Below are 57,671 nucleotides of genomic sequence, written 5' to 3'. Positions count from 1 at the left end.
ACTCGGCCGACATCAGTTGGCTGATCTGGGTGCGCCTGCTGCCCGTGCGGGCACGGATGCCGCAAGGGGATTGGCGCCAACTGTGGCAGCGCCTGTTGGCGGGCGGCGCCCCGCCGGCGCTGGCGGCGGCCACCAGCGGCCAGATGGAACGCGCCATGGCGGAGACGGCCCTGGCGGCCGCCACCCGGAGCGGCAGCAATTCCCTGGCCGTCGCCGCCGGCCGCAGCAGCAACGGCGGGGCCATGATCGCCAGCGACCCGCATCTGCCCCTGGGCATGCCCAACCCCTGGCTGGCGGCGGGGTTCAAGTCCCCATCCTTTAACGCCGTGGGCCTGATGATGCCGGGCCTGCCCTTCGTGGCGCTGGGCCGTAACCCCTGGATGGCCTGGGGCGGAACCAGCCTGCACGCGCAGGGAAGCGATCTGGTGGATGTTAGCGGCCTGCCCGCCACCGAATTCCGCGACCGTCCAGCGACGGTGCGCGTGCGGGGCGGCCGGCCGCGGCAGTTGCGCCTCAGGGAAAGCCCGCTGGGTCCGGTGGTGTCGGATGGCCCGCTGATGGCCAATTCCCGGCCCACGGCCTTGCGGTGGGTGGGGCACCGGCCCAGCGACGAGATCGGCGCCATGATGGCCGTGGCCCGCGCCCGGGACTGGGACGGATTCTGCGCGGCGCTGTCCGGTTTCGCCGTGTCGGGGCTGAACATGGTGTATGCCGGGGGCGACGGCCGGGTGGGGCACTTCCTGGCCGCCCACCTGCCCCGCCGTCAGACTGAGCGGCCGACGGACCTGATCATCCCGCCGGACGCGACCGACCATTGGCAGGACGTCGTCGATGGCCGGCGGCTGCCGATACGGGTCGATCCCGCCGACGGCGTGATCGTTTCCGCGAACGACGCGCCCGACACCGCGCACGGTGCCGCCCCGGATGCGGGCGCGTTTCCCATCGGCTTCTTTTTCGCCCCCCCGGACCGCGTCACCCGCATCCACCACTTGCTGAGCAGGCGCCCGCTGCTGTCATCCCAGGACCTGTTGCGCATCCAAGGCGACGTGGTGGTGCCCGGCGCCCTCCCCCTCCGCGACCTGTTGCTGGCGCATGCCCCCCAGGCCCCTGCGCGCCAGGCGGTGCACGCGCTTATGGAGACGCTGAGGCAATGGGACGGCAGCTATGACCATCGGCAACCGGGGGCCTTGGCCTTCGAGCTGGTGCTGGCGGGTGTGGCCAGGGAATTGGGCCGGGCGCGGCTGGTGAAGCCTTACCAGATCATCTGGCACGCCCAGTCCCTGTTGCTGGAGGATTTCCAGCGGGCGGACCCGGCGGCGCTGCGGCGCGGGGTGGACCGTTCCCTCACACGGGCGGCGCGCACCCTGGCCCGGCTGGAGACGTGGGGACGCTTCCATCAATTCCGGCTGAACCATCCCTTTGGGCGCCTGCCCCTTGTGGGCCGGCGCTTCCGCGTTCCGCCCTTCCCGGCGGACGGGGGCAACAATTCCGTCTACAAGGCGGGGCACGCGATCACCGACAAGCCCCATGGCGTCAGTTTCGGCTCCTGCGCCCGGCACATATCCGAACTCAAGGACCCGGACGCCAACCGCTTCGTCCTGCTGGGCGGGCAGGACGGCTGGCTGGGCAGCGCCAACTACGCCGACCAGATCGACCTTTGGCGGCAGGGCGCCTACATGACCCTGCCCCTGCGCCCGGAAACGGCGCGCGCAGCCTTCCCGCACAAGATGTATTTGTGGCCCCTGTCGCCGGGCGAAGCGCCCCCCACGCCGGCACGGCGCCTAAATTGACTTTCAGGGATGCAGGTAAACGAAGCCCAGTCCCTGAAGGCGGGCGATCTCGGCCACGCCGCTGGGCACGACGTCCCCCTCCTTCACACCGTACAGGTCGGAGGGAGCCAGCTTCATCCCCTCCAGCGTATTGCGGCAGATGAGGAAGCGGACACCCTTCCCGCGCAGCAGGTCGAGTTGCCCGGCCAAGTCCGGGTCCTGCCGGGCCATGACGAACAATTGCACGCCGGCGGCGAAGTTGACCACACGGATCTCGACCTTGCCATCGGTGGCGGCGATGTGATTGCCGATATGATGAAGCAGACGCTGGAAATAGGCCTTGTTGTCCGGCCAACCGCCATCGTTCTGATAGACGACCTTTTGGAAGGTGTAATAGGGGCCGGCGGCGTCAGCCCTATCCTGCCCCTGCATACAGCCCGTCGTGATCACCGGCAGCCCGACCGAGAGCAGGATGAAGCCGAGCCGGGCCGCCGAACTCAGAAATTTCCGCAAGGCTTCTTCCTTTCCTGACACGCTTTCCTGCCACGGGGTGTTCGGCGCCACCCCGCAGCACATCACGAACCTACTCGGCCCGCCGGCGGGCCGCCGCGCCATCAGCCTCCGACAATTCCAGCCACATGGCGTTCAGGACGGAAAAGGCGCACGCCAAGCCCAGCCCCAAAATCCAGCTAAAGTACCACATCGCTTCGCTCCTTCTTGGGCAATCAGTAGAACGCGCCGCCGTCGGTGGTGATGTCCTGGGCCCGGACGGGCCCGCGCAGCACGCGGAAAACCCAGGCGGTATAGGCCAGGATCAGCGGCATGAAGACCACCGTGGCCACCAGCATGATCCGCAACGTCGCGGGCGACGATGAGGCGTCCCACACCGTCAGGCTGGACGCGGGATCGCTGGCCGACGGCAACAGGAAGGGAAAGACGCTGACGCCCACGGTGCCCACCACCCCGGCCACCGCCAGGGACGAGGTTATGAAGGCCAGGCCCGCACGGCCGGCACGGATGAGACCCCAAGTGGCCAGGGCCCCGGCATAGCCCAGGGCCGGCACGGCGATGCTGACCGGGAAGCGATGATAGTTTTCCAGCCAGGCGCCGGGCGCGCGCGCCACCGCCTTCATGAGCGGGTTGGACGGCCCATCGGGCGCCAGGGCGCTGGTGATGGCGTAGCCGTCGATGCCCGCCGCGATCCAGGCCCCCGCCAGGCTGAACAACGCCAGCAGCAGGATGACCGCCCAGGGCACGACGCCCCGCGCCCGCGCCGCGACCTGCCCTTCCGTCTTCACCGCCAGATAGACGGCGCCGTGCATCACCACCATGGCCAAGCTGACCAGGCCGCACAGCAGGGCGAAGGGATTGAGCAGGCCGAAGAAGCCACCCGTGTAGGTGACACGCAGATCGGCGTCGAAGTGGAAGGGCACGCCCTGCAGCACATTGCCGAAGGCGACACCGAACACCACGGCCGGCACCACCCCGCCCACCACCAGCGCGGTGTCCCAGGCATGGCGCCACAGGGTTCCCTCCAGCTTGGAGCGGAACTTGAAGCCCACCGGCCGAAGGATCAGGGCGCACAGCACCAGGAACATGGCGATGTAGAAGCCGGAAAAGGCCGTGGCGTAGAGCGCCGGCCAGGCGGCGAACACGGCGCCACCGCCCAGGATCAGCCACACCTGGTTGCCTTCCCACACCGGGCCCACGGTGTTGATCATGACGCGGCGATCAAGGTCGCTCCGGCCGACGATGGGCAGCAGGGCCGCCACCCCCAGATCGAAGCCGTCCATGATGGCGAAGCCGATCAGGAGGACGCCCAGCAGGGCCCACCACAGCAGGCGCAAGGTTTCATAGTCCAACATGGCATGCTTCCTTATTCACCAGCCGCGATGACGGCATGAAGGGGTGCCGGCGGAACCGGCTTGGGGTCCAGCGGCCCGTGACGGATGACCTTGACCATCAGGTAGAGTTCGACGACCGCCAGCGCGCTGTAGAACAGGATGAAGCCGGCCAGGCTGAACCAGACGTTGGATGCCGGCACGTTGGACGCCGACAGGAAGGTCGGCAGGATGCCGTCGATGGTCCACGGCTGGCGTCCGCCTTCCGCCACGTACCAACCCAGTTCCGCCGCCGCCCACGGCAACGGCAAGGCGGCGGCGGCGACCTTGAGGAACAGGGGATGCTCCAGCCGCCGGCGGGCCGACAATACAAAGGCGGTGGCGAACAGGGCGATGAAAAAGAAGCCCAGCCCCACCATGACGCGGAAGGACCAGAACAGCGGCGCCACCCTCGGAACGGTGTCACGGGCCGCCGCCGCCACCTGGGCGTCCGTGGCATCGGTCACCAGGGGTGTGTAGCGCTTCAGCAGCAGGGCGTATCCCAGGTCCTGCACATGGGCGTCGAAGGTCGCGCGGGCGCCGGTGTCGGCGCGATCCTGGCGCAGGCGCTGCAGCGCCTGATAGGCCACCATGCCGCTGCGGATGCGGTCCTGCGCCACCTCGATCAACTGGTTGATGCCCATGACCGGCTGGTTGATCGACCGGGTGGCGATCAGGCCCATGACGTAGGGGATGCGGACGGCATAGTTGGTGCGGCGCCCTTCCTGGTCAGGGAAGCCGATGACGGTGAAGGAGGCCGGCGCCGGCTCCGTCTCCCACATGGCTTCGATGGCGGCCAGCTTCATGCGCTGGTTCTGCCCGGCGGTGTAGCCGCTTTCGTCCCCCAGCACGACCACGGACAGCGACGCGGCCAGGCCGAAGCTGGCGGCGACGGTCATGGAGCGGCGGGCCAAAGCCTTGTGCCGCCCCTGCAAGAGGTAGAGCGCGCTAACCGCCAGCACGAACACGGCGCCGGTGACATAGCCGGCGCTGACCGTGTGCACGAACTTGTCCTGGGCGACGGGATTGAAGATGACATCGGCGAAGTTCGCCACCTCCATCCGCATGGTGTCGGTGTTGAAGGTCGCCCCCACCGGGTGCTGCATCCAGCCGTTGGCGATCAGGATCCAGAGCGCGCTGAAGTTGCTGCCCAAGGCCACCAGCCAGGTGACGACCAGGTGACCCACGGCGGACAGCCTGTTCCAGCCGAAGAAGAACAGGCCGATGAAGGTGGCCTCCAGGAAGAAGGCCATCAGGCCTTCGATGGCCAGCGGGGCGCCGAAGATGTCCCCCACGTAATGGGAGTAGTAGGCCCAGTTGGTGCCGAACTGGAATTCCATGGTGATGCCCGTGGCAACCCCCATGGCGAAGTTGATACCGAACAGCAGGCCCCAGAACTTGGTCATGTCGCGCCAGATGGTCCGGCCCGTCATGACATAGACGCTTTCCATGATGGCCAGCAGAAGGGACAGGCCCAGGGTCAGCGGCACGAACAGGAAATGGTACATGGCCGTCAGCCCGAACTGCAGGCGTGACAGCGAGACGACATCGATATCGGGCATCATGGCCCCTCGTCCTTGCGCGTGGCCGGCGGGGGATCGAACAATGCCGATCCCACCGCGCTGGGTGTGACCGTCGGCCTATGCGGCGGTGAAAAGAACAGGAAGAACAGCGCGACCATCAAGGCCAGCTTGAGCGCTGTGAACATCAGCACCCGCTTCAGCAATATCCGCCCCGTCAGCGGGGCCGGTGCCGTTTGCCGGGCCATGGGTCCCCGCGCCCGTCAGGCGGCGGGTTCGCTGGCCGCGGCCCGGCCGGCGAACTGGTCGAACGCCTCCAGCGCCTGGGCCGCGTACATGACCGAGGGGCCGGCGCCCATGTAGATCGCCATGCCCATGGTCTCCAGCACCTCGTCCCGGCTGGCGCCCTGGCGATGGGCCGCTTCGGCATGAAAGCCGACACAGCCGTCACACCGCGTGGCGACGGCGATGGCCAGCGCGATCAGTTCCTTGGTCTTGGTGTCCAGCGCACGGGCTTCCAACGCCGATCGCGCCATGGCGGAGAAGGATTTCATCACCTCGGGCGACCCGCCCCGCAATTCGCGGATGGCGCCGGTCAGGGTGGCCGTCAGGTCGGGCCAGTCATGATACATGGTCTATCACTCCTAAAGTCCCATCAATTCAAAGAGGTGCGCGGCGTCGCGGTGGCGGCGTCGGCCTGGTCGGCCCACTGCCGCCAATCGCCGCCCATGGCCACGTACAGTCCGATCACGTCGGCCCACCGGCGGCCCAGGACGGCGGCGCGCTGGGCGCGGGCCAGGTTCCAGTCCCGGTCCGCCGCCAGCAGCGCCAAGCGGTTGACGGCGCCCCGGTCGAAGGCGGCCCGCATCATGGCGCGCTGTTCCGCCGCCGCCGCCAGGGCGTGGTCGGCACTGGCCAGGGCGTCGCCGTCATGGCTGAGCGCCATGAGGATATCGCCCACCTGCTGGAACGCGGTCAGCACCGTCTGGCGATAGTCGGCGGCGCTGGCCTCATACTCGGCCTGGGCGGCATGGCGGGCGGCGTTCAGGGCACCGCCGTGGAAAAGGGGGGCGACCACGCCCGCCGCCACCCCGCCCTGGGTGGAATCGCTGCTCCAGAACAGGGCCGTGCTGGCGGCCGCCTGTTCCAGGCCGGCGGTCAGTTGCAGGCGGGGGAACATGTTGGCGGTGGCCACGCCCACGGCGGCGCTGGCGGCGTGCAGATCCGCCTCCGCCGCCATGATGTCGGGGCGCTGCCGCACCAGTTGGGACGGCAGGCTGAGCGGCAGGTCCGCCGGTAGAGCCAAGTCCGCCAGGCTGAGCGGCGGGAACCGCCAGTCGGCCGGCGCCACACCGGCCAGCACCGCCAAGGCGTTCTGAGCGGCGGCGGCACGTTGCCGCAAATCGGGCAGCAGCGCCTCATCCTGCGCCAGGCGCGCCTCGGCGGCGGTCGCTGCCGTCCTGGGCAGGGCGCCGGCCGCGACCCCGGCACGCGCCGCCGCCAGCGCCTCACGGTCCGCGTCAATCGCGGCGGCCGTCGCCTGCGCGGCGTCGGACGCGGCGGCAAGGGTGACGGCCTGCACCGCCGTATTGCCCGTCACCATGACATAGGCGGCGGCGGTGCGGTACGCCGCCGCCTCGGCCTTGGCGTCGTCCGCCTCCACCTGCCGGCGGTCGCCGCCGAACAGATCCAGGCTGTAGCTGATGGTCGCCCCCACCGAATAGAGGTAGAAGACGGGGGAGTGTCCCTGCATGCCAAAGGTGACCAGATTGACCCGCTTGCGGGCGACGCCGCCCTCCAGGTCGACCTGGGGCCAGAAACGCCCGGCCGATGCGGTCGCCATCTCCTGCATCCCCCGCAGCCGGGCCTTCGCCGCCACCAGCGTCAGGTTGCCGGCAACCGCCTTGTCGACGACGGCATCCAGGGCGGGCGCGCTGAACCCGCGCCACCACGCCCCCCACCGCCGCGCCGGGCTTCACGGCGGCCGGCGCGGACGATGGGGTGTAGGCGGTGGTGGTGGGCGCGTCCGGCTGGCGGAAATCAGGCCCGACCGTGCAGCCCGCCAGGACCAGGCAAAGGCCGGGGATCAGAAGGGATCGGCGGGCGGCGGGGCGCATGGGGGGTCCCTCTCGACGGCTCAGTGGAAGGCGCAGCCGGGCTTGACCCCCAGGCGCTTCAAGATAACGGCGGCGGGACAGAAACCCGTGAAAGCCGCCTGCAACAGGTTGGCGCCGACAAAGGCGGTCAGCAGCAGCCAGTACGGGCTGACCAGCCATCCCAGCAGGAGGCTGAGCAGCACCATGAAGCCGGCGAAAGAGAGGATGGCGCGATCAATGTTCATGGGGGGATACTCCTTGAAAGGGATCACTCGGCCGGTTTCATCTTGTGGATGTTCAGCCGGTTCAAAACGAAGCGTTCGAAGAAAGGCTCACTGGTGCCCCGGCGGACCTTACCGATGAAGTATTTCTCGAAGGCGACCTTGGCGACGTGCACCCATTTTCCTTCGGAGGACCAGTTGACGTTGCGCGGGGGGATCTGCGGCTGGGCCACGAAGGCGACGCCGCCATCGCCGAAATCGGCCAGGCAGATGGCATGCAGCGTCGGTTTCCACCGCACCGCCTCGCCCCGCAACAGGGCGCCGATGTTGTGCGCCGTCGCCGTCACCATGGATTCGATCATGAAGCCGGTCTTGGGCACGCCCACCGGCACGGGCGTCGGCCCGATGGGTGGGATGGCGACGCAGACGCCGACGGCGAAGACGTTGGGAAACGCGGGGTTGCGCTGGAACGCGTCCGTCAGGACGAAGCCGCGCGGATTGACCAGGCCCTCCAGCCCGCGAAGCGCCCCCACGCCGCGAAAGGCGGGCAGCAGCATGGAATAGGCATGGGGCAGGGTATGGGTGGCGACGACCGCGCCGCCCGGCCCCACCTCTTCCACCGTCAGGATGTCGGGGCCGACCCCGGTCACCCGGGCGCTGGTGATCCACTTGATGTGCCGCTGGCGCAGCTCATGCTCCAGCGTGCTCTTGGTGTCGCCCACCCCGTCCAGGCCCAGATGGCCGATATAGGGCTCCGACGTCACGAAGGTCATGGGCACGCGGTCGCGCAAGCCCCGGCGGCGCAGCTCGGTATCCAGCAGCATGGCGAATTCATAGGCCGGGCCGAAGCAGGAGGCGCCCTGCGCCGCGCCGACGACGATGGGGCCCGGCTTTTCACAGAAACGGTTGAAGGCGGCATAGGCCTGCTCGGCATGGCCGACCTGGCAGATGGACTGTGTGTGATGGTCGGGACCAAAGCCGGGGATTTCATCGAAGGCCAGTTCGGGACCGGTGGCGACGACCAGATAGTCGTAGGGCAACGACCGGCCATCCTCCAGCTCAACCCGGTTCTCGGCGGGATGGACGCGGCGGACACCCGCCGTCTCGAACCCGATTTTCTTCTGCGCCATCACCGGCTGCAGATCGACCTCAATATCGGCGCGGTCACGCCAGCCCACGGCCACCCAGGGGTTCGATGGCACGAAGTGATAATGCTGCCCCTGGCCCACCAGGGTCACCCTGTCCTCCGCACGCAGTTCCTGGGCCACCTCATAGGCCATCAGCGTCCCGCTGAGGCCCGCGCCCATGATCACGATGTTCGCCATGCATCTTCCTCCCGATACCCCCCATGGCGACGCCTGCGCTGGGTCAATGGGGGACGGCCTGATGTCGTTCATGCTGGCACCGTCGAGACACCACCTAGCCAACACCGCCGCCCGTTTCCGGGCAATGACCTGACGCAAGCTGGATCGACGGCGGCGTTCAAAGGCCCTTGCCGAACGTTGATGGGGTGGTTATATTCGCATTATCGAATATACGCAACTACGAAGATTTATAGGTTCAGGCGTCCGGTCATTGCCTCGGGGGGCCGCCCTCTGGCAAGCAGAAGGCCCCAGGCCCCTTCGTCACCAGGAACACCCGATGACCTTAGACGCCCAGTTGATGTCTGAAGCGGCGGAACAGGCCGCCGAGTTGCTGAAGTCGCTGGCCCATCGCACGCGCCTGCTCATCGTCTGCCAGTTGGTGGGCGGGGAGCGGTCGGTGGGTGAGTTGGCGGACTTTCTCGGCATCCGGGATTCCACGGTGTCCCAGCACCTGGCGCTTTTGCGGCGCGAGGGGCTGGTGGGCGCCCGCCGCGACGGACAGACCATTTGGTATTCCATCACCAGCGAACCTGCGCGCCAGGTGCTGGAGGTGCTGTACCGCCACTACTGTCCCCCCAACCCCGCGTGTGAGCCGCCCCGGCCTGATTGATTCCTGGGCGGGCGCGCTTCTTCAGGAAACCCCGTCATGATCGCCCGCGACGCCTACCTTGACCTCGACCCCGTCACCACCCACGGCCTGGTCCGGGATGGCCACGCCATCCTGATCGATGTCCGGGAGGCGGGGGAACACGCGCTTGAGCGCATTCCGGGTGCGGCATTGCATCCGCTGTCCAGCTTCACCCCCGGCGCCCTGCCCCAGAACGGGCCCGCCGTCATCCTGCACTGCGGCTCCGGCAAGCGGTCCGCCACCGCCATGGCCAAGTGCCGCGCCGCTGGCGTGCCGTGCTGCGGCCATGTCGAGGGCGGCATCATGGCCTGGAAGGCCGCCGGCCTGCCCACCACGCGCTGACCGTTCCCACCCCCATCCTTAAAAGGACGGCCCCATGCGCGCGCCCTTCACCCTGGCCATCGCCCCCCTGGTCATCGCCCCCCTGGCCATCACCCCCCTGGCCATCACCCTGGCCTGCGCGGCGGTATCCGCCCCGGCCATGGCCGCGGAGACCGCCGTCCACGGCGATGCCCCCCTGACCGTGGCGCTGACCACCATCGTGGACCAGCGGCCGATCGCCGCCACCATCGAAGGCACGAAAACCGTCCCGGCCCGGGTTCGGAGCGGCGGCACGGTGACAAGCCTTCCGGTCCGGGAAGGGGACACGGTCACCGCGGGCCAGGTGCTGGCCGTCCTGAAGGACGCCAAGCTGCTGGCACAGAAGACCGGCGCCGACGCGCGGGTGGAGGAGGCCAAGGCCCGGCTGGCGCAGGCCCGCCAGGATGTCGCGCGCAACCAGCCGCTGGTCGGCCAAGGGGTCACCAGCCAAGCCCAGCTCGAAGCCCTGCAGACGGCGGCCTCCGCCGCGGCCGAGGCCCTGCGCGCGGCGGAGGCCGAACGGGGGGTGCTGACCCAGCGTGTGACCGAAACCCAAGTGCTGGCCCCCACGGCAGGCCGCATCGTCCAGGTCACGGTCGCCACGGGGACGGAGATGATGGCCGGGGAGGCGCTGGCCCAGGTCGCCACCGAGCCGGCGGTCATCCGCCTGCGCCTACCCCAAAGCGCCGGCATACCCCTGAAGGCCGGGGACGTGGTTCGCGTGGACGATATCGCCACCACCGGCCCGCTCACCGCGACCGTCAGCCTGGTCTATCCCCGGGTCGAGGACGGGGCCGTGGTGATCGACGCCGCCGCCCCCGGCCTGGCGAACGCCCTCATCGGCGGGCGGGTGCGGGCCTGGGTGCCGGACGGACACCGCCAAGGCATCCTGCTTCCCACCGACTATCTCATCACCCGCTTCGGCGTGGATTACGCCCGCCTGCGCGACGCCGGCGGCCATGTCAGCGACGTGCCGGTGCAGCGCGGCACGCCCCATCCCGGAGCGGCGGGCCAGCCCGCGCTGGTCGAGGTGCTGTCCGGCCTGCATGCCGGCGACGTGGTGGTGAAGCCATGACGGGGGACGCCATTCCACTGGGCCTTTCCGGGCGCCTGACCCGGGCGACCCTGCATTCGCCGCTGACACCCCTGTTCCTTCTGGCGGCGCTGGCGGTCGGCCTGCTGGCGCTGCTGACCATCCCCCGGGAGGAGGAGCCGCAAATTAGCGTGCCCATGGTGGACGTCATCGTGGACGCCGATGGCCTGCGCGCCCAGGACGCGGCGGAACATCTGACCCTGCCGCTGGAAGCCATCGTCAAGGGCATCAACGGCGTTGAGCACGTCTACAGCCAGACGCGCGACGACCAGGTCATGGTCACCGCCCGCTTCAAGGTCGGCACCAGCGAGGACGACGCCGTGCTGCGGGTGCATGAGCGCATCCGCGGCAACTATGACCGCCTGCCGATGGGCACGCCCGAGCCGCTGATCGTGAAGCACGGCATCAACGACGTGGCCATCGTCACCCTGACCCTGACGCCCAAGCCGGATCAGGCCAGCCGCTGGAACGACGCGGCGCTGTATGACCTGGCGGAGAAGGTGCGCCTGGAACTGGTGAAGGTGGATGACATCGGCCTGACCTATCTGGCCGGCGGCGCGCCGGGACAAGTCCGGGTGGAGCCGGACCTGGACCGGCTGGCGCAGAACCATGTCACCCTGGAGGAGCTGGCGGCCCGCCTGCGCGCCGCCAACGGCAGCGGCCTGGCGGGGGCCGTGCGCGACGCGGGCGTGCAGCGCGACGTCGTGGCGGGGCGCAGCCTGGTGGGCATCCCCGACATCGGCCAACTGCTGCTGACCACCCGCGACGGCCATCCCGTCTATGTCCGCGACGTCGCCCGCGTGGTGGTGGGCCCAGCGGATGCGGAGCATCGCGTCTGGGACCTGTCGCGGGCGGCTGGCCCCAATGGTGCCCCGGATGGCGCCCCAGATGGCGCCTGGCAGCGGACCCCGGCCGTCACCGTAGCCCTGGCCAAGCGCGCCGGCGCCAACGCCGTGGTGGTGTCCCAGGCCATCCTGCAGCGGGTGGAACAGCTCAAGGGCAGCCTGATCCCCGAGGGCGTGACCGTCCGCGTCACCCGCGACTATGGCGAGACGGCCAACGAAAAGGCCAACGAGCTGCTGCTGCACCTGGGCATCGCCACCGTGTCCATCGTCGTGCTGATCCGCCTGGCCATCGGCTGGCGCGAGGCGGTGGTGACGCTGGTCGTCATTCCCGTGACCATCCTGCTGACCCTCTTCGCGGCGGAATTGATGGGCTACACCATCAACCGCGTCAGCCTGTTCGCCCTGATCTTCGCCATCGGCATCCTGGTGGACGACGCCATCGTAGTGGTGGAGAACATCGCCCGCCACTGGGCCATGGGCGACGGCCGCGACCGGGTGCGGGCCACCATCGACGCGGTGGCGGAGGTGGGCAACCCCACCATCGTCGCCACCCTGACCGTGGTGACGGCCCTGTTGCCCATGCTGTTCGTGTCCGGTCTCATGGGCCCCTATATGGCGCCCATTCCGGCCAACGCCTCCGCCGCCATGGTGTTTTCCTTCTTCGTCGCCATGGTCATCGCCCCCTGGCTGATGCTGCGCCTGGCGCGCTGGCGCCGGGGCAAGGGGGACGACAACCTTGCCCATGGCGATCACGCCGATGGCGGGAAACTAGGCCGGATGTATCTGCGCCTGGCTGCCCCCGTGGTCGCCAACCGGCGGCGGGCCGGCTTCTTCCTGGCCGCCGTGGGCGTGGCCACCGTGCTGGCGTGTGGCCTGTTCGCCACCAAGGGCGTGACCGTCAAGCTGCTGCCCTTCGACAACAAGTCGGAGCTGGACGTGGTGCTGGACCTGCCCCGGGGCGCCACGCTGGAGGATACGGAGCGCAGTCTGCAGGCCATCGCCGCCGTGGCGGGCGGCCTGCCGGAGGTGCGGTCGCAGCAGATCTACGCCGGCACGGCGGCGCCGTTCAACTTCAACGGCCTGGTGCGCCACTATTACCTGCGCCAGGCGCCCGAGCTGGGCGAGCTGCAGGTGAACCTGGCGCCCAAGGGCGACCGGTCGCGCAGCAGCCACGCCATCGCCCTGGACCTGCGGCGGCGGCTGGCGGGCGTGGCCCTGCCGGCCGGCGCCGTCGCCAAGGTGGTGGAGGTGCCGCCCGGGCCGCCGGTCATGGCCACGCTGCTGGCGGAAATCTATGGCCCCGATGCCGCCACCCGGCGGGCGGTGGCGGAAAAGGTGAAGGGCCTGTTCGCCCAGGTGCCCTACATCGTCGACATCGACAATTCCTATGGCAAGCCCCAGCCGCGCCTGCACGTCGTCATCGACCGCGACAGGCTGGACTATTACGGTGTCGATGAGGCGGGCGTGCGCGACAGCCTGCGCCACCTGCTGGGCGGCATGCCCATGGGCTATGTCCGCCGGGGGGATGAACGGCGGCCCCAGGAACTGGTGGTCGCCCTGCCCAAGGCCGACCGGGCCTGGACGGCCCGGCTGCTGGCCACGCCGGTCGCGGCCACCCGGCATGCGGGTGCGGCGGGCGTGGTGGCGCTGGACCAGGTGATCCATGTGGAAAGCGAGGCGGGGTCGCCCGCCCTGTACCGCCGCGATGGCCATTACGCGGACATGGTCACGGCGGAACTGGCCGGGGCGTTCGAGGCGCCCATCTACGGCATCTTCGCCGTGGACGACGCCATCCGCGCCGCCGACTGGGGCGCCCTGCCCCCGCCCACCATCGCCTTCCACGGCCAGCCGACCGACGAGTCCAAGCCCACCCTGCTGTGGGATGGGGAGTGGGAGATCACCTACGTCACCTTCCGTGACATGGGGGCCGCCTTCGGCGTGGCCATCCTGGGCATCTACATCCTGGTGGTGGCGCAGTTCGGCAGCTTCCGCCTCCCCTTGGTCATCCTGACGCCCATCCCCCTGACCCTGATCGGCATCGTGCTGGGGCATTGGCTGTTCGGCGCGCCCTTTACCGCCACCTCGATGATCGGCTTCATCGCGCTGGCCGGCATCATCGTGCGCAATTCCATCCTGCTGGTGGATTTCATCCGCCACGGATCGGCGCAGGCGGCGGAGACGGGCCGGCCTCTGCGGGCTATCCTGCTGCAGGCGGGGGCGGTACGGTTCAAGCCCATCCTGCTGACGGCGCTGTCCGCCATGATCGGCGCCCTGACCATCCTGCTGGACCCCATCTTCCAAGGGCTGGCGATATCCCTGCTGTTCGGCCTCGCCTCCTCCACCCTGCTGACGGTGTTGGTCATCCCCGCCATTTACGTGGTCCTGCGCGACGCGGACAAGGCGCCCGTCCCGAAGCCGACCGCATAAGCGGGGGCCTGTCACTATCGTGGACGGAAAGCCTGGATGATGGCGGGGTCGGTATCGATGCGGCCGGCGCCGATCAAATCCAGGCAGTAGGGCACGGCGGCGAAGACGGCCATCAGGCAGACATCGATGGCCGCCGGCTTGCCGGGAAGGTTGATGATCAGGGTGCGCCTGCGGGTGCCGGCCGTCTGGCGTGACAGGATGGCGGTGGGCACGTCGCGCAGGCTGGCCAGGCGCATGGCTTCGCCAAAGCCGGGCAGTTCCTTGTCCATCACCTGGCGCATGGCCTCGGGCGTCAGGTCGCGGGGGGACGGGCCGGTTCCGCCGGTGGTCAGCACCAGGTCCGTCCCCCGGTCGCACAGGTCGATCAGCGTGTCCCGCACGCTGTCCTGCCCATCGGGAATGACGCGGCGCACGGGCGTCCACGGCGTGGTCACGGCGCGGCGCAGCCAATCCTCGACGGCGGGCCCGCCCCGGTCGACATAGTCCCCCGGCTGGCGCGATCCGATATCGTCAGGATGCCGATGTGAACCAACTCATCCTCCATACTAATCACCCGCCGCCAAATCACCCGCCCAGGGCCGACATGGCGCGGGCCAGGGCGGGGCGGCCGCCCGGGCCGATGTGGAAATCATGGCCGCGAGGTTTGGCGGCCAGGCCGGCGGCGATGGCGGCGTGCAGCGCCGCGTCGCCCTCGGACCCGCGCAGCGGCGCCCGCAAATCCACCCGGTCCTCCTGCCCTAGGCAGGTGTAGAGGACCCCGGTGGCGCTGACCCGCACCCGGTTGCAGCTTTCGCAGAAGGAATGGCTGAGCGGGGTGATGAAGCCGATACGGCCCCCGGTTTCGGCCACGCGGACATAGCGGGCGGGGCCGCCCGTGCGCTCCGCCGTGTCCGTCAGGGTCCACCGCGTCCCGATCTCGCGCCGCAGCTGGTCCAGGGGCAGGTACTGATCGGTGCGGTCCACGCCCACGTCGCCCAGGGGCATGGTTTCGATCAGGGTCAGGTCCATGCCCTGACCATGGGCAAAGGCGATCAGATCGTGGATTTCCTCGCCGGTGGTCCCCCGCAGCGCCACGGCGTTCAGCTTCACCCGCAGGCCGGCCTCCAACGCCGCGCGCAGGCCGTCCATGACCGTTCCCAACTGCCCGCCGCGCGTCAGGGCGCGGTAGCGGGCCGGGTCCAGCGTGTCCAGCGAGACATTGATCCGGCGGACCCCGGCCCGCGCCAGCGCGTCGGCATGGCGGGCCAATTGCGTGCCGTTGGTGGTCAGGGTCAGCTCCCGCAAGGTGCCATCGCGCAGGTGCCGCGACAGCCCCGCCACCAGGTCCATCACCCCCCGGCGCACCAGCGGCTCGCCCCCCGTCAGGCGCAGCTTGGTCACGCCCAGGGTGACGAAGGCGGCGGCCAAGCGGTCCAATTCCTCCAGCGACAGCAGCTCCGCCCGGGGCACGAAGGCCGTGTCCTCCGCCATGCAATAGACACAGCGAAGGTCGCAGCGGTCCGTCACCGACAGGCGCAAATAGCTGACACGCCGGCCGAAGGTATCGACCAGGGCGCAAGGGCCGGTCATGCCTCTCCCACTCATGCCTGCCCCACTCATGCCTCACCTTCTGGCAGCATCTTCGTCAGGATGGCGCGCACCGCCGCCAGGCCGGGGTCCTCAGCCCGGCTCATGATGCCAATGAGCTGGGTCCACAGGTCGTCGGACGCGGTGTCCAGGAAATGGCGCACGCAGAGGGACAGCACCGCCGCCGGGGGCTGGCCGCTGGCCGACGCCCAGGCGTCCACCCGCCCGGACAGGGCCGCGTCGTCCAGGGCGCGCAGCACGCCGTCGGCCACCGCCGGATCGTCCAGGGACGCGATCAAATTGCCGAACATGACCGTCCCCTTTCACTGCACCAGGGGCGTGGCCGCCCCGTCCAGCGCGATGCCCTGGATGGTCGCCCGGCCCACCAGCAGCGCCAGGTATTGCGCCGTCGCCTGGCGCCGCACATGGTCGGTCAGATACCGGGCGATGGTGTCCCGCACCGCCTCGAAGGGAAGCTGCCGGCCGGGAATCTTGCGGTTCAGGCGGATGAGGTGGACGCCATAGCGGGTTTCCACCGGCGGGGAGATGGCCCCCTCATCCAATACCGCCAGCGCCGCCTCGAAGTCCGGCGTCGTGTCCCCCGGCCCGATCTGGCCCAGGCTGCCCCCGACGGTGGCGGACGGGCAGCCGGAGAAGTCCCGCGCCAAGGCCGCGAACCGGCCCGGCTCGGTCGCCAGGAGGGCGGCCAGCGCCGCCGCCTTGTCCCGCGCGGCGGCGAAGGCGGCATCGTCATCCCGCCGCGCCGCGATCAGGATATGGTCCGCCTCATACAGGGCCGGCGTCATGAAGCGCTGGGTGTTGTTGCCGTAGAAGCGGCGCAGGCTGGCCTCGTCCGCCTCGGGCACCGCCACCTCCCGCTCCACCAGCGCCCGCAGCAGGGCGTCCTCCTCCGTCTCCACCCGGCCGTCGGCATCGGCTTGGGGCCGCGCCGTGATCGCCAGGCGCCGGGCCTCCTGCATCAGCAGTTCGCGCAACACCAGGCCACGGGCGGCGGCCTGCCACGCCTGGGCAGGGTTGTCCGCCGGAAAGTGCTGCACCTCCTCCGCGATGGCCTGGCGGGGGATGACCACGCCGTTGACCGTGATGGGCGGTGGGGCGGCCTTCATCCGCTGCATCAGGATATCGAGGGAGACCTTGGCGTCCGCCGGTGCGGCGGCGGGCGCCTCATGGGGATGGGAATGCGTGTCCATGGGCCGTCACTCCCCCGCCGGTCGGATCGCGGCGCCCGACCGGGGCGCCACCGGCCCGCGTGGCTGGGTCCAACGTGGCTGGGCGAAGCGCGAGCGCACGACCTGATAGCCGGGACGCGCCAGATACCAGATGGGCGCGCTCCACACATGGACCAGGCGGGTGAAGGGGAAGACCAGGAACAGGGTCATGCCCAGCAGCAGGTGCGCCTTGAAAATGGGATGCACGTCGGCCACATGGGCGGCGGCGCCCGGCCGTAGCGTCACGATGCCCTGGGCCCAGTCCATGAACTTCACCATCTCGTGCCCGTCCATATGCCCCAGGGAAACGAAGATGGTGCTGAGCCCCAGGGTCAGTTGCGCCCACAGCAGCAGCAGGATGGCGGTGTCGCCGAAGCTGGAGGTGGCGCGGATACGGGGATCGAACAGCCGGCGATGGGCCAGCAGCGCGATGCCGACGAAGCAGGCCACGCCGGCGATGCCGCCCACGGTGATGGCCAGACCCTGCTTGAAGCCATGGCCGATGCCCAGCGTGTCAAAGACCTGGATGGGGGTCAGCAGGCCGCCGGTATGCCCCAGGAAGATGGTCAGGATGCCGATGTGGAACAGATTGGACCCCAGCCGCAATTGCCGGCGCCGCAGCAACTGGGACGATCCCGTCTTCCAGGTGTACTGCTCGCGGTCATAACGGATCAGGCTGCCCAGCAGGAACACCGTCAGGCAGAGATAGGGATACCAGCCGAACAGGATGCCGTTGATGGTCTCGGACATCGTCGCCTCCATTTCTCAAGAGTGGGCGCTGTGGCGGGCGTCGCGGCGCTCGGCCCGCAGGCGGGTGCGCAGGCGGTCGACGGAACACCCGTCACCCGGCGTGCCGGGGCCGAAGGTGACGGCCGCCTCCTCCCACTCGGCATCCAGGGCGGCCAGATCATTCGCCTCATGGTCGTCGGTATCGGCGCCCTCCCGCTCGGCGCCCACCGCCTCGGTCAAGGCCAGCAGCAGAGTGAACAGCGGCGCGTAGAGGGAGCCGCGCTTGGCCAGCCGTTCCTCCAGCGTCGCCAGAATGGCCGCGGTCTCGCCCAGCAGGGCCCGCGCCTCCGCCTCCGGCCGTGTGGACAGGAACTCCAGGAACAGGGGCAGGTAGTCGGGCAGTTCGTTCACCGCCAGCGACAGGCCGGCGTTCTCGTAATGGGCGGCCAAGTCGACCATGGCCTGGCCCCGGTCGCGGCTTTCGCCGTGCACATGCTCGAACAGGTGCAGCGACAGGCGGCGGCTGCGGTCGAACAGGTCGACATAGCTTTCCTGCAGATCATACAGGTCCCGACCGGCCAGATCGTCCAGCAGCGGCCGCAGCAAGCCATCGGCCGCGTGGCCTTGGGCGATGATCAGGTTTCCGATTTCCGGCAACACGGCGATCAGCGCAGGCGTGGGATAGGTCAGCAGCGCCGACAGCGCCTTGAGGGTTGGGGTGGTGCCAATGGGTAGGGTGGTGGCCATCACGCGATCTCCATGGGATTCCGCGCCTTCTTCACGCGCGACGTGGCGAACAGGTTGGTGTCCGTGCTGCCGCCCGAGCAGCCGTTGCCGAAGGAGAAGCCACAGCCGCCGCGCAGGTCCTGCGTGTCCTGGCTCCATTCCCGGTGCGCGGTGGGGATGACGAAGCGGTCCTCGTAATTGGCGATGGCCATGATCTGGTACATGTCCTCGATGGCCGCGCCCGTCAGGCCCACCTTGGCGGCGATGGCCTCGTCCAGGCGGCCGTCCACCGTCTTGGCCCGCATGTAGCCGCGCATGGCCAGCATACGCTCCAGCGCCAGGGCCACCGGCTCCTCCGCCCCGGCGGTCAACAGGTTCGCCAGGTATTTCAGCGGGATGCGCAGGGAACGGACGTCGGGCATGTCGCCGTCCAGCCCCATCTTGCCGGCGGCGGCGGCCGACTGGATGGGCGACAGCGGTGGGACGTACCAGACCATGGGCAGGGTCCGGTATTCCGGGTGCAGCGGGAAGGCCACCTTCCATTCCATGGCCATCTTCCAGATGGGGGAATGGCGCGCCGCCTCGATCCAGCTCTCGGGCACACCGTCGGCGCGGGCCTGGGCGATCACCGCCGGGTCCTTGGGGTCCAGGAACAGGTCCAACTGCGCCTGGTACAGGTCCTTTTCATCCGGCACGCTGGCCGCCGCCTCGATCCGGTCGGCGTCGTAGAGCAGGACGCCCAGATAGCGGATACGGCCGACGCAGGTTTCGGAACAGACGGTGGGCTGCCCCGCCTCGATACGGGGGAAGCAGAAGATGCACTTCTCCGATTTGCCGGAAGACCAGTTGTAATAGATCTTCTTGTAGGGGCAGCCCGAGACGCACATGCGCCAGCCCCGGCACTTGTCCTGGTCGATCAGGACGATGCCGTCCTCCTCGCGCTTGTAGATGGCGCCGGACGGGCAGACGGAAACGCAGGCCGGGTTCAGGCAGTGCTCGCACAGGCGCGGCAGGTACATCATGAAGGTGTTTTCGAACTGGCCGTAGATCTCCTTCTGCACGCCGTCGAAATTCACGTCCCGCGACCGCTTCTCGAACTCCCCGCCCAGGATTTCCTCCCAGTTGGGGCCCCACTCCACCTTTTCCATGCGCTGGCCGGTGATGGCGGAACGCGGGCGGGCGGTGGGGAATGCCTGGGATTCCCCAGCGGTCTGCAGGTGTTCGTGATCGACGGTGTAGGGCTCGTAGAAGTCGTCGATCTCGGGCAGGTCGGGGTTGGCGAAGATGTTGGCCAGGATGCGCCACTTGGCGCCCATGCGCGGCTCGATCCGGCCATCGCGCCGCCGGCGCCAGCCGCCGTTCCAGCGCTTCTGGTTCTCCCACTCCTTTGGATAGCCGATGCCGGGCTTGGTCTCCACGTTGTTGAACCAGGCGTATTCGACGCCTTCGCGGCTGGTCCACACGTTCTTGCAGGTGACGGAACAGGTGTGGCAGCCGATGCACTTGTCGAGGTTCAGCACCATCGCGATCTGGGCGCGGATCTTCATTCTGCGGCCTCCTTCGGGCCCGTGGCCAACAGGGGTTGTTCCAGCCAATCGACCTTGGCCATCTTGCGGACGACGATGAACTCGTCACGGTTGGCACCCACGGTGCCGTAGTAGTTGAAGCCGTAGGCCTGGTGGGCGTAGCCACCGATCATGTGGGTGGGCTTCGGCACGGTGCGGGTGACGGAATTGTGGATGCCGCCCCGGTTGCCGGTCAGTTCCGACCCCGGCGTGTTCACGATCTTTTCCTGCGCGTGGTACATCAGCATCATGCCGGGCTTGATGCGTTGCGACACCACGGCCCGGGCCGTCAGGGCGCCGTTGGCGTTGAACACCTCCACCCAGTCGTTGTCGACGATGCCGCCGGCCTTGGCGTCATCCTCGGAGATCCACACCACCGGGCCGCCGCGGTTCAGCGTCAGCATCAGCAGGTTGTCGCTGTAGGTGGAGTGGATGCCCCACTTCTGGTGCGGCGTCAGGAAGTTCAGGACCAGTTCCTTGTGCCCGTTGGGGCGCAGGCCCTTCACGGCGGGGATGGTCTTGAGGTCCACCGGCGGCTTCCAGGTGACGAAGCCCTCACCGAAGGCCCGCATCCACAGATGATCCTGGTACAGCTGCTGGCGGCCGGTCAGGGTGCGCCAGGGGATCAGCTCATGGACGTTGGTGTAGCCGGCGTTGTAGCAGACCTTCTCGCTCTCGATGCCCGACCAGGTGGGGGAGGAGATGATCTTGCGCGGCTGGGCCTGGATGTCCCGGTAGCGGATCTTCTCATCCTCCTTGGGCAGGGCCAGGTGGGCATGCTCGCGGCCCGTGGCCTTGGACAGCGCCTCCCACGCCTTCACCGCCACCTCGCCATTGGTTTCCGGCGCTAGCATCAGGATGGTTTCGGCGGCGTCGATGTCGCTGTCGATGCGGGGCTGGCCCTTGGCCGGCCCCTCGGCATGCACGCCGTTCAGCGCGCCCAGGGCCTCCACCTCATGCGCCGTCTTCCAGGTGATTCCCTTGCCCCCGTTGCCCGACTGGGTCAGCAGCGGGCCCAGGGCGGTGAAGCGGGCGTACAGGTTGGGATAGTCGCGGGTCACCACGCTGACCGACGGCATGGTGCGGCCGGGAATGGGGTCGACCTCACCCTTGGCCCAGTCCTTGACGTCCAACGGCTGGGCCAGTTCGGCCGGGGTGTCGTGCAGGATGGGCGTCAGCACCACGTCCTGCTCCACGCCCAGCACCTCCGGCGCCACGCGGGAGAAGGTCTTGGCCAGGCCCTTGTAGATCTCCCAATCCGACCGCGCCTCCCACGCCGGGTCCACCGCGGCGGACAGCGGATGGATGAAGGGGTGCATGTCGGAGGTGTTGAGGTCGTTCTTCTCGTACCAGGTGGCCGTGGGCAGCACGATGTCGGAATAGACGCAAGTGGTGGACATGCGGAAGTCCAGCGTCACCAGCAGGTCCAGCTTGCCTTGCGGGGCCTGGTCCCGCCACACGACGTCGCGGTTGCGCACCGCGCCCTCGGCGCCCAAATCCTTGCCCATGACGCCATGGGTGGTGCCCAGGAGGTGCTTCAGGAAGTATTCGTGCCCCTTGCCGGAAGAGCCCAGCAGGTTGGACCGCCAGACGAACATGTTGCGCGGCCAGTTGTCCGGGTGGTCCGGGTCATGGCAGGACAATTCCAGCTCGCCCGACTTCAGGCCGCGCGCCACATAGTCCTTGGCCTCCAGCCCCGCCGCCTCGGCACGGGCGGCCAGGTCCAGGGGATTCTGCCGCAACTGCGGCGCGGAGGGCAGCCAGCCCATGCGCTCCGCCCGGGCGTTGTAGTCGATGAAGCTGTGGCCCCACTCCCCCTCCGGGGCGGTGGGCGACAGGATCTCCGCCGCCGTCAGCGTCTCATACCGCCACTGATCGGTATGGGCGTAGAAGAAGGAGGTGGAGTTCATGTGCCGCGGCGGGCGGCTCCAGTCCAGGCCGAAGGCCAGGGGCTGCCAGCCGGTCTGCGGCCGCAGCTTCTCCTGCCCGACATAGTGCGACCAGCCGCCACCCGACTGGCCGATGGCCCCACAGAAGACCAGCAGGTTGATGACCCCGCGATAGGCCATGTCCATGTGGTACCAGTGGTTGATGCCGGCGCCGATGATGATCATGGACCGGCCGTTGGTCTTTTCCGCGTTGGTGGCGAATTCGCGGGCAACGGTGATGATGGCGTTGCGCGGCACGCCGGTGACCCGCTCCGCCCAGGCGGGGGTGAAGGGCACGTCATCATCGTAGCTGCTGGCCACGTTGCCGCCGCCGAACCCGCGATCCAGGCCGTAGTTGGCCATCATCAGGTCATGGACGGTGGCGACCTTGACCTGGCTACCGTCGGCCATGGCCAGGGTGCGGCACGGCACGGCGCGGGTCAGGATCTCATCATGCTCCGTCGCCACGAAATGCTCGGTGGCACGGCCGCCGAAATAGGGGAAGTCGACCGGGGCGACCTCTTCCGACCCCACCAGGGCCGACCCCGCCAGTGTCAGGGCCAGGCGGACGTCGCGGCCCTGCCCGTCCTTTTCCTCCAGGTTCCACTTGCCGGCCTCGCCCCAGCGATAGCCGGCAGAGCCCAGGGGCGCCACCAGTTCCCCGGTCGCCTCATTGATGGCCACCGTCTTCCAGTCGGGATTGTTGTCCTGGCCCAGGCCGCCCGGCAGGTCGGAGGCGCGCAGCAGGCGTTCCGGCACCAGGCGCCCCTCCCGCTGCACCAGCCGCACCAGGAAGGGCATGTCGGTGTAACGCCGGGTGTAGTCGTCGAAATACGGGACCGTGCGGTCCAGATGGTATTCGCGCAGGATGACGTGGCCCATGGCCATGGCCAGCGCCGCGTCCGTGCCCTGCTTGGGGTTCAGCCAGATGTCGGCGAACTTGGTGGCCTCGGCGTAGTCGGGGCTGACGACCGCGCTCTTGGTGCCCTTGTAGCGGACCTCGGTATAGAAATGGGCGTCGGGCGTGCGCGTCTGCGGCACGTTGGACCCCCAGACGATGATGAAGCCGGCGTTGTACCAGTCGGCGGATTCCGGCACGTCCGTCTGTTCGCCCCAGGTCTGCGGGCTGGCCGGCGGCAGGTCGCAATACCAGTCGTAGAACGACATGCAGACGCCGCCCAGCAGGGATAGATAGCGCGACCCCGCCGCGTAGGACACCATGGACATGGCCGGGATGGGGGAGAAGCCCACCACCCGGTCCGGCCCATGGGCACGCACCGTGTGGGCGTTGGCGGCGGCGATGATCTCGTTCACCTCATCCCAGGTGGCGCGGACGAAGCCGCCGTGTCCCCGGATGGATGTGTAGGACTTGCGCTTGGCCTCGTCCCCGACGATGGACGCCCAGGCGGCCACCGGCGGCAGGGTGGCACGGGCCTGCCGCCACAGCTTCAGCAGCCGGCCGCGCACCATGGGGTACTTCACCCGCGCGCCGGAATAGAGATACCAGCTGTAGGAGGCGCCCCGGGCGCAGCCGCGCGGTTCATGGTTGGGCAGGTCGGGCCGCGTGCGCGGATAGTCCGTCTGCTGCGTCTCCCAAGTCACGATGCCGCCCTTGACGTAGATTTTCCACGAGCACGAGCCCGTGCAGTTCACGCCATGGGTGGAGCGCACGATCTTGTCGTGCTGCCAGCGCTTGCGGTAGCCGTCCTCCCAGGAGCGGTCTTCATCGGTCACGATGCCGTGGCCGTTGGAAAACTGGTCGACGCTGCGCCGGAAGAAGGTCAGCCGGTCGAGAAAATGAGACATTTGTCCCGTCCTTTTTTATTCGGCCGCGGCCGGATGGATGGGCGCGCCGCGCCGGGCGCGCTCAATGTCGTGCAACAGGCCGCCCTTGCGGGTGTAGACGGCCCAGGTGAGGACCACGCAGGTCACGTAGAAGCCGAAGAAAGCCCACAGCGCCGCCTGCGGCCCGCCCGTCAGCGCGATGGCGGTGCCGTAGCTCTTGGGGATGAAGAAGGCGCCGAAGGCGGCGATGGCCGAGGTGAAGCCGGTAATGGCGGCGGCCTCGGTCGCGGCGTGGCGCGCCCGCGTCGCGGCATCCGCCTCCGGCATCAGCCGGGCCATCTCGCTGCCCATGATCGCCGGGATCATCTGGAAGGTGGAGGCGTTGCCCACGCCGGTGGCGAAGAACAGCAGCAGGAAGGAGAGGAAGAAGCCCGTGAAGGCGTGGGGCTGGTCCTTGGCGCCGATGAACCACAGCACCCCGCACACCCCCGCCATCATCAGCAGGAAGGCGCCGACGGTCACCCGGCCGCCGCCGTAGCGGTCCGCCAGCCAACCGGTGCCGGAGCGGGACAGCGCCCCCACCAGCGGGCCCAGGAAGGCGAACTGCAGGGCGTTGACGTCCGGGAACAGGGTCTTGGCCAGCAGGGGGAAGCCCGCGGAATAGCCGATGAAGGACCCGAAGGTGCCGGTGTAGAGCCAGCACATGATCCAGTTGTGCCGGCGACGGAAGATGACCGCCTGGTCGGCGAAGGACGCTTTGGCCGAGGCGATGTCGTTCATGCCGAACCAGGCGGCGAAGGCCGACAGGGCGATGAAGGGCACGAAGACGAAGCCGGCGTTCTGCATCCACAGCGGCGTGGGACCGGCCGGCCCCGTCACCAGGGCCGGGTCGCCGCCCACCCAGCCGAAGATGCCGGCGGTGATGACCAGCGGCACGACGAACTGCACGACGCTGACGCCCAAGTTGCCCAGGCCGGCGTTCAGGGCCAGCGCGTTGCCCTTCTCCGCCTTGGGGAAGAAGAAGGAGATGTTGGCCATGGAGGAGGCGAAGTTGCCGCCGCCGAAGCCGCAGAACAGCGCCAGGATCAGGAACACGGCGTAGGGCGTGTCGGGGCTTTGCACGGCGTAGCCGATGCCCAGCGCCGGGATCATGAGCGACCAGGTGGCCAGCGTCGTCCACAGCCGGCCGCCGAAGATGGGAACCATGAAGGAATAGAAGATGCGCAGCGTGGCGCCCGACAGGCCGGGCAGCGCCGCCAGCCAAAAAAGCTGGTCCGTGGTGAAGCGGAAGCCGACCAGGGGCAGCTTGGCCACCACCACCGACCACACCTGCCAAATGGCGAAGGACAGCAGCAGCGCCGGGATGGAGAGCCACAGGTTGCGCCGGGCGATGCGCCGGCCCTTGGCCGCCCAGAAGTCCGCATCCTCCGGCCGCCAATCGGTCAGGACGGCCCCCTCCTTCTTGGGCGCCCGCACCGGCGCCGGCATGCCCTGCATCTCCGGGAAGGGCGGCAGCGCGTCCAGCACCGGGCCGGCGGCCATCTGCTCCATGCGGCGGACGGACAGGTGCATCCACAGCAGCGCCCCGCCCACCAGCAGGAACAGCGCCATGAAGCAACTGGTCCACAAGCCGGTGAGGTCCAGCAGGGTGCCGAACAGGATGGGCAGGACGAAGCCGCCCAGGCCGCCGATCATGCCCACCAGGCCGCCCACCGCCCCCACATGCTGGGGATAGTAGACGGGGATGTGCTTGTAGACCGCGGCCTTGCCCAGGGCCATGAAGAAGCCCAGGACGAAGACGGTGACCGTGAAGGGGATGAGGCCCATTTCCATATGGAAGGCGACGGTGCCCCGGGCACCGTGCACGACATAGTCGGTGGGCGGGTAGGACAGGATGAAAGTGGCCAGGATGGACACCAGGAAGGTCCAGTACAGGACGCGCCGGGCGCCGTAGGTGTCGGACAGGTGGCCGCCATAGGCGCGGAACAGGCTGGCGGGGATGGAGAAGGCGGCGGCGATCATGCCGGCGGCGCGGATATCCACCCCGTAAACCTTGATCAGGTACTGGGGCAGCCACAGGGCCAGGGCCACGAAGGCGCCGAAGACGAAGAAGTAATAGAGGGCGAAGCGCCACACCTGGACGTTCTTCAGCGGCTCCAGCTCCAGCCAGGCGGCGGGGGCCGCGCGGCCCTCCCGCCGGCGGGCGACCAGGACGGGATCGTCCTTGGTGGTGAACCAGAACACCACGGCCATGAGCACCAGGGCGGCGGCCCAGACCTGGGCGACCATCTGCCAGCCGTAGGCGACCAGCACGAACGGCGCCAGGAACTTGGTCACGGCGGCGCCCACGTTGCCGGCGCCGAAGATGCCCAGGGCGGTGCCCTGCCGCTCCGGCGGGAACCACCGCGAGACATAGGCGACGCCCGCAGCGAAGGAGCCGCCGGCGATGCCCACGCCCAGCGCCGCCACCAGCATCTGGGGATAGGTGTGGGCGTAGGACAGCAGGAAGGTGGCGACGGCGGCCGACACCATGGTGCCCACCAGCACCGGACGGCCGCCATATCGATCCGTCCAGATGCCGAGGGCGATGCGGATCAGGGAGCCAGTGAGGATGGGCGTGCCGACCAGCAGGCCGAACTGGGTTTCGGACAGCCCCAGTTCCTGCCGGACACGGATGCCGATGATGGAGAAAATGGTCCAGACAGCGAAGCAGACAGTGAAGGCGAGCGTGCTCATGACCAGCGAAACGCGCCGGTCGGCGGCGGCTGCATCGGGATGGGCAGACATCATGGGACCCCGGCCGTTGGAAGGCGCAATAGTAGGCGCCGACCAAACGCTATGGATTTGCCGGGGAACTAACCTTGATTTGAATCAACGAGTATTGGATGAACGGCGCAAAACACGGTCAATTTAAAAGTAAAAGACCAGACATAGGCAAATTTTGATTATCATATTGACTTTATTTATTTTAACGTTTGACAAATATCAAGAACGAAGTATGGTGAGAAATGGGAAGCAAGGGGGACGTGCCGTGAGACCCGATGACGCCAGCGAAATTAGGGCCCTGCCCCTGTTCCGCGACATTCGTGAGGAGACCTTCGCGGATTTGGTGACCGCCGGCTTCCTGCAGCGCTTCCCCTCCGGCGTCACGCTGATCCAGGAACGGGAGAGGGCTGACTTCCTCCACATCGTCACCGACGGCCTGGTGGAAATGTATGCCGGGACGGAGGGGGAGGAGACGACGCTGGACCTGGTGCAGCCCTTGGGCACCTTCATCCTGGCGGCGGTGCTGAAGGACCAGGTCTATCTTCAATCCGCCCGCACCATCGAGAAGTCGCGCATCGTCATGATCCCGGCGGAAAAGGTGCGCCAGGCCATGACCCAGGACGCCGCCTTCATGACGGCCATCGTCATGGAACTGGCCGGTGGGTATCGCCAGGCGATCCGCGATCTGAAAAACCTGAAGCTGCGCACGGGAACCGAACGGTTGGCGAATTGGATGCTGGGGCAGGCGGGCGAGGGGAACCGGGTTCCCCTGCCCTGCGAGAAGCGGGTGCTGGCCTCGCGCCTGGGCATGACACCGGAAAACCTGTCACGCGGCTTCGCCACGCTGCGCGCCCATGGCGTGGTCGTCTCCGGCAGCGATATCGAGATCACGCACCGTGACGCCCTGATCCGCTATGCGCGGCCCGATCCGTTGATCGACCAGAGGGAGGCCGATACGCGGTTCCCACCCGCCCCCGGTCCTGCAATGGCCAAAGCCTGAAGGCGCAGTGGGCGCGATAGCGGACTTGGTCATTGAGGACATGCTCCCCTGGGGACATGCGCATTGACAGGCACCGCCCCGCTTTCATATCAGGGACCTTATGCAACCGCATCGCCGCCACCGCGCCAGAGGATTTCCACCGCAGGGGCGCCAGCCCCGGCGCTGGTTCTGGCTGTTGGCGCTGGCCCTGCTGCTGCGCGGCTTGATCCCGGCCGGCTACATGCCCAATCCCCACGCCGGGGAGCCGGGCGCGACGGCGGTCATCCTGTGCGACAGCGTGCATGACGCCCTGTCGGTGATGACCGACGCCCAGATGGCCGACCCGGCCATGACCAAGACGATGATGGCCGACCCGGCCATGGCCCAGGCGATGCTGGCCAATCCCGGCATGCATCATCATGGGGACCATGCCGGCCACGGCATGGACGCGCCCTGCGTGTTCGCGGCGGTCGCGGCCCTGGCGGTGGGCCTGCTGGCGGTCATCCTGGTCCTGCCTACCCAGCCCCGCGCTCTCGGTTGGGCATTCGCCCTGTCGGCACCCTGGCCGCGCCCGCGGCCGCCGGGCACGCGGCTGGCCCGCGGGCCGCCCCTCGTCCTCTCCTGACCTGACCCGATCGCTCCCGGCCCCCGTTTGGGCCGGCCTTATCGTCATCGCTCGTGTTCCGGCGCGCCTGATCGCGGCCGTGAACACGTCTTGGCCGCCTTTTGGGACGCCCCCTTTGGGACAGCCCTAGGGGCGGCCGCAGGAGAGTCATCCCGTGCTCCGTTCCCCATCCCGGACCGGCGGCGCCATCGCGCTGCCGGCCGCTCTCGCCCTATCCATGGCCGCAATCGCCCCCGCCGTGGCCCAAACCGTCCAAAGCGCCGAGGCAGCACCAGCATCCAAAGCCGAACGACGGGCGGCCCTGCAACGGCAGTTGGACCAGGTCCAGGCCGCATTGGCGGCCCTGGATGCCGAAGACGCGGCGGCGGCGCCCGCCGCCAACCCAGTCATGGCCCGACCGTCGCCCCAGCATGAGGTGCTGGTGACCGCTGAGCGGGCCGCGCGGCGCGTCGGCGACCAACCCACCCTCCAGCCCATGGGCCAGACCATGGGCACGGTGGGCCGCGACCAGTTCAAGAACAGCCCGGCCTTCTCCGTCGCCGACATCCTGTCCCTGACGCCGGGCGTCACCATGCTGCAGGGCAACGGCCCGCGCGACGTGTCGGTTTCCGTCCGGGGATCGAACGAGCGGCAGACCTTCGGCATCCGCAATGTCCAGGTGTTCGAGGACGGCTTCCCCGTCACCCAGCCGGACGGCCTGTCCCGCACCGACCTGACCGACCCGCACGCCTATGCCGGGATCGACGTCATCAAGGGCCCCTCTTCCGCCCTGTACGGCAACTACGCCACCGGCGGCGCCATCAATTTCCGCACGCGGAGCGGCGCCGACATCGACGGGGCCGAGGCGGGAACGGACATCGGCGATCACGGCTATGTCAACGCCTACGCCACCGTCGGCGCGCAATACGACACCATCGACTACAGCCTGTTCGGCAGCCATGTGCGCGGCAATGGCACCACCGCCCACAGCTCCTTCAACACCACGACGGAAAACCTTCTAGCCACATTCGACGTCAGCCCCAACGACCGCATCACGGTGAAGCTGGTCAACAACGACCTGGACACCAACCTGTCCCTGCGGCTGTCGCTGAACCAGTTCAACCAGAACCCCTATCAGACCGGATGCGCCGCCCTGGCGGCGGCCGGCTGCGCCGGGGTCAGCGTCTATGCCAACGGCGTCAACGGCGCCAAGCTGACCCTGAGCCCCGACCAGGCGGGCCTGGGACGGCATGACCGCCGCACCATCGCCGGCGCGCGGTGGGAGCATGACATCGACACCGACACCGTCTGGCGCACCCAGTTCGTTTTCGACAACCGGGACTATAACCAGCCGACCAGCGCCACCAGCGCCCGGGGCACCATCCCGTCCTTCAACCTGATGAGCGACGTCACGGCCCACGCCCAGGTGCTGGGCCTTGAGGCCACCCACTTCGCCGGCCTGTCCTTCAATTATGAGGACCTGAACTCCTACAGCTACAACCTGGCGCCGCCCACGGCGGCTGGCGGCGGCGGCGCCCTGGGAGCCCTGACGCAGACCATCTTCGGCCACCACTACAATCTGGGCGCCCACCTGCGGGAGGAGGTGGCGCTGGCGCCGCAGTGGACCGTGGTGGCGGGCGTCGGCGGCGATTACACCGACATCGACGCCCTGCAGACCGCCTACGCCTACCCCTCGGGCGGCAATGTCACCACCACGCTGATCCGGGCCAAGCGCACCTTCTTCAACGTGGCGCCGGAGGCGTCGCTGGTCTATCGGCCCGACAGCGATTGGCGGCTGCATGCGCGCGTCGCCACCGGCTATGGCACGCCCCAGTCCGGCAACCTGTTCGTGACCCAGCAGGGGACCTTCGGCAACAACACCCAGTTGAAGCCGCAGTCCAACGTCGGCGTCGACCTGGGCGCCGAGTGGACGCCGGCGCCATCCCTGAAAGCCGCCGTCACCGGCTTCTATGAGTTTTTCTCCAACGAATTGGTGTCGCAATCCGCTGGCGCCAACCTGCAGACCTTCACCTTCAACGCCCCCTCCTCCATCCATCGCGGCATCGAGGTGTCGGCTGAGTGGCAGCCCCTGCCCGACGCCCTGCCCGGCGCGCGGCTGTCGGCGGCCTATCTGCTGGATGACCAGTATTACGACGACTATGTCGAGGTGCTGAGCACCGGCGCGCGCTCCGCCGCCTTCAACCGCTCGGGCAACAAGATTCCGGGCGTCATGCCCTCATACCTCAACGCCCGCGTGGCCTATGACCAGCCCAGCGGCGCCTTGAAGGGCCTGGGCGGCTTCGTCGAGGTCAACCACCGCGCCGCCTTTTACCTGGACAACGCCAACCTGCTGAAGGCCCCCGGCTATGACCTGGTGAACGTGAACCTGCATTACGAACCGTCGGCCCCCGGCCTGGCGGGCCTGCGCCTGTATGTCGAGGTGCGCAACGTGTTCGATGAGACCTATGTCGCCTCCGCCTCAAACATCACCGACACCTTGAACGCGGCCGGCGGGCAGAACGGCGCCGGCACCCTGGCGGCCAGCACCGGCTCGATCTGGGCGGGGTCGCCCCGCACCGTGATCGGCGGCGTCCGCGTGAAATTCTGATCCACCCCGACCAGAGGCCCCGTGGGTGCAAACCCACGGGGGAAGACCCAAGATGAGCATCGAAGCCCTTTCCGACCAGGCGATGCCCGCCAGCCGTCGCCCCTGGCTGGACCTGCGGGCGGTGTGGCGCTGGCATTTCTACGCCGGGCTGTTCTGCATCCCCTTCATCGTCTGGCTGTCGCTGACCGGCGCGCTGTACCTGTTCAAGCCGCAGGTGGAGGCGCTGATCGACCGGCCCTATGACACCCTGACCATCACCGGCCCCTGGGCCAGCGCGGCCGACCAGGCGCGGGCGGGCGTGGCGGCGGTGCCGGGCGGGGTGCTGAACGCCTATGAGTTGCCCAAGGGCCCGGCCACTGCCACCCGTGTCATCGTCGGGCGGGGGACGGAGCAGTTCCGGGTCTATGTCCATCCCCAGACCCTGGCCATCCTGAAGGTGGTCAGTGAGGATGACCGCCTGATGCGCATCATCTTCCGCCTGCATGGCGAACTGATGATGGGGGACAAGGGATCCTTCGTGGTGGAGTTGGCGGCGTCCTGGGCCATCGTCATGATCCTGACCGGGCTTTACCTGTGGTGGCCCCGCCAGGCGGACGGCCTGGCCGGCGTGCTTTACCCCCGCCTGGGCCGGGGTGGGCGCACGTTCTGGCGGGACCTGCACGCCGTCGTCGGCCTGTGGGTGTCGTTCTTCGCCCTGTTCCTGCTGCTGAGCGGCCTGCCCTGGTCCAAGAACTGGGGCGCCTATTTCAAGGAAATCCGCCAGATCACCGGCACCGCCGTGGCCAAGCAGGACTGGACCACCGGCCGATCCGGCGAATTGGCGGAGCGTCTGGCCATGAATGGCGGGGCGGCCGCCGGTGACGAGCATGCCGGCCATCATGGCCACGCCCCGGCCGGCCCCAATCTCCAGGCGGATTACGCACCCCTGGACGCCCTGGCCGCTACGGTGGCGCCCCTGAACCTGGCGCCGCCGGTGCTGATTTCCCCGCCGCGCCAGCCGGGCGGGTATTGGACAGCGAAGTCGGACGCCCAGAACCGCCCCTTGCGCACCGACCTGACGCTGAGCCCCGACGGTCAGGTGCTGAAACGGGTGGATTTCAGCCAGCGGCATTGGGTGGACCGCATGGTGGGCATCGGCGTCGCGGCCCATGAGGGGCATCTGTTCGGCTGGCTGAACCAGGCCCTGGGCGTCTTCACCGCCCTTAGCCTGATCACCCTGGCCGTCAGCTCGGTGGTGCTGTGGCTGCGCCGGCGGCCGGCCCAGGCGCTGGGGGCGCCGCCCGCCACCCGCGCCTCGCGACAGCCGGCCCGCGCGCCGCTGATGTTCGCGGCCCTGCTGGTGGCGCTGGGCGTGTTCCTGCCCCTGTTGGGCGCCTCCCTCGTCGGGGTGCTGGTGGTGGAGCGTCTGGTGCTACGGCGCCTGCCGGCGGCGCGGGATTGGCTGGGGCTACCGGCCTGACGGGGCGCGGGGACCGGCCTGGGCGACGTCACCATCGCCCAGACCGGTCCTTCCCGGTTCAGGGCCGGATGGGATAGGGCTGAGGCCCCCCGAGCGAGCCGGGGTTGCCCTTGATCCGGTCCAGCAGGTTCCGCACCGCCGCGGTCAGTTGGGCGTCGGGTTCCCCCTTAAGGGCCGGTTGGTCGAAGTCGACCTCGATGTCCGGCGTCACCCCCTGCCCCTCGACGATCCATTCGCCATGGGGACCGGCCAGGGCGAACTGGGGCACGGTCACGCTTCCGCCGTCCAGCAGCGGCCCGGTATCGCCGCCGCCGATGACACCACCCCAGGTGCGTTCGCCGATCAAGGGCCCCCGGTGCGTCTGCTGGAAGGTCCAGGCCATGGTGTCGCCGTCCGACATGGTGTTCTCATTCACCAGCATGGCCATCTCACCCGTGAAGACCTGGGTGAAGTTGCCCCAGGGATAGGTCTGGGGGATCTGGAGCCCCCGTACGAACCCCCGGCTGTAGGCGGGGCGCAGCAACCGCTCCAGGATCATGCGCGACACGTTGCCCCCGCCATTGCCACGGATGTCGATGACGATGCCGTCCTTGCGCAACTGGCCATACCAGTCCTTCACAAACTCGGCCAACCCGGCGGGCCCCATGTCGGAAATATGGACGTAGCCGATCCGGCCGCCCGATAGGCGGTCGACCAGACGCATGGCGTCCAGCTTGCGCTCCTGCCGGATCAGGGCGGTCTCGCTGTGCAGGGTCTTGACCAGCACGCGCCGCTCCACGCTGCGGGAACGGCCGACCGCCACCTCCACCATCTGGTCCGCCTTGCCGGCCAGCGCCTGGTCGGGACCGAAGCTCGCGTCCAGCGGCCGCCCATCGATGGCCAGGATGTATTCCCCCACCCCGACGCGGCTTCCCACCTCGGTGAAGGGGGAACGGTATTGCGGGTCGGCGTTGTCGCCCTCGAACACCTTGGCCACGCGCCAGAGCCCCGCCGCCGGGTCGAAGGTGAAACGCGCGCCCAGCAGCCCGGTGCCGGGGCGGAACTGCATCCCTTCATCCCCGCCGCCGACATAGGCGTGGCTGATGTTCAGCTCACCGATCATCTCACCGATCAGGTAATTCAGGTCGGCGCGGTTGCCGACCGCCGGCAACAGGGCCCGGTAATGCGCGCCGATTGCCTTCCAATCGTGCCCCTGCATGGCCGGGTCGTAGAAGAAGTCGCGGTAGCGGCGCCAAACCTCATCGAAGATTTCCGCCCATTCCTCGCGGGGGTTGATGGTCACGACCAAACGGCCGAGGTCGAGGGGGGTCGGGCCGCCGGCGGCTCCCCCGCCCGGATCCAGGTGGGCGACCGCCAAGTAATTGTTGCCGCCCTGAAGCAGGGCTGTGGTTCGCGCCGCGTCCATGTCATACCCCCGGGGCGCATCGACCACGCGGATGGTCTTGCCCCCCTTGAAAGGCAGGCTGAACAGCGAGGCATGTCCGTCGCCGCCGGCGAAGGTCGGGTCATCGTGCAGGCGGAAGGCCAGCCTGTCGGCGGCGGCCGTCAGGTCCACGTAGTTATCCGGGCCGACGGGCGCCTGTATCAGGCGCTGCGCCAGGCCGTCATACTCCACGACGGCGCCTTTCTTCGCCCCCTTGCCATCGGCGGACGCCGCCGCCCCACCCTTGGCACCCTCCCCCGGATTGGGGGGCATGAACGGGTTCGGGACATCGTGCCGCAGCGCCAGCGCATAGATCCGCGTTTGGCGGTTACCGGCATAGTTCCATTCGCCTTCCGCCACCTGCAAGACCGGGTCGCGGACGGACAGGAACCAGAGATACCGCCCATCCGGTGACCAGGCGGGACTGAAGCAATCGTAAAGGGTATCGGTGACGACCTCGTTCCGGCCCGTCTCGACATCCCAGATGCGGATGGCGCGGAGGTTGCTGGGCTGCATCTCCGCATAGGTCAGGTAGCGCCCATCGGGCGACCATTCATAATCCCGCTGGAACCAGGCCCGCGTGGCGCCCACCGACCGGCGCGCGCCGGTGGCGACATCGACCGCGAACAAGCCGCCGTCCTTGTCCAAGACGGCGACGTGACGCCCATCGGGCGACCAGACGGGGCGGTAATAGCGGGTGTGGCTGTCGCGGGTGACGGCGCGCGCGCCGCCGCCATCGCTGGCCATGACCCACAGTTCCTCATCCCCGCCACGGTCGGACAGGAAAGCGAGGCTGTGGCCGTCAGGCGCCCAGGCGACGGCGCGTTCATGCACGCCGGAACTGTGGGTCAGGTTCACGGCGGCCCCTGGCCCCTCGACGGGCAGCAGGAAGATATCCCCCCGGGCGACGACCGCGACCCGGTGTCCATCCGGGGACAGGGCGCTGTCCTCCACCTGGCCGCCCACGCCGATCGTGCGCGGCATGCCCGCCGCGTCGCCGGCCGGAATGTCCAGGGTCAGGGTCTGCTCGGTATTCGCCGCCGCGCGATAGACATGGAGCGTGCCCTCATACTGGAAGACGATGTTACCATCCGCGTCCGCGCTGGCCCATTCCGCATCCCCGGCAGTGAAGTTGGTCAGTTTGCGGACGGTCCCGCCGTTGACGTCGGTCTGATACAGGTTCAGATGGCCGTCGCGGTCCGACAGGAAGAAGATGCCCCGGCGCGTCCACATCGGGTCGCGGTCGGTGCGGACGTTGTGGGTGATGTTCGTCAGGGATTTGGACGACAGGTCGGCGACGAACAGATCCTGCGCCCAACCGCCCTGATACCGCTTCCACGTCCGGAAATCGCGCGAGGTGGTGGAGAACAGCACCTTGCCCCCATCGGGGGAAAACACGCCCGCGCCAGCCCGCGCCATGGGCAGCGGCGCCACCTCCCCACCCGTCCGGGGAACGGTGTAAAGCCGCGCCTCCGTCACCGTAGGCACATCGCGAAGCGACCGGAAAAGGATGGCGGAACCATCCGGCCTCCATCCCGTCACCTGATTGTCGTAGCCCGACCGGGCCGGCAAAGGCCCCAGGGCGGGATAAAAGGTCAATTGGCGCGGAACGCCGCCTTTGGCGGGCATCACATAGACCTGCTCATCACCGCCATATTGGCCGGTGAAGGCGATCCATTGACCATCGGGGGAGAATTTAGGGAACAGCTTCAGGCCAGGCCCGCTGGTCAGCTGGCGCGGCGTCCCGCCAGCGGTGGTAGCCAGCCAGAGGTCGCCCGCGTAGGAGAAGACCACTTCATCGCCATGTATGTCCGGAAAGCGCATCAACGCCCGATCGGCCGCTTGAGCGCCGACGGGGGCGCCGACGGGCGCCAGCAGGACGATGCAGACCGCAACGATGGGACGCACCAGCCCCCCAATGGAAATCCCCAAAACTGCCTCCGTGCTTCATTGTTTATCGTTGTTCGATAGGACACCGGCACAATCAGGGCACGCTGTATCAGAGCACGCCGCCACCGCGCTGGCCGGTGGGGACAAAGCCCCAGACTGATGGTGGGATACATGGCACAAGGAACCTGCAGTCCGGGAAACCCAGGCTGAAGGTGCGTTTAGGCACGGACGCCCACTCATGCGGTGGATGGCCGGTGCGTTCCGCCTGTCGGTTTGCCTGAGAGTTTCCGGGGCGGTTGCTCCTTCGGCGCCAGTTCACGGATAACTCCGGTCGCCGGTCTCTCCCGCATCAGCGCCACCATTGAACGCCAGAGTCGCCATCGGGTGTCAAGCACCTTTTCCTAACAATTGGGTGGAATGGACCTGGAGGTGTGCCGGCAGCGCGAAGCAGGGGCAAAGGCAGAAAAGGACCGGAATCGCGACAGGAACGCACGAAAATAATTTCCGCACGAATGCAATTGACATTTCCTTTTTTGTGCCCGAACATCCGGACCGTCTTGTACGGGAGAGATCGGCTGACGGGCTTTGCCCCTGGTCGACGCCGAAGGAGCAACCGCCCCGGAAACTCTCAGGCAAAAGGACCGTACAAACACTCAAAATCTGGAAAGAGGTCGCCGGTTTCGGCTGACCCGCCGACGGAGTAAATCTCTCAGGCAAAAAGACAGATGGGGCGCCGGAGTGGGCGGGGAAATCCCGTCGAATATTAGGCGCGAAAAAAAATCAACCGCATTAGGTCCTGCTCTGTGAACGGGTGCGTCACAGCCCCGATAACCGTTGCTCTTTCGCATGTCCGGGCCCAACTCCCGGGCAATGCCGTGTCACGCCAATCGTGGAGTACGCACACCAACCGACTTTTGTAAAATCCAACACTATCAACGGCTAAGCTTACAGCGGGCGTTTGTCGGCGCCCCTGCGACGTCCATCTAGCAATGTTAAAAGCCGATGGCGGGAACGCCGCGGTTAACGGCTGTCTTTTGAGTTTTAGTGGTTTTGTTAGTCAGCACTAACTTTAAAAAAGCAAATTAAAGAATATCGGCGATTTGGCGGCGCACCCCGGGCAAGGGTGCGAACGGGGTTCTGTCGCCTGATCACCGGGCCTGGGGAGGCGTCACAAGCAAAATAAACAGGGAAGCGAAATTCGTTTGGGGACGAAGAATGAAAAAGCGACATTTGTTGGCCTCGGCCGCCTTCACCTTGGGCAGCCTGGTCGTTGGACCAGCGCTGGCGCAGACGTCGTCCAGCCAGGACACCGACAAGACGGCGCAGTCGGATGGCACCGACCTTGAGCCCATCATGGTCACCGGTACGCGGCTCAAGACCCCGTACAACGGCGACCGCCCCCTCCAGATCGTCCGGCCGGAAGACGGCTTGAACGCGGGGCTGGCCGATACGGTCAGCCTGCTGAGCCGATCGACGGCGACGGGGTCGCAGCAGGTCAACAACCACCTGTCGGCCACGGGCGCCGCCGGCGCCGTGTCGGTCGGTGGCACCAACGCCAACACCATCGGCCTGCGCGACCTGGGCGCGACCCGCACCCTGACGCTGATGGATGGCCGGCGCCTGACGCCGGCCGGCGTGGGCAGCCAGGTGGGGCCGGTGGATTTGAATGTGCTGCCCGCGTCCATCATCGACCATATCGAGGTGCTGACGGACGGCGCGTCATCCATTTACGGATCGGATGCCGTCGCCGGCGTGGTGAACATTATCACCCGCCGCGCCTCCGAAGGCCTGGAAGTCAACGCCTACAGCACCGTCAACACCAAGGGCGGCGGCAACTACCGCCAGGGTTCCCTGTTCTGGGGAAAGGAATTCGGTGGCGGCTACATCAACATCGGCGCGGAATTCAATGACCAGCAGTCCCTGAAGGTTCGGCAGCGCCCGGAAACGGCCTGCGCGCAAGACTATGTCTATAATCCCACCACGGGCGCGCGCATGGATTTGCAGGACCAGAACGGCACCATCAAATGCCGGAACCTGAATCCCACCGGCGTGTTCTTCGATGAAACCTTTTATGGCGGCTGGTTCCAGTACGACCCGACCCTGTCCAAGGCAAAATATCCCGCCGCGGCCCTGAACCTGAGACAGTCGTTGCCGGACTGGGTGCGGGTGGCGCGTGGGGGCTATCCGGACACTTACCCGTACGGCACCTCCAATTCCGAGGCCTACCAGAACGCGGACTCCATTTCGCCCCTGCGCCGTTCTTCCGTCTATGTGTCCGGCGCCTACAAATTCGACAACGGCATCGAGGCGTATGGCAACCTGCTGCTGAACAGACGGGAGTCTGAATCGAACTCCTGGATGTTCCTGTATCCCATCCTGGACCCCACCAACCCCAACAACACCGTGGCCAACGGCCTGATCAACGCCAGCGGGGGCAACTCCTCCGGCGCGGTGCAGGTCCAGATGAACATGCCGTACAAGTCCACGCAGACGGTCAACTATGGCCAGGCGACCGCGGGCTTGCGTGGCGCCATACCTTCCGTGCTGTTCCTGAAGGACGTCAGCTGGGACGTGAGCACGCAGTACGGGCGATCGGACGGCACCTACAGCCAGACCTTCTTTTACAATGACCGGCTGCAGGCCACCACCGGCCCCGGCACGGCGTGCGACCCCTCGCTGATCACCATCTCGGGGCCGGTCTCGTGCGTTTCCATTCCCTGGCTGGATCCCCGCTTCCTGGTCGACCAGAACTGGACACCGCAGGAGCGGGCCTTCCTGCAAGGCAGCGAAAAGGGCCACACCACCTATGACCAGGCCAGCCTGGACGGGTCGGTGTCGGCCTCGCTGTTCAAGCTGCCGGCCGGCACGGTGGACCTGGCGACCGGCTTCGCCCTGCGCTATCAGCGGCTGGACGATGTGCCGGGCGCCAACGCCCGCGCCAACAACTATTTCGCCCAGACCACGGCCGGCGTGACCGAGGGGTCGGACACGGTGCGCGAACTTTTCGCGGAAATGGGTGTGCCCATCCTGGCCGACCTGCCGATGGTCAACAAACTGAACCTTAACCTGTCCGGGCGGTACACCGACTATCGAGGCTATGGATCGGACACCACCTACAAGGTCGGCTTGAGTTGGCAGGTCATTCCCGAGGTCACCTTCCGCGGTTCCATGGGCACCTCGTTCCGCGCGCCGACGCTGTACGAACTCTACCTGGCCAACCAGACCAGCTTCTTCCCCTACTCCGACCCCTGCGTCCGCTATGGCGATACGGGCAATCCGTCGCTGACGAAGAATTGCTCCGCCCTGGGCATCCCGTCGGATTTCCAGACCAGCACCGGCAGCATCCTGGCCACGCAAGGCGGTGGCAAGGGCGACCTGAAGGCCGAGACATCGCGCAACTACACGGTCGGCGCGGCATTCCGGCCCCGCTTCGCCGACCTGCAGATCGCGGCGGATTATTATGACATCAACGTCAAGAACGAGGTCGCCGCGTACGGCGTCGATGCCATCATCAACCAGTGCTACAACAGCCCGGCGCAGTCGGGGAACGTCTTCTGCAGCAAGGTCACCCGCGACCCAACCACCCACATCATCACTGCGGTGGACAACCGGCTGGTCAATCTCTCCCGCGAACGCAACCGGGGTGTCGACGTGTCAGTCGATTACAGCGTCGAGGTCCCCTTCGGCCGCCTGGGCGTGACCGGCGCCTGGACCTGGACGGTCCAGCACACCCTGCATCGGGATGAGACGTCCAGCCTGGACATCAACGGCCTCAGCGGCAACCCCATGAGCAATGGCTGGGTCGAGGGCAGCGTCCAGCACGGCGCCTGGCAGTTGTTCTACGGCATCAACTACATCGGTCCGACCAACGACGCCCGCCTGTACAGCAATGGGGACCTGATGACCTATTGCGGCGCGTACGCCGGCCTGACCGCTTACGGCAACCGCAACAACTGCGCCCAGGTGCGGGAACTGCTGAGGGTGTCCTCATACATCACCCACTACATGTCCGTCCGCTGGCAGATGGACGACAGCATGCGGCTGCAACTGGGTGTCAGCAACCTGTGGGACAAGAAGCCGCCGGTCGAGGGCTCCGACAGCTACACTTCCCGCACCGGCTCCGTGCCAAGCACCCTTTACAACTTGACTGGCCGGTCCGTCTTCGCGCGGGTCAGCAAGACGTTCTGACCCCTGGGCCAAAGGCTGGCGGCACCGACAAATGGCCGCCAGCCTTGTCTGCGGGACGCCCCGTCGAAGCGGGCGTGGACGCCGCGTTTCACTCGGCGGGCATGCGCAGCACCGGCTTCACCGTCCGGCCGGTTTCGGAATCCCGGATGGCCTGGTTGATCTCCGCCAGGGGATAGAAGGTGATCAGCCGGTCGAAGGGGAACTGGCCGGCGAGATGCAGGCCCACCAACGTCGGAATGAAGCGGTGGGGATCGGCGTCGCCCTCGACGATGCCGCGAATGGTGCGGCCGCCGCTCATGAGGTGACCGCCATCCACCGGCAAGGGCTGGCCGAAGGGCATGGCGCCGACCAGGCCGCAGACACCGCGCGGCGCCAGGCACCGCACGGCGTCGCCGACAACCGGCAGGCGGGCGGTGGTGTCGAGGGCGAAGTCGACGCCGACCCCGCCGGTTAGCGCCATGATCTCCTCCACCACGGCGGCACGGCCGGCGTTGAAGACATGGGTGGCGCCCAATTCCAGCGCCAGGTCCAACCGGGCGTCCACCAGATCGACGGCGATGATGGGGACGCCCCCGCCACCCGCGCCGCCATCACGGCGCTGAGCCCCACCGCCCCGGCGCCGAAGACGGCCAGGGAACGACCGTGGGGCACCTTCAAGGCGTTCAGGACAGCCCCCGCCCCGGTGAGGATGCCGCAGCCCAACGGCCCCAGGATGTCCAGGGGCACGGTGGAGGGCACCTTGACCACGTTGCGCTCGTGGCACAAGGCATGGGTGGCGAAGGACGATTGGCCGAAGACATTGGCGCCCAAGACTTGCCCCGCCCAGCGCAGGCCGCTGCTGCCATCGACGCGCCGGCCGCTGAAATTGCGGCCGAAGAAGTCATGGCAATAGGCGGGCAGGTGGTCGGCGCAGGAAGGGCAGGCGCCGCAGGAATTGAAGCTCATGACCACACGGTCGCCGGGGGCGACGGCCGTCACCCCCTCCCCCACCCGGACGACGACACCGGCCCCCTCATGCCCCAGGACCGCCGGCGGCGGCACCGGCAATTCCTGGTCGCGCATGGCCATGTCGGTATGGCAGACGCCGGTGGCGACCACCCGCACCAGCACCTCCCCCGGGCGGGGTTCCTCGATCTCCACGGTTTCCAGGGTCAGCGGGGCCTTGATGCCGTGGGCCACGGCGGCGGTGATGTGCATGAGGAAGGCGTCCTTGAAGTCTGGCAAGGGGGTGGCACGAGAGCAGCGGTCACATGGGGTAGGCCGGCGCCTGGGGCTGGGTGGTGACCCAGCGCCAGGTGCTGAATTCCTCCCAATTCGCCGGGCCGCTGATGCGGCTGCCATTGCCGGAGGCGCCCATGCCGCCGAAGGGCGCATGCGGCTCGGCCACCACCGTCTGGTCATTGATGTGGACATGGCCGGCGCGCAGCCGGGCACCGACCCGCGCGGCCCGGTCCACCGAGCCGCCGATGACGCCTGCGGCCAAGCCGTAATCGCCCCGGTTGGCCAGGTCCACGGCCTGGTCCTCCGTCGCGAAAGCTGTCACCACCGCCACCGGGCCGAAGATTTCCTCATCGAAGGCCGGCATGCCCGGCGTCACCCCCGCCAGCACCGTGGGGGCGTAGCAGCGGCCGTCGTGGGTGCCGCCGGTCACCAAGGTGGCGCCCGCCGCCACGCTGGCCTTGACGATGGCGTCCACCCGCGCCACCTGGCCGGGGTCGATCAGGGGGCCGATGATGGCGCCGTCAAGTGGGTCCCCCACCGGCAGCGCCTGGGCCTTGGCGGCCAGGCGGGCGACCAGGGCGTCGTGCAGGCCCTCATGCACCAGGATGCGACCCGTGCTCATGCAGATTTGACCCTGGTGCAGCCAGGCGCCCCAGGCGGCGTTGGCGGCGGCCAGCTCCACATCCGCATCCTCCAGGATCAGCAGCGGGTTCTTGCCGCCCAGTTCCAACTGCACCCGCTTCAGGTGGCGCCCCGCCAGCTCGCCCACCTTGCGGCCGGCGCCGGTGGAGCCGGTGAACGTGATCATGGCGATGTCAGGATCGGCGCACAGCGCCTGCCCCACCTCCGCCCCGCCGGGCAGGACATGCAACAGGCCGGGCGGCAGGCCGGCGGCGGCGAAGGCCTGCGCGATCAGGAAGCCGCCGCTGACGGGCGTGCGGGGGTCGGGCTTCAGCACCACGGCATTGCCGGCGGCCAGCGCCGGCGCCACCGCCCGGATGGACAGGACCAGCGGGAAGTTGAAGGGGGAGATCACCCCCACCACACCCAGGGGAACCCGCTCCGCCACGCTGGTCCGCGCAGGCGTGGACGCCAGGATGCGCCCGCCGGGTTCCAGCGCCATGGCGGCGGCGTGGCGGACGAAGCCCACGGCGTGCTGGCCCTCCACCGCCGCCTTGGGCGCGGAGGAGCCGCTTTCCCGCATCAGCCAGCGCGACACCACCTCCCCCATGTCCGTCAGGGCGCGGGCGGCGGCCTCCAGCACCTGGGCGCGCGCCTCGCCACCCCGGGCCGCCCAGTCGGCCTGCGCCGCCGCCGCCACCCGTGCCGCGGCGCGCACATCCGCCGGTTCGGCCCGGCCCACGGCGATCAAGGGGCGGCCCGTGGCCGGCTCCGCCACGTCGATGACGCCGCCCGCCAGCGCCGGGGTCCAGGCGCCGGTATACAGCCGGCCGCTCCACGGCCCGTCCATCATTTGCGTATCCATGTCGGATGGTCCTGTTCTGGCTCAGTATTTGTACTTGAGCGTCGCGTACCACTGGGCCGGCGGGCTGTAGGTGCCGAAGATGACGCCGGCGGCGTCGTTCTCGTTGCCAGTGGTCAGGTAGCGGTCGTTGGTGATGTTGCTGCCGCCCACGGTGGCCTGCCAGCGCTCATCCGCCGTGGTGTAGGTGACGGAGGCGTTCACCACGTTGGTGGACTGCCGTTCCAGCAGGGCGGTGTTGGCGGTGTCGTTGTACATCGGATTGGTGTGGGTGTAGTCGACGGTGAACCGCAGGCTGGCACCATTGGCCAGGTCCGCGGTGTAGGTCGGGCTGATGCTGAACTTCAGGTCCGGCGTCTTGGGCAGGCGGCTGTCCAGGGTGACACCCACCACCCGGGGATCGACGCTGGTGTAGCGGGCGTGCAGATAGCCCAGCGTGCCGTCCAGGGTGAAGCCACCGCCCAGCACGGCCTGGGCCTCCACCTCCCCGCCCCAGATCTCGGCGTCGCCGGCATTGTGCAGGGTGGGGGAAACGCCTTCCTGGAAGTTCAGCTGGATGCCGGTGTAGTCGGTGTGGAAGCCGGCCACGTTGAGGCGCAGGTGCCGGTCCAGCAGTTCCGACTTCACGCCCAGTTCCACCGTCTCCGCCTTTTCCGGGCCGAAGCCGGGGGCGGTGCCGAGGGGGTTGGACAAGCGCGTGGTCCAGCTACCCGACTTGAAGCCCTTGGACCAGGAAGTATAGGCCATGACGTCGTCGGTCAGGTGGTATTCGGCCCCCAGCCGGGGCGTGAAGATGTAGAAGTCCTTGGTGTTGACGCCGGCGGGATAGTAGCGCAGCGGTTCCCCCGCCACCGGGAAGCCCAGGGCCGCGCGGCAGGCCTCCGACACCGGGTAGCAGCCGGAAATCTTGTAGTTCAGGCCGTTCAGGTCGGACTGAAAGCCCTCGAACGTCTTGTGTTCCCAGGTATAGCGGCCGCCCAGGGTCAGGCCGATGCGGTCGGTCAGCTGATAGTTCAGGTGGCTGTAGGCGGCGACCGAGGTCGTATCCAGATTGTTGGGACCGTCCAGCTGCAGCAGCCCCTCGTCGAAGGTGACGTAGTCGTGCAGGTTGCCGCCCTCATTGAAGAAATAGAGGCCGTTGACGAAATGCAGCCGGCCGTCGAACGCCTTGCCCGTCAGCTGGAATTCCTGCGACGTCTGGTGCTGGTCCATGCTGAACGACAGTTCCGCGATGGTCAGGGGCGAACCGTCGGCGTCCATGCCCGTCCGCCACAGCAGGCGGCGATAGGCGGTGATGGACTTGAGGTCCAGATCCTCGCCCAATTCCCAGTCCAGCGTGTTGGCGACGCCGTAGGACTGCAGGCGGGAGAAGCTGAGCCCGTTGCCGTAGGTCTTGTCGATATCGCCCGTCAGGAACTGGTTGCCGAAGGTCAGGCGCGGGCCTGTGGACAGCGCCGTGCCCACCACCGCGCGGGGCACGGTGCACAGGTTGGTGAAGTTGGGATTGCCGCCCACGCCGCTGATGGCATTCAGCGTGGCCACCGGCAGGGTGACGCAGGCGTTGTACAGGGCGGACAGGCCGCCGCCCGTCACCGTGCCCAGCAGGCTGTTGGGCGTGGCCGACTGGTCTTCCTGGGTGTAGTCGGCGACCAGGGTGTCGGTGACGCGGCCCGGCCCCTTCCAGAACAGCTTGGCGCGCACGGTCTGGCTGTTCTGCCCGCCCTGGGTGTCCGAGGTGCCGGAGCCGGAGCGTGAGAACGGCGCCGTGTCGGTCACCGTGCCCACCGCGCCGGGATAGGGCACCACCTGCTGATAGCCATCCCGCCGCTTGGAGGAGACGGTGATGGTGCTGAACAGGGTGTCGCTCAGCGGAATGTCCGCCGTGGCGCCGACATCGATGCGGTTCAGGCTGCCGCCGGTGATGGACGCCGTGGCGTGATAGTCCTCCGCCGGCTGGCGGGTGACGATGCTGATGGCGCCGCCGATGGTGTTGCGCCCGAACAGCGTGCCCTGCGGGCCCTTCAGCACCTCGATATGGTCGACATCCATCAGGTCGCTGTTGGCGCCGACCGTGCGGGCCAGATAGATGCCGTCGACATAGACGCCGACGCCGGGGTCCAGGTTGAAGGCGAAGTCATCCTGGCCGATGCCGCGGATGGATGCCGATAGGACCGAAGTGGAACCGGAGAAAGGCGAGCCCGCGTCCAGCGTGACGTTGGGTGCCAGGCCGCCGATGCGCTGGACATCGTCGATGCCCTTGCCCTGCAACGCCTCGGCGGAGAAGGTGGACACCGCGATGGGAACATCCTGGACGTTTTCCGCGCGCTTTTGCGCGGTGATGATCACTTCCTGGATCTGGTCTTGGGCGGGCTTCTCCGCCGCCAAGGCCGGCGGCGCCAACACCGCCGCCGACACCCCGGCCAATAGACCCAACCGCCATAGAGCGGGCTTACGCCCTTTATTCATCGCCATCCTGTCGCCTCCCGTTCCAGTCCGGGCCTTGAGCGTGGCCCGGTTACCGATGACGACAGGGAAACACGGGATCGGCGTGCGGATCTTGGAAGGGAGCGAAAGGGATTTGACGCCGGGCGAAGGGAAATGCCCGGCCGTCATTGCGGCCCGCGATAATCCCCCCACGCCATCCGCCGCGCGGCGTTGGGATCACGCTCCTCACGATCCACCGCATCGATGATCCGCGTCCGGCGCGTTTGCGGATCATAGGTCGGCCAGCCGGGCGATCCACCCTCCACGAAGTCCAGGAAGGCGTCCTGGAAGCGCCGGCTGACCTGTCGGGACAGGCGGCGGCGAAACAGATCGAAGCGGCCCAGGTCACCCTCCCCCGTGGTGCCGAACAGCAAGGGCAGGTCCAGCGCGTGCGTGGCGCCACCGAACACCAGCCGCGTCAACGGGGTGGCATAGTCGATGCGGTACATCCAGGTATCGGCGAAGGCGGCATGCGCCTGCGCCATCTGGACCGACAGCGCCCAGAAGACGAAATCGCCGCCCACGTCGACCGCCGAGCGGCGGGAGGGATATCCCTTATAGGTCGCGGCGACGCGGTCACGCACCGCCGGATCGGTCGCCTGGAACATGGCCTCCAGCCGGGGAACGCTGCTGGGCAACAGGGGCAGGCCCCTGTCCAGGATGGCGGCCTCGCGGGCCATGGTGCCGATGACCAGCGGCACGCGATGGGCCGTGCCGGTACGGAACGCGTCAATGGGATGCAGGGGCAGGAAATCGCCATCGACCACCGGCGACATGGCCAGCACGCCGGGATGCTTGTCCGGCGCCTCATCATAGAACAGGCGGAAGGAGGCCTCGACCAGGCGGTCGGCCGGCAGGTGGCGCAAGGCCCGGCCCACGCCCCCCTTCCTGTCGGCGATATCGATGCCCAAGGCGATCAGCAGATCGCGCGCCAGCGCCGTACGCCGCGCATGGCCAAGGATGCAACTGGACGCCGGGCTCATCGCGACGGCGCGGTGGAACAGGCCGGCCGCCGCCGGCGCGCACATCAGGCACAGCACCGACATGCCGCCCGCCGATTGTCCGACCACGGTCACATTGTCCGGGTCCCCGCCAAAGGCGGCGATGTTGCGCTTCACCCAGGCCAGGGCGGCCACCTGGTCGCGCAAACCCAGATTGCTTTCCAGCGGCTGATCCGGCGTGGACCAGGCGCTGAAGTCGGTGAAGCCGAACACGCCGAGCCGATAATTGAGGCTGACGAAGATGACGTCGCCATCCTTCACCAGGCGGTCGCCCCGATACAGCACGCCGCGTGAGCCACCCAGGGCGAACGCCCCGCCGTACAGCCAAACCACCACGGGCCGGGGCGTCCCCGACACCTGCGCGGGGGCGGAGATGTTGAGGGTCAGGCTATCCTCGGACATGGGCGTGGCCGCACCGGCGCCCCCCATGAACTCAAACCCACGCCGCTGCATGGGGATGGCCCCGAAGGAGTCCGCGACGAGGACATCCCCATGGGCTTGGACAGGTTGGGGCGCCCGGAAGCGCCAGGGGCCGGTGGGCGGGGCCGCATAGGGGATGCCGCGCCAGGTGCGGACACCGGCGTCGATGACACCGTGAACCTCCCCCTGTTCCGTTCGGACACGCAGGGTGTCCCCCTCATCCAGCGCCATCCCGCCTTCCCTTTCTTGCTATCGCCCTGCCGATCCGACGGGGTGGTGCGAAGCTAAGCATGCGCATCGGCCAAAGTTCTTGGACGGGGGCGAAAGGAATTTGATGCCAGGCGAAGTCGCCCACCGATATCCACGGGCTCCTGAATTGTTGTGGTCAATAACAGTTGGGTTTATGCTAGCAGCTTAAGAGCAGGGGTGGCAGGGCCGGTGACCTGGCCACCTCCGGCCGACGCCCGCAGGAATGGCGCGGAAAAACACAGGGAGGAAAAAGGACCATGGGCCTCATGGAGCGCTTTTCCGTGGACGGGGTCGCACCGGCGCGGCGTCGGCATCATTGGAACGACATCGTCAACCAGGCTTTCCCCAATGTCGCCGTCGATCCCGGTGATGAGAACTTCAGCGCCCATCTGGTGCGTCAGCCCTTGGGTCAATTGGACTTCGCCTATGTGCATTCCGGACCGGCCACCGTCTGCCGTCTGCCCCAAGGCCGGCCCCAGCAACCGGAAGAGCCCTATTTCAAAATCCACGCGCAGCACCGGGGCAGCAGCCTGAACCGCCAAGCCGGACGCGAGGCCGTGCTGAGCGAGGGGGACTGGACCCTGTGCGACAGCCGCAGCCCCTATTCGATCACCTTCGCCGAGACCAACCAGATGCTGGTGGTGAAGCTACCCCAGTCGTTGCTGACCCGGCGGGTGCCGGACCCCGATCGCCTGGTCGGCATGCGCATGGGGGCGGAGCGGCCGGAATCCAGGATGCTGCTGTCCATGCTGCGGTCCCTGGCGCCCCAAGCCGACCTGCCCGGTGAACCCGGCTGGACCGGTGCCGTGGCGGACATCCTGCTGGACGTTCTGGCCCTGGCCTACCGGTCCGACACTATCGCCAGTCCGGGCGGGAACGGGCCCGTTGGGAACGGATGGGGCGCCCCGGCGGACATTAGCCCAGCCCATGGGGCGCTGTCGCATTGGACACGGCAGGTGCGGGGCTATGTGGATGCCAACCTGCGCGATCCCGGCCTGAACAGCACCCAGGTGGCGGCCGCCCTGGGCATTTCCCCGCGCTATGTGCAGATGGCCTTTGCCAGCCTGGGCACCACCGCCACGGCCTACATCCTGGCCCGGCGCCTGGATCTGGCGGCGACCACCCTGCGGTCACGGCGTGATGCCCCCGGCACCAGCATCAGCGACATCGCGTATGATGTTGGTTTCAACGACCTGTCCCACTTCAGCCGCAGTTTCCGCGCCCACTTCGGCATCAGCCCGCGATCCTACCGGGCCAGCCATTAACCTATCCCGATGAACATCGCGCCCCGGGGCTGGGAACAACCGGCCGGTGGCGCCGTCCCGCTTAATTCACAAGGTTGGTCCGGGATTTTTCCTGGCCAACCCCCCTTACCATATGCAAAAGAATATAAATGATACGGATCGTCTATTAACTGAAATTTAGCATCGGCATGGCATTTATTGCGCATCCACACGGAAGGATAGGACAGATGTTTAATTTTAAGAGCAAAGATAAGGCCCTCACCAGAAAGGTATCCGCCATTGACGCCCTGCGGGCAAAGGTCATGGTTGCGGATGAGAACCTTAACATCGTCTATGTAAATCCTTCCGTTGTCACATTATTGCGTGAAGCCCAGACGGATTTACGCAAAGAGCTGCCATTATTTAATGTCGACAAACTAGTTGGCAGCAACATTGATATATTCCATAAGAATCCGGCGCATCAGCGCGGTATGCTGGCGAAATTAACCAAGCCGTACTCGGCCACCATCAAGGTGGCGCAGCACCAGTTCGACCTGCTGGTCACGCCGCTGACGGAAGGCGGGCAGCGCATCGGCTTCGTGGTGGAATGGTCGGACGCCAAGGAGCGGCTGGAGAACCTGGACTACGCCAACCAGATGTTGGCCATCAAACGGTCGCAGGCGGTCATTGAGTTCACCACCGATGGCATCATCACCAAGGCCAACGACAATTTCCTGAACGTGATGGGCTATCGCCTGGATGAGGTGGTGGGCAAGCATCACCGGATGTTCGTGGAAAAGGACTATAGCACCAGCCATGAGTACGCCCAGTTCTGGGAAACGCTAAAGCGCGGTGAGTACAAGGCGGCCCAGTTCAAGCGCATCGCCAAGTCCGGCAAGGCCGTCTGGATCGAAGGCGCCTACAACCCGATCATCGATGAGAAGGGCCAGGTGACCAAGGTCGTCAAGTTCGCGGTGGACGTGACGGCCCAGGTCAACCTTCTCAGCGACCTGAAGGTGCTGATCGACCAGAACTTTGGTGAGATCGAACGGGCGCTGGCGCAGTCGACGCGCGAGTCCGCCTCCGCCGGTGCGGCGGCGGGCACCACGGCGAACAGCGTGCAAATGGTGGCCGCCAGCGCCGAGGAACTGGCCGCGTCCATCGGTGAAATCTCGCAAAGCATGTCCCGCGCCCGGGTCGCGACCGACACGGCGTTCGACCGCACGGTCACCGTGGGCGAAAGCACCGATCGCCTGGCCGCCGCTGCCCAAGCCATGAACGGCATCGTCGGGCTGATCAACAACATCGCGGGCCAGATCAACCTGCTGGCGCTGAACGCCACCATCGAGGCCGCGCGGGCGGGTGAGGCGGGCAAGGGCTTCGCCGTCGTGGCCAGCGAGGTGAAGAACTTGGCCAACCAGTCGGCCAAGGCCACGGAACAAATCTCCGGCGAGATCGAGGGCATACAGTCGACCTCGACCGAGGTGGCCACCGCCCTGGCCGCCATCCGCGACGCGGTGTCCACCGTGCGCGAGCATGTCTCGGGCACGGCGGCCGCCGTCGAGGAGCAAAGCGCCGTGACCCGCAGCATGTCGACCAACATGCAAAGCGCCTCCGCCGACGTGTCCACGGTGACCGCCAGCGTCACCGCCATCTCCGCCGCCATCGGCCAGGTTGCGGCGGCGGTGGACAAGACCAAGGAAGCGGCCAAGGTGCTGGTCCGCTGATCCCTACCGAGGCGGGGGCGGCTGAACAGCCGGCCCCGCCATCGGTTCACGCCAGGCTGCGGCGCAGGCGGCGCACGCCGACGACGATTCCGGTCACGCTGAAGACCATGCCCAGGCTGAGCAGGGTCAATTGCACAGTGGCGCGCAAGGCCGGCCGGCTGGCCAGCCCTGGGACGGTGAAGGTGTGCAGCGCATAGTATAGCCAGGCATAGGCCTTGCGGCTGTCGTCCATCACCGCGCCGACGCGCCCGGTCAAGGCGTCGACGTAGATATCCGCGCGCGCCGGGGCCTGGGTGCCGAACCGCCGTGTCCCAGGCGGCAGCCCCTCCGCCGATAGGTAAAAGTCATCGGGACCTGGTGCTGAGCGCTCAACCGCGTCGGGCCAGGCGGCGCGAACGGCCCGGGTCAGAAAATCCGGGGGCAGGGCCGCCATCGGTTGGCCGCCCGCCAGCAACACCCGAGGGGCGCTAGCCCCATAGGCCACAGCCACGCCCTGGCCGGCGATAGCGTTGAAATCGACCTCCGCCGCCGGTGCCAGCAAGCGCAGGTCGGCAGGCGACAAGGCCGCGACGGCCATGGCCAGGGACGTGCCCCGCATCACCGCCACTCGGTCGGCCGGCGCCTCGCCGGTGGAAAACAGCCGGCCATGGTCCATGGACAGCCAGCCGCTGATGATCCAGGTGGCGACGAAGGTCCCGGCCACAAGCCCCGTCAGGTGATGCCAGCCCAGCCAGCCCGGAAACGGGGTGTAGCGGGGCCGCCGGCCCCGGCGCGCCTTCACCGTGCGCTGGATGCCCAGCCACAGGCCGGCCATCGTCGTCAGCACAGCGCTGAACGACAGCCACCAGACCACTTGGTTCCACAAGCCCCAGTCCTGGCGCAGCGGGGTGACATAGACCCAATGCAGAACGGCGCCGCACCAGTTCCACAAGCGCTCGCTCCGCGTGGCGCGCTGCGCCACCTCCCCCGTCAGGGCCGAAACGTACAGCCAGGTGCCGGCCCCATCCGCCAGAACGACGCGGTAGTAGGGCCGGCCGGAAGCGAAATGCTGGTGGACGACCCACTGGTCAATGGTGAAGGGCCCCTCCACCCGCTCCACCGCCGCGCCAGCGAACCGGGACGCCACCAGCGCCGCCTGGCCGGGGCTCAGCGGCCCCGCCTCCGGCCCATCGTCCGCCACGACCAACCGATCCCCCCGCCCCGGGACCGTCACGACATAGGTCGGGCGGCCGGCGCGGTTGATGAGGCGCAAGCCGGTGGCATCGGGCGCCCCGGCCAGCGCGGCGGCGGGTGGCACCGTCAGGGCCCCCATGTCGATCGGCGGCGACGCCGCCCGCCGCGCCCCATCGGACAAGGCCGGAAAGGGCACGAAGACCATCACGGCGCCGCTGGCGAACCAGACCGCGAACATCAGGCACAAGAGGATGCCGGCCCAGCGGTGGAACCAGGCCAACTGCCGCAAAGTCCACGCCCCCCAGGCGCGTTTGGCGGCCAACGGCGGCTCAGAACTTGGCGACAATGCCCACCTCCGCGCTGCGGGGCGCGCCCAGCATGACCTCGGAGGGATAATAGATATCCGCCCACTGGGCGTAGGCCTTGTCGAACAGGTTGTTGATGCGCCCGGTCAGCATGACGCCGGGGGACAGGCGGTAACTGGCATAGATGTCCACCAGGGTGTAGCTGTCCAGGCTGACCGTGTTCGCGGCATTGGCGTAACGCTTGCCGATGTAGCGAAGGCCGCCACCGATCTCCAGGGGCAAGCCGCCGATCTCCGACACGCTGGTCCACAGGTTGGCCGTCCATTTCGGGATATTGGCCGGCTGCTTGCCGCTGTCGTCCAGGCCGGTATTGGTGTCGACGAAATAGCCATAGTGGGTGTCGGTGAAGGCGGTGTTGGCGCTGATCGTCCAATGATCGGTCAGGCGCAGGTTGCCGGCCAGCTCCACGCCTTTGGAGCGCTGGCTGCCGGCGGCGCTCAGCACATCCACGCCCGTCTGGACCAGGATGTTCTGCCGCAGGATGTCGTACAGCGACAGGGTGGCGTCGGCGCGATGATCCGGCGTGTTGGCCTTCACCCCCACCTCGACCTGGTGCGACCGCGACAGGCCGAAATTCTCCGACGCGTTGGCGAGGAAGATGTTGGAGCCCACCGGGTCCTGCCCCGTGGTGAAGGAAACATAGGGGGTGATGACATCCTGGATGGTGTAGACGGCGCCGATACGCCAGGTGCCCGACCGGTAGGTCCGGGTGAAGCTGGTGGCGGCGCTGTAGCTGCCGTCGAAGTTATAGTTCTTGCGGTCCAGATCCAGCACGTCGAAACGGCCGCCGGTGACCAGCTTCAAGGCCGGTGTGACGTCCAGGGCATCCTCAAAAAAGGCGGAGGCGTCATCCCACTTGGTCGGGCTGTGCTTACCCTTCAAGGCCCCGAAAAGACCGGGGTCGGGATTGAAGGGATCGACGCTGTCGCCATCGGGGAAACCGCGGATGCGGTCGAAGTCCAGATGGCTGTAATCGAAGCCCGCCACCACCTTGTTGGGCAGCGAGAACAGGGCGCCCTGGTAGGTCACGCTGCCCTGGTCGCCAACCAGATCCTGCTTATGGAAAACAAAGAAGCGGTCACGGTCGATCAGATGGGTGGCGCTGTTGAACTGATAGGTTTCCGCGTCGATCCAGCGGCGGTCGGCATGGAAGTAATAGGCGAAATTCTCAAACGTCAGGTCTGATCGCGGCGTCCATTTGACCAGCAGTTGCGGCCATGTCTGCTCCCCATGGATGCGGGCGTCGCTGACGTTGTAATTCACATAGCGCATGCGCTGGTCCAGCGTCTGGCCGTCGCTGGCGGAGACGACACCCTTCAGCGGCTGGGTGGCGAAGCTGGCTGGCACCAGGGGGGTGCCGAAATAGGTGGACGGGTTGTCCTGCAGGTAGTCCAGGGTCAGCTGGATTTCCCAGGCTTCCGCCGGGCGCCAGACCAGGGAGGCGGTGGCGTTGGTGGAGTTCGCCCCAGCGCCATGCACGTAGCCATCGGTGCCCGTGCGGCTGACGTCCAGCCGTACCGCCAGCTTGTCCCCCACATGGGTGGTGCCGCCCACGCCCAGGTTGGTGGTGCCGAAACTGCCGACCGTGGCCAGCAGGTCAACCTCCGGCGTGCCGAAGCTGGGGCCCTTGTTCACGATGTTGACCACGCCGCCGATGGCGCCCTGGCCATACAGCACCGAGGCGGGGCCCTTGAGGATTTCCACGCTGGCGAGATTGAAGGTGTTTTGCGGCCGGTTGGTCATGTCGGACGGGCCGATGTACAGGCCGTTGTGCAACACGGTGATCTGGTCGCCGGTGAACCCGCGCATGGCGAAGGACGACGGGTCCCCGGGCGAACCGCCCGAGGTGACGCCCGGCAAGCTGTCGGCCGCCTGTTCCACGGTGGCGAAACCCCGCCCGATCATCTGGTCGCTGTCGATGACGTCCAGCGTCGCCGGCGTCTCCCGCGCGCTCAGCCCCAGGCGGCTGGCGGTGGGGGTGAACTGTTCCAGCGACCGCGTCTTGGCGGCGGTAACGGTGATGACGTCCACCGGCTGGTCCGCCGCCGCCTCCTGCGCGCGTGCGAGCCCGCCCCAGCCCACCGCCAGGGCCAATGGCGCCGACACGCCCATGAACCGGCCCCACCGCATTCCTCTCAAACGCCCCATACCAATCCCCATGCGTCTATCCGGCGGGGCGGTTCCCATCCGTCCCGGGCGGCATTCTTGTCGTAAGCGCCCCTTGCCGTGGCCAGGAGCCACGGTCACAAGGCGGGTTCAAGGAAATCTGGCCACTGTCGCTCAGGAACTGGTCCGGGACCGGACCACCGCGCGGAACCGGGACCCCGCGAGCAAGGCGACAACGGCGAGCGCGGCCCCCACCCCCAGGAAGGTGAAGGTGGCATCGTCCAGCTCAATGCCATGGCCCGTCATCTCCAGCAGGTCGACCAGCGCCATGGCGTAGGACAGCCCGACGATCAGCCAGCCCACCGCGCGGCGATAACGCTCCACCACCGCCCCCGTGGCATCGCGCGACCGCAACAGGCGGCTGACGATCTGGCTGTCCAGCGTGTCCGTGATGATCATTCCGGCTGCGAAAACAAGTGTGATGCTGGCGACCGCCGCGACCCCGCCCCGGGTCGTCGCCGCCGCACCCCAGGCCGCCGCTTGGGTGGCCGTGTCGAAGACCAGGCCGAAAATGAGGCCGGTGACGATGACCGCCAGCGGGTGGGTGTTGGTGCGCAACGACACCGGCAGGAACTTGGCCCGCCACCCGACCGGGGCATAGCGGTGCCGGCGGCGCAGCGCCATCAGGTTCAAGGTGCCCACCAGGACCAGCAGCGCGAACACGGCGATATCCACCCCGGTGGCGAACCAAGCCGGCAGGACCAGTTGGCCGGCCAACAGGGAAACGCCAAAGGCCACCCCCGCCACGGCCAGGCTGTGCCCCACCGCGAACAGGGTGCCCGTCCAGCGCGACAGGCCGGGGTGCTGATCGGCCGAGCGAAAGACGATGTTGTCGATGACGGCGACATGGTCGGGGTCGAGGCCATGCCGCAAGCCCAGCAGGAACATGAGGCCCAAGGCCGGGGCGGTCAGGGCCTGGGCTGTCAGGGAGGCGTCGGTCATGGACGGGCTTCCGGCAGCGGCATGCGCGCGTCAAGGTCGAGGATGCCGATGCGGCCGTCCTCATCCCCCAGGCCAGGCGCGTGCCCTGGTCGTTCCAGGAAAGCGCCTTGATGGGCGCGCCCGTTAGGTCGACATCCAGCGCGCCGTCGTCGGCGGGGCGCGACAGCAGAACCGCCCCGTCGTCGTAGCCGATGGCCAGGATGTCCTCGCGCGGATGGAAGGCCACGCGGGTCACAACGGCATAGCGGCTTTCCGCCAGCAGCAGCGGCGCCTTGCCCATGGGGCCGGTCTTGCCCTCGAACGGCCAGAGGACGGCCGCCCGGGCCCCGCCGGTCGCCAGCCACCGGCCCCGCCGGTCCCAGGAGAAGCTGCGGGTCTTGGCGACATATCCCGGCATGCGCATGTCATGCCGCTCCGGCAATTGCCAGCCGTGCAGCCCCGTTTCCTGAAGGGCCGTGATGAAATAGCGCCCGTCCGGGCTCAGGACGCAAGCAAGGTGGGAGCCCACCCAGTTCAGCGCCACCTGTGCCCCGGTGGCGGAGGAGGCGTAGTACAGGGTGGCGCCGTTGTAATGCGCCACACCCAGGCGCTTGCCCTTGCCATCGAAGGCCAGCCCGCCGACGCTGGAGCCGACCGTGTAGCTGTGGGAGGGTGCCGCCGCCCCCTTGGCCCAAACGGCGACCTCGCGCCCGGCCGCCGCCGCGATCAGGCCTGATGACGGGCTGGCGATGAGGTGCTCGACCCAGCGCCGCCCGAAATGGCCCAGTTGCGCCACCTGGCCATCGACCGTCACCCGCTGGACGGCACCGTCATCCCCGCCGGTGATGATGGACGCACCGTCGGGGTGGCGGCACGCGCTCAAGATGGCGCCGCGATGCACCATCCACAGGGCCGTGTCCGTCCCACCGGACAGGCGCCGCACGCTGCCGTCGCCCAGCGTCGCCAGGAGGGTGTCGCCCAGCCACAGCAGGGCCGTGGGCTCGGCACCGACCGACACGCGGCGGCCGCAGCGGTTCACCAGCGTGTCGGCCTTGGGGTTCATGGCGAGGTTCATGGCGCCCAGCATCAGGAGACCGGAACGGCGCAGGCCTCGAACCCCTGGCGCAGGGCGGCCGTATCCAGGTTCCGGCCGATGAAGACCAGCCGGCTGGTCCGGGGCTCCTCCGGTTTCCAGTCTCGTTGGTAGGTTCCCTGGATCAGCATATGGACCCCCTGGACCACATAGCGCTGTTCCTCCCCCGGGAAGGCCAGGATGCCCTTGAGGCGGAGGATGTCCTGTCCCCGTTCCATGGTCAGTTGCTGCAGCCAGGGAATGAAGCGCTCGGGCCGAAGCGGCACGCTGGAGGTCAGCGACACCGAGGCGACGGAATCGTCATGCTCGTGGTCGTCCTCGGACAGGAAATTGGGTTCGATCTGCAGGATGCGCTCGAGATCGAAGGCGCCGCGCTCCAGCACCTCCGGCAAGGGCACGACGCAGTTCAGCGTCTCATGCAGCCGGGCCTGGCTGTTGATAGCCTGGATGCGCCGGCGAACCTCCTGAAGCTGCTCGCTGGTCACCAGGTCGGTCTTGTTCAGCAGGATGACATCGGCGAAGGCGATCTGCTCTTCCGCCTCATGGCTGTCCGCCAGCCGCGCCAGGACATGGCGGCAATCCACCACGGTGACGATGGCGTCCAGGTTGACACGGGCGCGCACCTCCTCATCCACGAAGAAGGTCTGCGCGACGGGCGCCGGATCGGCGAGGCCCGTGGTCTCGATGATGATGGCGTCGAAGCCACCCTTGCGTTTCATCAGGCCTTCGATGATGCGGATCAGATCGCCCCGGACGGTGCAGCAGATGCACCCATTGTTCATTTCGAACACTTCCTCGTCGGCATCGACCACCAGGTCATTGTCGATGCCAATTTCACCAAACTCATTGACGATCACCGCATACTTCCGACCGTGGTTCTCACTGAGGATCCGGTTCAGCAGCGTGGTCTTGCCGGCGCCGAGATAGCCGGTCAGGACGGTGACGGGAATGGATGGGGCCGGGGCCATGAAACGCTCCAAAGAAATGTTATGTTATAACGTAACGCACTTCGCCGGCGAACTCAACCATGCCTGAACGGACCGGCGCGGGCCTGCGGGGGCGCTGGTTTCGGCGCCGCACCGGCCTACCTTTATGTTTCTTCCCCGGCCCCCGGCTGACCGCCCAGGGCCACCGCCCCCAAGGACTGCGAGCCCATCCTCCCCGTGTTCCGATCCCTCCGCACCCGCCTGTTCGCGCTTCTCGCCATCGTGGTCATCGCGGCCTGCGCCATCGGCGTCCTGATGATCGCCCTGTTCCAGCGGTCGACCGCGGCCCAGGTCGGGCAGATGGAGGCTGAAATCAGCCGCGCCTGCGAGGCGCAGGCCAGCGCCTTCCGGTTCTATGCCGCCGGTTGGCATGACCATGCCTCCTCCGTCAGCGCGTCCGCCTTCCGCGACGGGCTGGAGGCGGTGGTGCAAAGCGCCCTGCGCGACCATCCCGGGATCGAAGGCGGGCTGTGGCGGGAGGGCGACGGATCGCTGGCCTACGCCTATCCCACCTATGAGGGCGCCGGCCCGAAGACCGACCTGCCGCAGGCGGAAGCCGGCCGCATCGAGGCGGTCAACGAGGCGGCCTTGGCCCAAGGTCACCCGGTCAACGCCCGTTATGCCGGATCGACCGAGGTGCTGCTGCTGTCCGCCTGCCCGTTGCCTGGGCCGCTGTCGGGCCTCACGGCCTGGACCATGACCCGGGTACGGACCCTGGGTGGGCATGGCTATCAGCAGCTGATGATCGGCCTCGGCCTGCTGCTCGCCACCGTGCTGGCCGCCGTCGTGCTGCTGACCCAGCTGACCATGACCTGGTCCCGCCACATCTCCCGGATCGAGGCGACGCTCGCCGCCCACGACGTCAATGACCTGCCCCGCCTGCCCGCGACGGGGGAACGGGAACTGGACCGCATCGTCCGGGCCCTGAACGAGGCGGGGGATCGGCTGGCGGCGGCCCGCCAGCGGGCGGAGGGCATGGCCCGGGAGATGGCGGCCAGCCAGCGCCTGGCCGCCATCGGCCGCATCACCGCCGGCGTGGCGCACGAAATCCGCAACCCCATCGCCGCCATGAGGCTGAAGGCGGAGAACGCCCTGGCCGGCGACGCCGGCCGGCGGGAGCAGGCCTTGACCACCATCCTCGATCAGATCGACCGGCTGGACCTGCTGCTGCGCCGGCTGCTCAGCGTGACCGAGCGGGACGTGCCGGACCACCAAGAGGTCGCCCTGGCGGACTTCCTGGACGGCATCGTGCACCGGCACGCCGATCTGGCGACGGCGCGGGGCATATCACTGAGCGCCGAGGCGGCCACGCCACGCGCCCGCTTCGATCCCGAACAGATGGGCCGGGCGCTGGACAATCTGATTTTGAACGCCGTGCAGGCGGCCCCCCAAGGCACCACCGTGCGGGTTCGCGCCCACCGCGCCGGCGACCGGCTGGTCCTGTCGGTGCGGGACCAGGGGGACGGACCGCCCCCCGCCCTGCGCGATGACCTGTTCGAGCCCTTCGTCAC

General features: G+C 67.9%; 40 protein-coding genes, 1 pseudogene and 2 riboswitches (2 of these 43 cut by a window edge). Of the genes and pseudogenes, 13 read left to right on the top strand and 28 right to left on the bottom strand.

What is annotated here, in order from left to right; genetic code table 11:
• Nucleotides 1-1,790, top strand: partial view of a penicillin acylase family protein gene (locus ULB03_RS22455; protein ID WP_322485328.1) — the 3' portion only. Its footprint begins 526 nt before the window's first position; only the last 1,790 of its 2,316 coding nucleotides appear in the window; its start codon lies off the left edge, out of view; it ends in the stop codon at nucleotides 1,788-1,790.
• 3 nt (nucleotides 1,791-1,793) lie between these two features.
• Here ULB03_RS22455 and ULB03_RS22450 read toward each other — a convergent pair whose 3' ends face one another.
• The 9 genes and pseudogenes from ULB03_RS22450 to ULB03_RS22410 form a co-directional block, all read right to left on the bottom strand.
• The gene (locus tag ULB03_RS22450; protein ID WP_322485327.1) at nucleotides 1,794-2,282 is read right to left on the bottom strand and encodes a DsrE family protein; all 489 of its coding nucleotides are present in this window, start codon (nucleotides 2,280-2,282) and stop codon (nucleotides 1,794-1,796) included.
• A gap of 70 nt (nucleotides 2,283-2,352) precedes the next feature.
• Nucleotides 2,353-2,472, bottom strand: a complete 120-nt coding sequence (gene cydX / locus ULB03_RS22445; protein ID WP_322485326.1) for a cytochrome bd-I oxidase subunit CydX — start codon at nucleotides 2,470-2,472, stop codon at nucleotides 2,353-2,355.
• A gap of 22 nt (nucleotides 2,473-2,494) precedes the next feature.
• Nucleotides 2,495-3,634 carry a cytochrome d ubiquinol oxidase subunit II gene (cydB, locus tag ULB03_RS22440; RefSeq protein WP_322485325.1) on the bottom strand — a complete coding sequence of 380 codons (1,140 nt, stop codon included), beginning with the start codon at nucleotides 3,632-3,634 and terminating at the stop codon, nucleotides 2,495-2,497.
• 11 nt (nucleotides 3,635-3,645) lie between these two features.
• Entirely contained in the window at nucleotides 3,646-5,211 is a 1,566-nt protein-coding gene (locus ULB03_RS22435; RefSeq protein WP_322486224.1) for a cytochrome ubiquinol oxidase subunit I, read from the bottom strand.
• Nucleotides 5,211-5,417, bottom strand: a complete 207-nt coding sequence (cydP, locus tag ULB03_RS22430; protein WP_145734511.1) for a cytochrome oxidase putative small subunit CydP — start codon at nucleotides 5,415-5,417, stop codon at nucleotides 5,211-5,213. The genes ULB03_RS22435 and cydP overlap by 1 nt, the downstream gene beginning before the upstream one ends.
• Nucleotides 5,418-5,432: 15 nt before the next feature.
• On the bottom strand, nucleotides 5,433-5,801 hold the full coding sequence (locus tag ULB03_RS22425) for a carboxymuconolactone decarboxylase family protein (RefSeq protein WP_322485324.1): 369 nt from the start codon (nucleotides 5,799-5,801) through the stop codon (nucleotides 5,433-5,435).
• Between the two features lie 23 nt (nucleotides 5,802-5,824).
• A pseudogene (locus tag ULB03_RS22420) lies at nucleotides 5,825-7,111 on the bottom strand (efflux transporter outer membrane subunit); the annotation flags it as partial.
• 195 nt (nucleotides 7,112-7,306) lie between these two features.
• Complete coding sequence (locus tag ULB03_RS22415) at nucleotides 7,307-7,510, bottom strand: YgaP family membrane protein (protein ID WP_322485323.1); 204 nt, start codon at nucleotides 7,508-7,510, stop codon at nucleotides 7,307-7,309.
• A 23-nt stretch (nucleotides 7,511-7,533) separates the two neighbouring features.
• Nucleotides 7,534-8,811, bottom strand: a complete 1,278-nt coding sequence (locus tag ULB03_RS22410) for an NAD(P)/FAD-dependent oxidoreductase (protein ID WP_322485322.1) — start codon at nucleotides 8,809-8,811, stop codon at nucleotides 7,534-7,536.
• Nucleotides 8,812-9,127: 316 nt separating this feature from the next.
• Here ULB03_RS22410 and ULB03_RS22405 point away from each other — a divergent pair, with 316 nt between their 5' ends.
• From ULB03_RS22405 to ULB03_RS22390, 4 genes are read left to right on the top strand one after another with little or no spacing between them, the layout of a single operon-like run.
• Nucleotides 9,128-9,460, top strand: coding sequence for an ArsR/SmtB family transcription factor (locus ULB03_RS22405; RefSeq protein ID WP_145734506.1), 333 nt, complete (start codon nucleotides 9,128-9,130; stop codon nucleotides 9,458-9,460).
• 36 nt (nucleotides 9,461-9,496) lie between these two features.
• A complete protein-coding gene (locus ULB03_RS22400; protein ID WP_322485321.1) occupies nucleotides 9,497-9,820 on the top strand; it encodes a rhodanese-like domain-containing protein in 324 nt (107 codons plus the stop codon).
• 34 nt (nucleotides 9,821-9,854) lie between these two features.
• On the top strand, nucleotides 9,855-10,913 hold the full coding sequence (locus ULB03_RS22395) for an efflux RND transporter periplasmic adaptor subunit (RefSeq protein WP_322485320.1): 1,059 nt from the start codon (nucleotides 9,855-9,857) through the stop codon (nucleotides 10,911-10,913).
• A complete protein-coding gene (locus tag ULB03_RS22390) occupies nucleotides 10,910-14,203 on the top strand; it encodes an efflux RND transporter permease subunit (protein WP_322485319.1) in 3,294 nt (1,097 codons plus the stop codon). Before ULB03_RS22395 ends, ULB03_RS22390 begins: the two co-directional genes overlap by 4 nt.
• Nucleotides 14,204-14,217: 14 nt before the next feature.
• On the opposite strand, the gene mog is transcribed toward ULB03_RS22390, so the two are convergent.
• The 9 genes from mog to ULB03_RS22345 all read right to left on the bottom strand — a co-directional run bounded on the left by mog (nucleotide 14,218) and on the right by ULB03_RS22345 (nucleotide 26,521).
• Nucleotides 14,218-14,637 carry a molybdopterin adenylyltransferase gene (gene mog / locus ULB03_RS22385; protein WP_416211178.1) on the bottom strand — a complete coding sequence of 140 codons (420 nt, stop codon included), beginning with the start codon at nucleotides 14,635-14,637 and terminating at the stop codon, nucleotides 14,218-14,220.
• A gap of 130 nt (nucleotides 14,638-14,767) precedes the next feature.
• Nucleotides 14,768-15,772, bottom strand: a complete 1,005-nt coding sequence (moaA, locus tag ULB03_RS22380; RefSeq protein WP_322485318.1) for a GTP 3',8-cyclase MoaA — start codon at nucleotides 15,770-15,772, stop codon at nucleotides 14,768-14,770.
• Nucleotides 15,773-15,798: 26 nt separating this feature from the next.
• Nucleotides 15,799-16,080, bottom strand: coding sequence for a hypothetical protein (locus ULB03_RS22375; RefSeq protein WP_322485317.1), 282 nt, complete (start codon nucleotides 16,078-16,080; stop codon nucleotides 15,799-15,801).
• Between the two features lie 12 nt (nucleotides 16,081-16,092).
• Entirely contained in the window at nucleotides 16,093-16,980 is an 888-nt protein-coding gene (locus tag ULB03_RS22370; protein WP_322485316.1) for a peptidylprolyl isomerase, read from the bottom strand.
• A gap of 6 nt (nucleotides 16,981-16,986) precedes the next feature.
• Nucleotides 16,987-17,748, bottom strand: a complete 762-nt coding sequence (gene narI, locus ULB03_RS22365; RefSeq protein ID WP_322485315.1) for a respiratory nitrate reductase subunit gamma — start codon at nucleotides 17,746-17,748, stop codon at nucleotides 16,987-16,989.
• A 15-nt stretch (nucleotides 17,749-17,763) separates the two neighbouring features.
• Nucleotides 17,764-18,474 (bottom strand): nitrate reductase molybdenum cofactor assembly chaperone, encoded by a 711-nt coding sequence (gene narJ / locus ULB03_RS22360; protein WP_322485314.1) that lies wholly within the window; start codon nucleotides 18,472-18,474, stop codon nucleotides 17,764-17,766.
• Entirely contained in the window at nucleotides 18,474-20,000 is a 1,527-nt protein-coding gene (narH, locus tag ULB03_RS22355; protein ID WP_322485313.1) for a nitrate reductase subunit beta, read from the bottom strand. Before narH ends, narJ begins: the two co-directional genes overlap by 1 nt.
• On the bottom strand, nucleotides 19,997-23,752 hold the full coding sequence (locus ULB03_RS22350) for a nitrate reductase subunit alpha (RefSeq protein ID WP_322485312.1): 3,756 nt from the start codon (nucleotides 23,750-23,752) through the stop codon (nucleotides 19,997-19,999). Before ULB03_RS22350 ends, narH begins: the two co-directional genes overlap by 4 nt.
• Before the next feature lie 15 nt (nucleotides 23,753-23,767).
• The gene (locus ULB03_RS22345) at nucleotides 23,768-26,521 is read right to left on the bottom strand and encodes a nitrate/nitrite transporter (protein WP_322485311.1); all 2,754 of its coding nucleotides are present in this window, start codon (nucleotides 26,519-26,521) and stop codon (nucleotides 23,768-23,770) included.
• A 241-nt stretch (nucleotides 26,522-26,762) separates the two neighbouring features.
• Here ULB03_RS22345 and ULB03_RS22340 point away from each other — a divergent pair, with 241 nt between their 5' ends.
• The 4 genes from ULB03_RS22340 to ULB03_RS22325 all read left to right on the top strand — a co-directional run bounded on the left by ULB03_RS22340 (nucleotide 26,763) and on the right by ULB03_RS22325 (nucleotide 32,147).
• Nucleotides 26,763-27,497 (top strand): cyclic nucleotide-binding domain-containing protein, encoded by a 735-nt coding sequence (locus ULB03_RS22340; RefSeq protein ID WP_322485310.1) that lies wholly within the window; start codon nucleotides 26,763-26,765, stop codon nucleotides 27,495-27,497.
• A 100-nt stretch (nucleotides 27,498-27,597) separates the two neighbouring features.
• The gene (locus tag ULB03_RS22335; RefSeq protein ID WP_322485309.1) at nucleotides 27,598-28,101 is read left to right on the top strand and encodes a hypothetical protein; all 504 of its coding nucleotides are present in this window, start codon (nucleotides 27,598-27,600) and stop codon (nucleotides 28,099-28,101) included.
• A 154-nt stretch (nucleotides 28,102-28,255) separates the two neighbouring features.
• Entirely contained in the window at nucleotides 28,256-30,688 is a 2,433-nt protein-coding gene (locus tag ULB03_RS22330; protein WP_322485308.1) for a TonB-dependent receptor family protein, read from the top strand.
• A gap of 52 nt (nucleotides 30,689-30,740) precedes the next feature.
• A complete protein-coding gene (locus tag ULB03_RS22325) occupies nucleotides 30,741-32,147 on the top strand; it encodes a PepSY-associated TM helix domain-containing protein (protein ID WP_322485307.1) in 1,407 nt (468 codons plus the stop codon).
• A 58-nt stretch (nucleotides 32,148-32,205) separates the two neighbouring features.
• Here the strand turns inward: ULB03_RS22325 and ULB03_RS22320 are convergent, their stop codons facing one another.
• A complete protein-coding gene (locus ULB03_RS22320; protein WP_322485306.1) occupies nucleotides 32,206-35,478 on the bottom strand; it encodes a S41 family peptidase in 3,273 nt (1,090 codons plus the stop codon).
• A gap of 237 nt (nucleotides 35,479-35,715) precedes the next feature.
• Nucleotides 35,716-35,817: riboswitch (glycine riboswitch) on the bottom strand.
• Between the two features lie 195 nt (nucleotides 35,818-36,012).
• A riboswitch (glycine riboswitch) is annotated at nucleotides 36,013-36,114 on the top strand.
• 561 nt (nucleotides 36,115-36,675) lie between these two features.
• Between ULB03_RS22320 and ULB03_RS22315 the strand changes: the two genes are divergently transcribed.
• Nucleotides 36,676-39,648 carry a TonB-dependent receptor domain-containing protein gene (locus ULB03_RS22315; RefSeq protein ID WP_322485305.1) on the top strand — a complete coding sequence of 991 codons (2,973 nt, stop codon included), beginning with the start codon at nucleotides 36,676-36,678 and terminating at the stop codon, nucleotides 39,646-39,648.
• A gap of 88 nt (nucleotides 39,649-39,736) precedes the next feature.
• Here ULB03_RS22315 and ULB03_RS22310 read toward each other — a convergent pair whose 3' ends face one another.
• The 5 genes from ULB03_RS22310 to ULB03_RS22290 all read right to left on the bottom strand — a co-directional run bounded on the left by ULB03_RS22310 (nucleotide 39,737) and on the right by ULB03_RS22290 (nucleotide 46,488).
• Nucleotides 39,737-40,180, bottom strand: coding sequence for a zinc-binding dehydrogenase (locus ULB03_RS22310; RefSeq protein WP_322485304.1), 444 nt, complete (start codon nucleotides 40,178-40,180; stop codon nucleotides 39,737-39,739).
• Entirely contained in the window at nucleotides 40,099-40,845 is a 747-nt protein-coding gene (locus ULB03_RS22305; protein WP_322485303.1) for an alcohol dehydrogenase catalytic domain-containing protein, read from the bottom strand. The genes ULB03_RS22310 and ULB03_RS22305 overlap by 82 nt, the downstream gene beginning before the upstream one ends.
• Before the next feature lie 49 nt (nucleotides 40,846-40,894).
• Nucleotides 40,895-42,355 carry an aldehyde dehydrogenase family protein gene (locus tag ULB03_RS22300; RefSeq protein ID WP_322485302.1) on the bottom strand — a complete coding sequence of 487 codons (1,461 nt, stop codon included), beginning with the start codon at nucleotides 42,353-42,355 and terminating at the stop codon, nucleotides 40,895-40,897.
• Between the two features lie 21 nt (nucleotides 42,356-42,376).
• A complete protein-coding gene (locus ULB03_RS22295; protein ID WP_322485301.1) occupies nucleotides 42,377-44,824 on the bottom strand; it encodes a TonB-dependent receptor in 2,448 nt (815 codons plus the stop codon).
• Between the two features lie 137 nt (nucleotides 44,825-44,961).
• Nucleotides 44,962-46,488 (bottom strand): carboxylesterase/lipase family protein, encoded by a 1,527-nt coding sequence (locus ULB03_RS22290; protein WP_322485300.1) that lies wholly within the window; start codon nucleotides 46,486-46,488, stop codon nucleotides 44,962-44,964.
• A gap of 275 nt (nucleotides 46,489-46,763) precedes the next feature.
• On the opposite strand from ULB03_RS22290, the gene ULB03_RS22285 reads away from it, so the two are divergent.
• Both ULB03_RS22285 and ULB03_RS22280 read left to right on the top strand, forming a co-directional pair.
• A complete protein-coding gene (locus ULB03_RS22285) occupies nucleotides 46,764-47,771 on the top strand; it encodes an AraC-like ligand-binding domain-containing protein (protein WP_322485299.1) in 1,008 nt (335 codons plus the stop codon).
• Nucleotides 47,772-48,220: 449 nt separating this feature from the next.
• On the top strand, nucleotides 48,221-49,456 hold the full coding sequence (locus tag ULB03_RS22280; RefSeq protein WP_322485298.1) for a methyl-accepting chemotaxis protein: 1,236 nt from the start codon (nucleotides 48,221-48,223) through the stop codon (nucleotides 49,454-49,456).
• Between the two features lie 46 nt (nucleotides 49,457-49,502).
• On the opposite strand, the gene ULB03_RS22275 is transcribed toward ULB03_RS22280, so the two are convergent.
• The 4 genes from ULB03_RS22275 to ULB03_RS22260 all read right to left on the bottom strand — a co-directional run bounded on the left by ULB03_RS22275 (nucleotide 49,503) and on the right by ULB03_RS22260 (nucleotide 56,142).
• A complete protein-coding gene (locus ULB03_RS22275; RefSeq protein ID WP_322485297.1) occupies nucleotides 49,503-50,951 on the bottom strand; it encodes a PepSY domain-containing protein in 1,449 nt (482 codons plus the stop codon).
• A 7-nt stretch (nucleotides 50,952-50,958) separates the two neighbouring features.
• Nucleotides 50,959-53,100, bottom strand: a complete 2,142-nt coding sequence (locus ULB03_RS22270; RefSeq protein ID WP_322485296.1) for a TonB-dependent receptor — start codon at nucleotides 53,098-53,100, stop codon at nucleotides 50,959-50,961.
• 174 nt (nucleotides 53,101-53,274) lie between these two features.
• Nucleotides 53,275-54,102 (bottom strand): HoxN/HupN/NixA family nickel/cobalt transporter, encoded by an 828-nt coding sequence (locus ULB03_RS22265; protein ID WP_322485295.1) that lies wholly within the window; start codon nucleotides 54,100-54,102, stop codon nucleotides 53,275-53,277.
• 1,065 nt (nucleotides 54,103-55,167) lie between these two features.
• Nucleotides 55,168-56,142 (bottom strand): CobW family GTP-binding protein, encoded by a 975-nt coding sequence (locus ULB03_RS22260; RefSeq protein WP_322485294.1) that lies wholly within the window; start codon nucleotides 56,140-56,142, stop codon nucleotides 55,168-55,170.
• Between the two features lie 195 nt (nucleotides 56,143-56,337).
• Between ULB03_RS22260 and ULB03_RS22255 the strand changes: the two genes are divergently transcribed.
• A protein-coding gene (locus ULB03_RS22255) for a sensor histidine kinase (protein WP_322485293.1) crosses the window boundary here: on the top strand, nucleotides 56,338-57,671 show its 5' portion. The gene runs 136 nt beyond the window's last position; the window shows 1,334 of its 1,470 coding nt (coding positions 1-1,334); it begins with the start codon at nucleotides 56,338-56,340; its stop codon lies off the right edge, out of view.

The organism is Nitrospirillum goiasense (genome assembly GCF_034427435.1).
Lineage (GTDB): Bacteria > Pseudomonadota > Alphaproteobacteria > Azospirillales > Azospirillaceae > Nitrospirillum.
This window is presented reverse-complemented; position numbering and strand designations above follow the sequence as displayed.

What these genes read in the sequence shown, in the direction of transcription:
- ULB03_RS22300 (WP_322485302.1), bottom strand. Translation starts at nt 42,355, where the DNA reads ATGGATACGCAAATGATGGACGGGCCGTGGAGCGGCCGGCTGTATACC.
- ULB03_RS22325 (WP_322485307.1), top strand. Translation starts at nt 30,741, where the DNA reads ATGAGCATCGAAGCCCTTTCCGACCAGGCGATGCCCGCCAGCCGTCGC.
- ULB03_RS22410 (WP_322485322.1), bottom strand. Translation starts at nt 8,811, where the DNA reads ATGGCGAACATCGTGATCATGGGCGCGGGCCTCAGCGGGACGCTGATG.
- moaA (WP_322485318.1), bottom strand. Translation starts at nt 15,772, where the DNA reads ATGACCGGCCCTTGCGCCCTGGTCGATACCTTCGGCCGGCGTGTCAGC.
- ULB03_RS22295 (WP_322485301.1), bottom strand. Translation starts at nt 44,824, where the DNA reads ATGGCGATGAATAAAGGGCGTAAGCCCGCTCTATGGCGGTTGGGTCTA.
- ULB03_RS22290 (WP_322485300.1), bottom strand. Translation starts at nt 46,488, where the DNA reads ATGGCGCTGGATGAGGGGGACACCCTGCGTGTCCGAACGGAACAGGGG.
- ULB03_RS22280 (WP_322485298.1), top strand. Translation starts at nt 48,221, where the DNA reads ATGCTGGCGAAATTAACCAAGCCGTACTCGGCCACCATCAAGGTGGCG.
- ULB03_RS22345 (WP_322485311.1), bottom strand. Translation starts at nt 26,521, where the DNA reads ATGATGTCTGCCCATCCCGATGCAGCCGCCGCCGACCGGCGCGTTTCG.
- ULB03_RS22395 (WP_322485320.1), top strand. Translation starts at nt 9,855, where the DNA reads ATGCGCGCGCCCTTCACCCTGGCCATCGCCCCCCTGGTCATCGCCCCC.
- ULB03_RS22375 (WP_322485317.1), bottom strand. Translation starts at nt 16,080, where the DNA reads ATGTTCGGCAATTTGATCGCGTCCCTGGACGATCCGGCGGTGGCCGAC.
- ULB03_RS22315 (WP_322485305.1), top strand. Translation starts at nt 36,676, where the DNA reads ATGAAAAAGCGACATTTGTTGGCCTCGGCCGCCTTCACCTTGGGCAGC.
- ULB03_RS22405 (WP_145734506.1), top strand. Translation starts at nt 9,128, where the DNA reads ATGACCTTAGACGCCCAGTTGATGTCTGAAGCGGCGGAACAGGCCGCC.
- ULB03_RS22350 (WP_322485312.1), bottom strand. Translation starts at nt 23,752, where the DNA reads ATGTCTCATTTTCTCGACCGGCTGACCTTCTTCCGGCGCAGCGTCGAC.
- ULB03_RS22335 (WP_322485309.1), top strand. Translation starts at nt 27,598, where the DNA reads ATGCAACCGCATCGCCGCCACCGCGCCAGAGGATTTCCACCGCAGGGG.
- ULB03_RS22285 (WP_322485299.1), top strand. Translation starts at nt 46,764, where the DNA reads ATGGGCCTCATGGAGCGCTTTTCCGTGGACGGGGTCGCACCGGCGCGG.
- ULB03_RS22415 (WP_322485323.1), bottom strand. Translation starts at nt 7,510, where the DNA reads ATGAACATTGATCGCGCCATCCTCTCTTTCGCCGGCTTCATGGTGCTG.
- cydP (WP_145734511.1), bottom strand. Translation starts at nt 5,417, where the DNA reads ATGGCCCGGCAAACGGCACCGGCCCCGCTGACGGGGCGGATATTGCTG.
- cydB (WP_322485325.1), bottom strand. Translation starts at nt 3,634, where the DNA reads ATGTTGGACTATGAAACCTTGCGCCTGCTGTGGTGGGCCCTGCTGGGC.
- narH (WP_322485313.1), bottom strand. Translation starts at nt 20,000, where the DNA reads ATGAAGATCCGCGCCCAGATCGCGATGGTGCTGAACCTCGACAAGTGC.
- ULB03_RS22400 (WP_322485321.1), top strand. Translation starts at nt 9,497, where the DNA reads ATGATCGCCCGCGACGCCTACCTTGACCTCGACCCCGTCACCACCCAC.
- ULB03_RS22265 (WP_322485295.1), bottom strand. Translation starts at nt 54,102, where the DNA reads ATGACCGACGCCTCCCTGACAGCCCAGGCCCTGACCGCCCCGGCCTTG.
- narI (WP_322485315.1), bottom strand. Translation starts at nt 17,748, where the DNA reads ATGTCCGAGACCATCAACGGCATCCTGTTCGGCTGGTATCCCTATCTC.
- ULB03_RS22305 (WP_322485303.1), bottom strand. Translation starts at nt 40,845, where the DNA reads ATGCACATCACCGCCGCCGTGGCCCACGGCATCAAGGCCCCGCTGACC.
- ULB03_RS22390 (WP_322485319.1), top strand. Translation starts at nt 10,910, where the DNA reads ATGACGGGGGACGCCATTCCACTGGGCCTTTCCGGGCGCCTGACCCGG.
- ULB03_RS22435 (WP_322486224.1), bottom strand. Translation starts at nt 5,211, where the DNA reads ATGCCCGATATCGATGTCGTCTCGCTGTCACGCCTGCAGTTCGGGCTG.
- ULB03_RS22370 (WP_322485316.1), bottom strand. Translation starts at nt 16,980, where the DNA reads ATGGACACGCATTCCCATCCCCATGAGGCGCCCGCCGCCGCACCGGCG.
- ULB03_RS22425 (WP_322485324.1), bottom strand. Translation starts at nt 5,801, where the DNA reads ATGTATCATGACTGGCCCGACCTGACGGCCACCCTGACCGGCGCCATC.
- narJ (WP_322485314.1), bottom strand. Translation starts at nt 18,474, where the DNA reads ATGGCCACCACCCTACCCATTGGCACCACCCCAACCCTCAAGGCGCTG.
- cydX (WP_322485326.1), bottom strand. Translation starts at nt 2,472, where the DNA reads ATGTGGTACTTTAGCTGGATTTTGGGGCTGGGCTTGGCGTGCGCCTTT.
- ULB03_RS22260 (WP_322485294.1), bottom strand. Translation starts at nt 56,142, where the DNA reads ATGGCCCCGGCCCCATCCATTCCCGTCACCGTCCTGACCGGCTATCTC.